This is a genomic window from Streptomyces sp. BBFR2, from assembly GCF_044497305.1.
Taxonomy (GTDB): domain Bacteria; phylum Actinomycetota; class Actinomycetes; order Streptomycetales; family Streptomycetaceae; genus Streptomyces.
On record NZ_CP172415.1, the window covers coordinates 6,839,707 to 6,896,550 of the forward strand.

Here is a 56,844-nt window from a genome sequence, read left to right on the forward strand (position 1 = left end):
CGCCGTCAGCTCCGACGGACAGCTCGACCTCGCGCTCGCCATGCCGCCCGCACTCGGCGGCAGCGGCGCGGGCACCAACCCCGAGCAGCTCTTCGCCGCCGGGTACGCCGCCTGCTTCGCCAGCGCGATGGCGCAGGTCGGACGCCAGATGAAGGTCGACACCGCGGAGGTGTCGGTCACCGCCGAGGTCTCGATCGGCAAGGACGACACCGGCTTCGGCCTCGCCGTCGTCATGCGCGTCGAACTGCCCGAGGCGCTCGCGGGCGAGCGTGGCCGGGAACTCGTCGAGGCCACCCACCGGTTCTGCCCGTACTCCAAGGCCACCCGCGGCAACATCGACGTCGAGCTGGTCATCGAGTGAGAAGCGGGGCGGGCGGCGCCGTCGCCCGCCCCGGAGCCGTCACGCGGCGGCCCCGCTGTCCTCCCGGCCCAGGTGCCGCCACAGGAAATCGGCCTGGTGGCGCAGCAGATTCGCGAAGAGCGCCGGGTCCGTGGGGGCGTGGGCCGTGCCGGGCAGCGGCAGCACCTCGTGCGGGCGGCCGGCGGCCAGCAGCGCGGCGGAGAGCCGCAGCGTGTGGGCGGGGTGGACGTTGTCGTCCGCCAGCCCGTGCGTCAGCAGCAGCGGCCGGGTCAGCCGCGGCGCCTCCCGCACCAGGGAGCACGCGTCGTACCGCTCGGGGTGCGCGTCCGGATGCCCGAGGAACCGTTCCCGCCAGTGGGTGTCGTACAGCCGCGGGTCGTAGGGGCCCGCGCCCGCGACCGCCGCGTGGAAGAGCGCGGGGCGCCGCACCACCGCCGCCACGGCGAGCATCCCGGAGAACGACCAGCCGCGGACGGCGACCCGGCCCGGGTCCAGCTCCGGGAACCGCCCCAGCACCTCCGCCAGCGCCGCCGCCTGATCCTCCAGCGCCGCCGACAGGACGTCGCCGTGGACCGCGCGCTCCCAGTGAGGGGAGCGGCCCGGCGTGCCGCGGCCGTCGGTCACCAGCACCGCGAAGCCCTGCTCGGCGAACCACTGCGAGACGAACATCATCGGCGCCTGGTCGTCGGTCACCCGCTGGAGCGCCGGGCCCGCGTACGGATCGACCAGCACCGGCAGCCGTCCGCCGCCCGGACGATGCCACGACGGCAGCAGGAGCCGGCTGCGCAGCGCCCGCCCCGTCACCGTCAGCCGCCGCTCCCGCAGCGCCAGTACGGGCCGCTCGGCGTACGAGGCCACCGGCAGGTCCGGGCGTCCGGCGCGCACCACCACCACCGTGGCGCCGGGGCGGTGCGGCTCCCGGGCGATCCGGACCAGTGTGGGGCCGCCGCGCACCCCGGTGTGCACGCCCGCGGTGGTGGTCAGCGGCCGGGCGCCGGTCCGCGGCCGCCAGCTCCACAGCGCCTGCCCGGTCACGTCCGCGCCCGCCGTGAACAGCACCTCCTCGCCGCTCACCCCGAGCACCTCCCGTACCTGGAGCCCCTCGGGGGTGACGGCCGTGCCGCCGACGGTCAGCCGCCGGGTGCCGCCGGGGCCCTCGGTGTCGCGGTGTGCCACCAGCGCGCCGGACGCGGTCCGCGCCGGGGTGCCCGGCACCAGCGTCACCCAGCACCGGTCACGCCGCTCGGCCAGGAGCGCCGTCCGCCCGTCGGCCGGGCCGACCGCGTACGTCCGCAGGGTGCGCTGGTCGCGGCTCTGCACCGCGGCGAACGGGCCGTGCGCGTCCCAGCCCGCCGCCGTCAGATACGGGAACCGGGCCCGGTCGAGGACCACTGCGGTGCGGGCGCCGCCATCGGCCGGAACCAGCCACAGCGTCACCTCCGCGTTGGCGGTGCCCGCGGCCGGATAACGCACCGCGCGGGGCGGCTCCTCGGGGTGCGCCGGATCGGCGACGTACCACCGGGCGACGGCGCTCTCGTCGACGCGCGCCACCAGCAGGCGCGAGCCGTCCGGCGCCCACCAGTAGCCCCGGTCACGGCCCATCGAGGCGGTCGCCGCGTACTCGGCGGCGCCGAAGCGGACGTCGGGCCCGTCCGGTACGGCGAGCGCGCGGTCCCCGGCGCCGTCCGCGCCGATCACCCGCAGCGCGCCGTCCGCGAGATAGGCGATCCGGCGGCCCGCCGGATCGGGCCGCGGGTCGGACGGACGCCCGGCGGCCGGCAGTCTCCGCACCCGGCCCGTCGCGATCTCCACGGCCCACAGCACCCCGCCGCACAGGCAGGCGGCGAGCGTGCCCGCGGCGTCGGTGGCGTACGCCGTGACGCCGTCGCCGGGCGGGCCCGCGCCGTACGCCGGATCCGCCGGATCGAACAGCGGCCGTTCCCGGCCCGTCGCGGTGTCCAGCGCCCACAGCCGCCGCACCGGATCGTCGCCCGCGGCGCTGCGCAGGAACAGGACGGTGGCGCCGTCGGGCGTGACGGTGAACCGGTCGGGGGCGCCCAGCGCGAAGCGGCGGGTGCGCAGGAACTGGTGCGGAAGGCTCTCGGGCGGCGGCATGGCGGACAGGGTGAAGGGCCCCGGCCCCGGGCCCCTACTGTTTCGTCCCGGTACGAAAGGCCGGCGGAGCGGCCGGAGCCGGCGGAGCGGCCGGAGCCGCCGGAGCGGCGGTGACCTGGGCGGATGGCAGGGGGAGCGGGACGGGCCGGGGGACGGCCGCGGGGCCCGGGGGAAAGCCGGACGGGCGCCCGGTCCCGGCCGGAGGGCATCCTGGGGCTTCTCGGCTGCGGTGAACGGCCCCGGGGGAGCCGGTGCCGGACGGCCGGCGCGGCGGACCTCCCGGGACGGGAGACGAGTCCGGCCCCGCGGCTCGCTCCGGGAGGCCGGCCCGACGGCGTACCGGACCGGGCGGCGGGCGCCGGGGACCGGCGGACACCCGCCGGGCGAGTGACGAGGAGGGGGCACCCATGGGGGAGTGGCTGGTCGACGCGGAGGTGCTGGCGCGGAGCCGGTTCGTGCTCTCGCCGCTGATCGAGACGGTCGCCACGCTCCGGACGCTGATCGGGCATCCGGCCCCCGCCCGGCGGGGCGGGGCCCCGTCGGCCACGGAGGCGTTGCGCGCGCGGCTGGCCGCCGATCCGTTCGTCCGTGCCTGGGCGGCGGCCGGGGTCGGCGTCCGCTGGACGCCCGACTTCCTCACCCGGCCCCCGCGCCACGACGCCCCCGCCTTCGCTGGGGAACTGGCCCGCGTCCGCGCCACCCCCGCCCCCGAGGCCCGCGCCGACCTCGCCACCGCCTGCGGCGGGCGGCTGCCCCGGGCGCTGGACGTGCCCGATCCCGCGGGCCGCGCCGCCGACCTCCTCGACCAGGTCTGGCAGCACCTCGTCCGTCCCGACTGGCCGCGCCGCAGCCGGGTGCTGGAGGCCGACGTCATCGGGCGGGCGCACCGGCTGAGCCGTCACGGCTGGGCCGCCGCCGTCGCCGACCTCGGTCCGCGCACCCGCTGGCTCGGCAACGGCCGCCTGCGCATCAACGGCGCCGACCGTCCCGCCCGCGATCTCACCGGCGCCGACCTCGTCTTCGTCCCCGTCGGCGGTCCGAACGGCTGGGTCGCCTGGGAACTGCCCGAGCGGTACGCGGTGATCTACCCGGCGTCCGGTACGGCCCGCACCGACGACCGGGGCGCCGCGCCCGCCGACCCGCCGCCCGTACCGAAACCGCTCGCCCGCCTCCTCGGGACCAACCGCGCCACCCTCCTCACCCTTCTCGGCCCGCCCCGGAGCACCAGCCAGCTCGCTGCCCTGACCGGTCTCGCCCTCGGCTCCGTCGGCGACCATCTGAAGGTCCTGCTCGACGCCGGACTGGTGACCCGCCGCCGGGCCGGGGCCTCGGTCCTCTACCGCCGCACCCCGGTCGCCGACGCGCTCCTGGACGCCCCGGGCAGGGCGGGCGGCTGATCCGGCGCCACGGACCGCACCGGGCCCGCGCGGGCCCGGCCGCCGGACCGGCGCCCCCGCGCTCGCGCGTGCCTCGCCCGATCGGTCCGTACGGACGCGACAGCCCCTACCGGCGCTCCTAGGGTCGGCCGTGTGACCGCCCCGACCAGCTCCGAAGCCCCGCGCCCGCCCGGCCGTTCCCGCGGGGGGCGGCCGTGACCGCGCCGCCCGGCGCGCCGCGCGACATCGGGCTGCGCATCGAGGGCGGAGTGGCCGAACCGGAGGAACTGGCGGCGATCACCGTGATCCTCTACGCCCGTCTCGCCGTCGGCGTCAGTGCCGACGGCGCCGACTGGGTCGTCCCCCCGGACGATTCCGAACGCCACCACCACCCACCGCGCTCCGCCTGCTGGTCCGGCTGCTGGTGCTGCGGCTGACCTGTCCGCCGCGGAAGATTTGCCCCATCGGCTGACGAACCCGCCGAGCCCGGCGCCCCGTTCCACGTTCACCTGGGGAAATCCGGCCGGCGCCCGGCAGAATCCCCACCGGGCTCCGTGAGTGCGGCGCCGTACGGCCGGAAGCGGAGCGGGAGGACGGAACGTGGTGGAGCATCAGGTGACGGGCGGGGGCGGGGAGCCGGAGGCGCCACCGGTGGCGGCGCAGGAGCGGCGGCTCCGCAGAGACCTGGGGTTCTGGGGCCTGACCGCGATCGGCTTCTCCAACATCGTCGGCTCCGGCTGGCTCTTCGCCGCCCTCTACGCCGCGCAGACCGCGGGCCCGGCCTCCCTGCTCTCCTGGGTGGGCGCCGGTCTGCTCTGCGCGCTGGTCGCCCTCGTCATGATCGAACTGGGCGCCTCCCGGCCCGAGGGCGGCGGCACCGTCCGCTGGCCGCTGCACGCCGGCGGCCCCCTCGTCGGCACGCTCGTCGGCTGGTCGGTGCTGCTGTCGGTCGGCGGCACCGCGGCCGAGATCAGCGCGATCATGCAGTACGCCGCGCACTATCTGCCCGACCTCTACAACGGGAAGACACTCTCCGCCTCCGGCGTGGCGCTCGCCGCCGGGCTCAGCGTGGTGCTGACCGTCCTGAACTGGTTCGCGGTGCGGATGTTCGCCCGGCTCAACAACCTCATCTCGGTCTTCAAGATCGTGGTGCCGGTGCTCACCGTGGCCGCCCTCCTCGCCTCCGGCTGGCACTCCGGCCGCCTCACCGACCACGGCGGCTTCGCCCCGTACGGCTACGCCGCCTGCCTGACCGCCCTCGCCGGCGGCGGCATCGTCTACTCCGTCAACGGTTTCCAGGCGCCGCTGGACTTCTCCGGCGAGACCCGCAACCCGCGCCGCACCCTGCCCGCCGCCGTCCTCACCGGGATCGGGCTGGCCGTGCTGATGTACCTCGCGCTCCAGGTGGCGTTCCTCTTCGCGGTGCCCGAGTCGCTGCTCGGCGGCGGCTGGCACGGTGTCTCCTTCGAGTCGCCCTTCGGCCAGCTCGCCCTCATCCTCAACCTGCACTGGCTCTCCAGCCTGCTCTACGCCGACGCCGTCCTCTCACCCGGCGGCTCCGCGTACGTCGGTGTCGCCCTCGACGCCCGCCACACCTACGCGCTCGCCAAGAACGGCACCATCCCGCGCTACTTCATGAAGGTGGACGCCCGCTCCGGCGTGCCCCGCCGGGCCCTGGTCGTCAACCTCGCCGTGATCGTCCTCTTCCTGCTGCCGATCGGCGGCTGGCAGCAGATCGTGAGCGTGATGGGCGACATGTACCTGCTGATCTACGCGGCGTCGGCGGTGGCCGCCGCCGTCTTCCGCGCCGACCCGGGCACCGTCACCGCCGGCTGGGTGCCGGGCCTGCGCTGGCTGGCGCCGGTGAGCTTCGTGGTGGCGAGCGAGTTCGTCTACTGGTCGGGCTGGGAGGCGCTGCATCTGGCGCTCCCGATGGTCCTCGGCGGACTGCTCCTCTTCCTCCTCATGCGGCGCCCCGGCAGCGTCCCCGCCCCCGGCGAACCGCCCCGCCGCCCGCTCGCCGCCGAACTGCGCACCGGCGCCTGGCTGGTCTGCTACCTCGCCGCGCTGACCGCCCTGTCCAAGCTCGGCTCCTTCGGCGGCACCGGCCTGCTGCCCGCCCCGTACGACTCCCTCACCGTCGCCGTCCTGTCCCTGGCGCTGTTCGTCTGGGCGGTCCGGTCCGGCCTCCGCTACCTGGCGGTGGTACCGGCCCCGGCTCCGGTACCGGTGGACTGAGCCACGCGGCGCGGGACCGGCGGACGGGCGGCCGTACGCGCCGTCCGCCGGTCCGCGCCGGACACGGGTCCCGCCTCCGTCACCCCCCGCCCGCCGGGCGGAAACGGGCATACCGGCCTATCCTGACGAGAGCTTCCGCGTCGGCCGCCCGGTCGGCCGGCGGCGGCACCAGGAGGCGGCAACCAAGCGCCGCGTGCGCCTCCCGCGGCCGACCACGACCCGCACCACGGAGGCGTCCATGTTCCGGCGGCGTCCCGCGCGGGAGGCGAGCGCCGACGATCTGCTGTCGACGCTCGGCCGGCTCACCGCCCAGGCCAGGGCCGGGGCCGAACTCCAGCGCGCCCGGGTCGAACTGGCCGAGGCGCTCCAACGGGAGATGCTGCCGGCCGTACTGCCCGGCGTCCCCGGGGTACGGTCCGCCGCCGCGTACGCACCGGCCCGCAACGGCCTGGACATCGGCGGCGACTGGTACGACGGATTCCCGCTGCCCGGCGGGCGGCTGGCGTTCTGCATCGGCGATGTCCAGGGGCACGACGTCGAGGCGGCCGCGTTCATGGGGCAGATCCGCATCGGGCTGCGCGCCGTGGCGGGCGGCGGCGCCGACCCCGGTGTGGTCCTCGCCCGCGCCAATGAGCTGCTGCTCTCCGTGGACAGCCCGCTCTTCGCCACCTGCACCTTCCTCACCTTCGACCCGGTGACCTGGGAGGTCGCCGCCGCCCGCGCCGGTCACCCGCCGGGCGTGTGGGCCACCGGCGACGGCCGCTGCGGCATCGCCGAGGAGACCGGCGGCGCGCCGCTGGGCGTCCTGCCCGGCGAGACGTACCCGGTCACCTACTGGCGGCTCGCCCCGCGCGGCGCCTTCGCGCTGCTGACCGACGGGGTGGTGGAAGGCCCGTCGTTCCCCATCGAGGCGGGCCTCGCGGAGGCGGTCCGGCGGGTGCGCGACCGCGCCCCGACCGGCGATCCGGCCGTCGTCGCCGCCGCGGTGATGGACGTCGCGGAACTCACCGGCCACACCGACGACGCCGCCGTCGTCGCCCTCTGCTACGACCGGGCCGACCGCGGCAACGGATGAGCGGCTGCGCCGTCCGTGGCGGTGACCGCGCGGCCCCGGGGCCGATGTCCGATGCTGGGGGGATGCGCACCGGGAACGTGCCCCCTCTCGCTGCCGACGTCCTGAAGGTCCTCGCCCTGGCCGTCGCCTACTTCGCGGGCGCCCGGATCGGCCTGCTGGAACAGGTGATCATCGACGGGACGGTGGTCACCCCGATGTGGCCGCCCACCGGCATCGCGCTGGCCTGCCTGCTCGTCTTCGGGCTGCGCACCTGGCCGGGCATCCTGCTCGGCACCTTCTTCGTCATCGCGGACATCGGCCCGGTGGACGCCGGGATCCTCGGCAACCTCGCCGGCAACACCCTCGCCCCGGTCTGCGCCGCGCTGCTGCTGCGCCGGGCCGGGTTCCGTACCGAACTGGACCGGCTGCGGGACGGGGTGGCGCTGGTGGTCCTCGGCGCGCTGGCCGGGATGCTGATCAGCGCGACGTTCGGCGCCGGGAACCAGGTGCTGATCGCCCACCTCCCGGCCGCGCAGTTCTGGCCCGCGTGGGCCGCCTGGTGGGCGGGCGACGCGATGGGCGTGCTGATCGTCACCCCGCTGCTGCTGGTGGCGTGGCACGCCCGCCTGCCGCGCGGCATCCGCCCGGCGCGCGCCGCGGAGGCGGTGGCGCTGCTGCTCGCCGCCGTCGGCGTCGCCCTGCTGTGCACCCGCAGCCCGATGTCGCTGCTCTTCCTGGTCTTCCCGCTGATCGTGTGGGCGGCGGTACGGTTCCAGCTCGCCGGTGCCGCGCCCGTCGCGCTGGTCGTCTCCGTCCTGGCCATCGTGGCGGCCAACGACCGGGCGGGACCGTTCGCCGGGCACAGTTTCCTGCTGGTGATGGTCAACCTTCAGGCTCTGAACGGCGCGGCGGCCCTCACCGCACTGCTCCTCGCCGCGCTCGTCGCCGAACAGAACGCCATCCGCGCGAAGATCGAGGACGCCTGCCGGGAGCTGGCCGAGGTGGTGGACCGCCTCGCCCCGGGCGAGGCCGCGCACCGCTGGCCACCGGGCGCGACGGCACCCCGCAGACGCAAAAGAGGGCGCTGACCAGCCGCGTCGCCCGGCGGACGGCAACCCGTGCCCCGGCGGCCCGCCGCTCGCGCTCCACGAACTGGACCCGGACAGCTACGGGTACGGCGGCGAGACACAGTGCGTCCACTACCGCCGCCTGGGCCTGGAGCCCGCCGGCGCCTGAGCGTCCGGGACGGCCCGATTTCCGGCACCCGGCGGAATCATGCGGCAACGATCAGTGATCTGCCTCACATGGCACGGGGGTGGAGATGTCCGTGTCATGTGCCCGCCGGGCAGTCAACTTGTCGGCCGATGTCGGCGGTTGAAAGATCGCGCAGGTCGGCGGGGCGCCGGCCGTCCGTCCGGTGGCGGTCCGGGGGCGCATGCCCGCCGGGGGCGTGGCGACGCCCCGAGTCACCGGATGATCGCTTTCCGTATTTTTCCGCGCACCGCGTTGCACGTTTGCCCACCCCGTTCCGAAATCCTGCGGAGAGGACAGCGAAACCTCGGTGTCCGCCGCACCGCCGTGGCGGACACCGAGCCGGAAGGAGGACACAGACGTGACGCTCAACGACGCACTCGCCCCGCTCCTGCTGCTCACCGCGGTGCGCGTCTTCGCCCCGGACCTGCGCCATCTGACCCGGCGTCTGCTGCGGGCGGGAGTCCGCGTGGGCGCGGCGGCACTGGTCGAGGACCGCCCGCCCGCCCCCGGGTGGCACACCGACCGCGTACCTGCCGCCCAGGAAGAGGAGGTCTCCCCGTGAACGCCGACCTACCGCCGGTGCAGCACACCCTGCCGACGGCCCTGGAAGCCTTCCACGACCTGTACGTCAAGGCGTATCTCAACTACGCCCACACCATGCTCGGCGACAAGGACGCGGCGCAGGCGGTGGTCCGCCGCTGCTTCTCCCACCTCGCCCTCAACTGGGCCCACGTCATCCAGGAGGAGAGCCCCGAGGCGTACGCCTGGGCGCTGCTCAAGGTCCGTGTCGACACCCACCTCCGGCTCACCGGCACCTCGTCGCGGATGGTGGAGACCACGGCCTTCCAGCGCACCGCGCGCGCCGCCCTCGAATCGGTCCGCTGCCAGTTCGAGGTCATGGAGACGTCCCTCGGCCTCTACGCGGCCATCGCCTCCCTCCCCGAGCGGCAGTACGACGTGATCGTGCTGCTGTACGTCCTCGGCTACCCCTCGGACCGGGTCGCCGACATCATGGGCGTCACCCGCGACACCGTCCGGTCCCACCGGCGCCTCGCCCGGCGCCGTATCGCCAGAAGACTCGGCCTGCCGCTGACCGCGGCCACCGGCGACGAGAAGGAAGAGGAGTGACCGTGCGGTCCTCGCGCAGCATCCACGAAGTCCTCGACGACGCCGCGATCCCCGACGCCTTCGCCGACTTCGACCTCGCCGCCTCCAAGCGGCACCTGGCGTACGACCTCGCCGCCGCCGACGCCGTACGGCGGGACGCGGCCCCGTGCCCGTCCCGCCGCGCCCCGGCGCCGGTGATGCTCACGGCCCACGACCGGGCCGGGGCCGACCTGCGGGGCCTGTGCGCCCAGACGCTGCACCGCGGCGACGCGGCCGACCTCCTCGCCGAACTGGCCAACAACCGCCGCATCGACCCCGACGGCGCCCTGTACTTCGGCTGCCTCCTCCATCTCGCCGGATACCCCGAAGGCACCCAGTTCTGGTGGCAGTTCGCCGCCGGATCGGGCAACGCCGCGGCCGCCTCCTGTCTGCATCTGCTCCACCTCGCCCGCGGGGAACTCCGCGACGCCGAGCACTGGGCGGGACAGGCGGCCGCCCTCGCCGGCGGCCCGGCCGTGCTCAGCCGTCCCCGCACCGCCCCGCTCCCCGCGGCCGGGCAGCCCCGCGCCGCCCTCCGCGCCGTGCTGGGGCTGCTCACCGTCGACGAGGACGACGAGTTCGGCCGGGTCCCGCACCCCGACCCCTGCCTCGCCGACCGCCTCAGAGAACTCGCCGACGCGCTCTGAGGGGAGTGCCGACGCGCTCTGAAGGGAGTGCGTCCGCCCGGCGGCGGCCCGCGGGTACGGGGCCCGCGCACGCCGCCCCTCGGCAGGCGGCAAGACGCTCCCGGCCCGGCCGCACCCGTCCCCACCAGCGGAAATTCCCTGGCTCACGGGGTGCGGCCGGTGCCATGCTGGAGAGGTGAACGGACCCGAGATCCCCTTCAGCTTCGCCCCCGCCCTGCACCTCTTCCTCCCGGCGGGCCGCTCCGGCGAGCACACCCGCGTGGTCACCGACGGCGCCGCCTCGCTCGGCCATGTCGTCGAATCGCTGGGCGTACCGCTCACCGAGGTCGGGGAGCTGCGGGTGGACGACGCTCCGGTCACCCCGGCGCATGTGCCGCGCGCGGGGGAGAGCGTCACGGTGCACGCCGTCGCCCGCCCGCAGAGCGTTCCCGGCGCCCCGCTGCGTTTCCTCCTCGACGTCCATCTCGGCACCCTCGCCCGCCGGTTGCGGCTGCTGGGCATCGACGCCGCGTACACCGCCGAGGACCCGGGTGACGCGGCGCTGGCGGCCCGGTCGGCGGCGGAGCGGCGGGTCCTGCTCACCCGCGACCGCGGTCTGCTGCACCGCCGTGAACTGTGGGCCGGCGCCTACGTCTACAGCCACCGCCCCGACGAGCAACTCACCGACGTCCTCGGCCGGTTCGCCCCCGAGGCGACGCCCTGGACCCGCTGCACCGCCTGCAACGGCCCGCTCACCGACGCCGGCAAGGACACCGTCGTCGAGCGGCTGCACCACGGCACCCGCCGCACCTACGACGTCTTCGCCCGCTGCGCCGACTGCGACCGCGTCTACTGGCGCGGCGCCCACCACGCCCGCCTCCAGGCCCTCGTCGACCGGGCCCAGGGCACCCTCGCGGCCGCCCGGAGCTGAGGCCCGCAGCCGCGGCCCGGGGGAGACCGGGGCGCGCCGGTAAGCCCGTACGGGGCGCCGGGCCCGTACCGCGCGGGGCCCGGCGCCCCGCGTCATACGCCCGGCGTCCTGCCCGTCCTCCCGGCCGCCGGGAGCGCGCCGGTGGTCCTTACGTCACGTCGTCACCGAGTGCGGGACCACGTACTGGTCGATCAGCTTCGTCCGGGTCGCCTCCAGCCGGTGGGCCAGGACCTGCGTGATGGTGCTGACCAGCGCCAGCCCCAGCGCCGGGTCCGCGTCGCACAGCGCGCGGACGCTGCGGGCGTCGAACTCGTGGGCCCGCACCGGGCTGAACGCCTCGGCGCCGAAATCCCATTCGTGCGGCGGGAAGAGCCAGGACCAGCCCAGCAGATCCCCGGGCCCGAGGGTCGCCACCGTCACCCGGCGGCGCCCCGGGACGTGCAGATCGAGCGTCACCGACCCCGAGCGCAGTATCCAGAACCGGTCGGCGCGGCCCCGTTCCTCGAAAATGCGGGTGTCCTGCTCGAACGACACCTCGCGCGCCAGCGCCATCAGCCGGTCACGGTACGCGCTCGGAAGTGTGGTCAGCAGGCGCGTCGCGATGGTCATCTCCGGTGCCCTCCTCGCCGTAGGCGGGTGCCCGCCCCCGCAGCGGCGCGGGCGTACGGCCGTTCTCCCTCCATTGGAACCGCGCCGCGCGACCACGGCACCCCGGGGCGGGGGCGGGGGCGGGTGCCCGGCCCGGCACGTCGCGGGCCGGGGCGCCCCGGCCCGGCACACCGTGGGGCCCGGAGCTTCCCGCCGCGCCGAGCCCCGGCCCGCCGACCCGCGGGACCGGCGCCCGGCCCGTCCGGCCCGGTGCGCGCCCGCGAGGCCGACGGGCCCTGTCGGATCTCCGTCGCGGCCCCGCCCGGTCCACCGTCCCCTCATCCTTCGTGCGGCGGGTGCCGCAGCACATAGCCGCCCACCAGCACCGCGACCACGATGACGCACCCGGCGAACACCAGCCCCGCGCCGCGCAGCCCCAGCGGCCCGGTGAGCGCGCCGATGCCCACCACCGGCAGGGAGATGCCCACGTACGCCACGAGGAAGTACGCGGAGATCGTGCCGCCCCGGTGCGCGGGCGGCGCCGCCGCGCCCACCGACGTCAGCCCGGCGCGGAAGGCGAGCCCCTGCCCGGAGCCGCCGCACACCGCCCCGGCGACCAGCAGCGGCAGCGACCGCGCCACCAGCGACGCGCCCACCAGCAGCAGCCCGGCGACCAGCACCAGACATCCGGTGGGCAGCGCCCGCCGCACCCCCAGCCGCCCGGACAGCGCCTGCCCGGCCGTCGAGCCGAGGAAGACGGTGCAGACCACCGCGCCCGAGACGGCGAGGTCGCGCACGCCCAGCGTCTGGCCGACGAAGCTCGGCGCCACCGCCGTGAACAGTCCCAGCAGCGAGAACCCGGCGAACGCCGCGACCGCCGACGGCACGAACACGCCCCGCGCCTCAGCCGGTGGCACCAACCGTCCCGGCCGTGGCCGGGACGGCCGCCCCGGCGCCGTCACCGTCTCCGGCAGCACCCGGATCACCAGTGCCGCCGCCACCGCCAGCAGCACCAGGTGCACGAGGAACGGCAGCGTCAGCGGCCACGGCGCGTACTGCGCCAACACCCCCGCCAGCAGCGGGCCGCACCCGAGCCCGCCCATGTTCGCCGCCGTCGCCGCGAACCCGGCCCACGCCTCACCGCCGGGCCGCGCCAGCTCCAGCACCGCCGCCGTCGCCGCCCCGCTGAACAGCCCCGCCGCGAACCCCGACAGCACCCGCCCCGACAACAGCAGCGGCAGCCCGCCCTCGGCCACGAAACACAGCGCGCTCGCCGCCGAAAGCCCCAGCGCCACCAGCAGCACCGGCCGCCGCCCCACTTCGTCCGAGACGTTCCCGGCGACCAGCAGCACCGTGATCACCCCCAGTGCGTACGCCGCGAAGACCACGGTCACCATCAGCTCCGACAGCCCCAGCTCACGCCGGTAGAGCCCGTACAGCGGCGTCGGCAGGGTGGTCCCCGCCATGCCGACGGCGAACACCGCGGCCGCCACGAGGGGCCCGGGGCGGCGGTCGGTACGTCCGGTGATCACGCTGGTCACGCTAGAGGGCGCCCGCCCGCTCTTCGAGGGCTCGGCCGCCGCGCTCCGCCGACCGGGCGGCGGAGCCCGCGCACCGGACCGGACGCCGCGACCGCCGCACCCCGGTGTCCGCACCGACCGGCAGCGCGTACCCGCCCCGCACGAGGGCGGCCCGGCCGCACCGCTGCCCTGTGTCCGGTCGGCGCCCGGCACGGACGGAGCGGCCTCACCCCGCCCGTCACGGGACGGGCCGGCCCCGCGCCCGCCACGCCCCGTGCCCGTGGCCCGTGAGCCACCGCCCTGTCGGCGCCCTGTCGGCATCACCCCCGCGCGGCGCACCTCCCGTCGGCGGTCTGTCGGCGCCGTCCGTGATCTTGGACGGGCCGGTGCCCGTGGGCACGCCGCCGAACCGAGGAGCCCCGTCATGCGTTCCGCCACACCCTCCGTCCCCCGTAGCCGTCCGTGGGACGTGCGCCGGCCACCGTCCGCCGAGGGCCGGAACGTCCTGGTCACCGGCGGTAACGCGGGGATCGGCTACTTCGTCGCGGAGCAGCTCGCCGCCGCCGGTGCCACGGTCGTGCTCGGCAGCCGGGACGCGGCGAAGGCCACCGCCGCCCTGGACTCGCTCCGTACGCGCGTACCCGGCGCTCGCGCGTGGCACCTGCCGCTGGACCTCGCCGACCTGCCGTCCCTCGAAGCGGCCGTGGCCGGACTGGCTCTCGACCGGCTCGACGCGGTGGTCCACAACGCCGGGGTCGCCCTCGACCATCCGCCGCGCCGGGAGACCGCGGACGGCCACGAGCTGATGTTCGCCACCCAGCACCTCGGCCACTTCGCGCTCACCCGGTGGCTGGGCCCCCTGCTGTCCGCGGCTCCGGCGGGCCGCGTCGTCACGGTGGGGAGCTACGCGGCCCGCTCCGAACGGCTGGAGGTGGACGATCTGCAATCCCGGCGCGACTACCGGCCCGCCCGCGCCTACGGCCGGTCGAAACTGGCGCAGATGAGCTTCGGCTTCGCCCTCGACCGCCATCTGCGCGCCACCGGCAGTACCGTGCTCAGCGTGGTCGCCCACCCCGGCGGCGCCCTCGACGGCCTCACCCCCGCCCGCCCGCCGGTCCACACGCCCACCCCCGGCGAACGGCTGCGCGCCCTCCCCGCCGGAGTGCTCGTACAGGGCAAGGAGGCCGGGGCGTGGCCCATCGTCCGCGCCGTCCTCGACCCGGAGGTGGCGGGCGGCGACCTCTGGGGGCCGAGGGTCTTCGGCCTGCGCGGTGTGCCCCGGCGCGAACCCGTGCCGCCGCACATGGCCGACCGCGCCGTCGCCGCCCGCCTGTGGACCGCGAGCGCCGAACTGACCGGCACCGACCCGCGCCTCGGCTTCCGCTGACCGCCGCGCCGGGGCCGCCCGTACACGGCGACGGGCCGCCCGCCCGCGCACGGGCGGCCCCGCGCCTCAGCCGCCCAACCGCTGGTACAGCGCCAGCGGCGTCACATACCCCGGCCACCGCCCGTCGTCGAAGAGGTGCACCCCGCCGTCCTGGTAGCACTGGTCGACGAGTTGGGAGCAGATCATGTGCCCCGTCGCCGCCACATAGCTCCGCAGCCCCGGCACCGGCAGCCGCAGCCGGTGCGTGGCGATGGCCAGATAGTCGAGGAAGCTGTACGGCACGCCCTCGTACGCGAGGGACGCGGCGCAGATCCGGTCCCGGTCCGCGTCGGTCAGTCCGGGCGGGCAGACGTACAGCACGTCCGCGCCCGCGTAGGAATCGAGGGGGACGATCCGCGCGCCGCCGGGTTCGGCCTCGATCAGCCGGTCACCGGGCAGGACGAGGAACGCGTGCTGGTAGTCGGCGAAGCCGTTGCCGTTCAGCCACTGGCCGAACCGGATCAACCGGCCCACGGTGCCGTTTATCTGAGTCAGACCTATGTCGCCGGGTTGCGGACGGGCTTGGATCATCTGCGGCTCCGGGAGACGCGTAGGAATGCCACCGGACCCCCGGCTGATACCCGCCCCGGGCACTGACGGACCGTCATCACCGATGACGGAAACGGAAAAACGGGGGTACGCGGGCGCACCCGGACGGCCCCCGGCCGCCCGCACGCGCCGCCCGTACCCCCATGACCTGCGGATGCGCCCCGCTGCGCTCCCGCCATGGCCTCGACCGGCGTCCCGGTCACGGGACACGGGGGGCAGGGAGAACACGGGGAAGGCGGTGCGCGTGCCCCCGGATCCCGTGGCGGAGCGTTCGGCACACGGCTTCGACGGGGCCGCGGACCAGGAACCGGGTTCTGACGGTGATCCGCCGACCCGGGGCCGGGCGGGCGGCGCCGTGGCCACCCGCCGGGCGGTCGCGCGGAAATCAGCTCCGGTCACGCCCGGCCGGCGGCTGCCCGACCGCTACCGGGCCGTGCCCCGCCCCGCCCGACCCGAAAACCCCGGCAGCACGGCCCGCTCAGCGGGGCGTGAGGGTGGTGACCAGCACATCCCGGCGGGCGGGCCGCGTGGCGTCCAGCGGGCGGACCGGCGACACCTCGTGCAGCGTCGCCCGATCGTCCCCCAGCAGAAGAGTCCCGGGCCGGCTGAGCGTCGTCCGCATCGCTTCCGTGCCGTCCGGGCGGTACACCGTGCTCTCGCCTCCGGTGGCGTTCACCCGGTCGATGAGCAAGGAGGTGACCAGCGTGACGCCGTCGCGGTGCCGGCCTTCAGGCGTGGGCTGCCCCGTGCCGCCGGCTTCGGCCACGACCCGGAACGGGTGCACCTTGACGGTCCACTCGTCCGCCTCCTCCAGACAGGCGGCGATCCGGCCGAGCGTCCGGATCAACGACGCCAGAGCGGGGTCGGCCCCGAAGGCGGCGGTCAGCGGTTCGAAACGGCGGTCCACCGCCACGTACAGCGGATTGCTCTCCTCCGGCTGGACGAAGGCGCCGACCGGCCTCGCCGCGATGTCTCCCGTCCGGGACAGGGAGAAATGCCCGTACCGCCGCAGCCGCCGCGTCCCCGTTTCGGCCGCGTACGGATCCGGCACCAGGTCCTCCCAGTGCCTGGCGAACCGCGGCCACTCCGCCTCCGCCATGCCCAGACACCGCGAGACGGCGGCCGACGGCATCAGACACGAGCCCGAGGCGACAAGGGCCTCGCAGACACCATCGAGCGGCCCCCGCGTACGGCCGGATTCCCCGTGGCGGGCCTCGCTCCCGCCCCGGCCCGCCCCGGTAGCGCTTCCCTCGTCCATGGGCCCATGCTCCGGCGTCGCGCCGCCCTCCGCATCCGCTGTCCGGCCGGACGCCGTACCGCCACGGCCCGGCCGGACGGTGACGCGGACGCCCGCTCAGGACTGCGCCACCACCGGGGACACCCCCTTGTCGCCCACCGAGTCACGCCCCGCGGACGCCGGTATCGGCCGGTCGTCCTTGAGCGCCCGCCACACCTGCGCGGACGCCGTCCGCAGCGGCACCACCCGGTCCGGGTTCGCCGGGTCGTAGGTCACCGGCATCGTCACCATCTTCATGTTCTTCGGACCGATGCCCTTCAACTCCTCGGCCAGGCCCAGCAGCTTGCCGGTGGAGGCCAGCCGGGAGTCGGCGCGCACCGTCCGCGTCGCGGTGTCCGCGAGGGAGTACAGCTTCGCCGGATTGCTCAGCCCGACATCGTCGATCCGGTGCGTGAGCGCCTTGATGAACGCCTGCTGCAACTGGATCCGCCCCAGGTCGCTGCCGTCCCCGACACCGTGCCGGGTACGGACCAGACTCAGCGCCTGCTCACCCTTGAGCGTGTGCTTCCCGGCCGGCAGGTCCAGCTTGCTGTGGACATCCCTCACCGCCTGCTTGGTGGTGATGTCCACCCCGCCCAGCTCGTCGATGATCTTCTTGAAGCCGGTGAAGTCGACCTCCAGATAGTGATCCATCCGCACCCCGGACAGCGACTCCACCGTCTTCACCGTGCACCCCGGGCCGCCCACCTGGTACGACTCGTTGAACATCACCTGGTGCGCGGCGGGCGCCGAACCGCCGCCCGGCTTCGGGCACACCGGCCGGTCGACCATCGTGTCCCGCGGAATGCTCACCACACTCGCCGTGCGGTGGTCCTTGTCGACGTGCAGCACCATCGTGGTGTCCGACCGGGCGCCGCTGATGCCCTTGCCGTAGGCGCCGCCCGTTCCCGCCCGTGAGTCGGAGCCCAGCAGCAGGATGTTCATCGCGCCGTCCCGGGACGCGCCCGGCCGGTCCTTGCCGAGCGCCGCGTCGATGTCGACGCCCTGGAGATTGCCGTTCAGATGCGACCAGAGGTACGCGGTACCGGCACCGCCCAGAGCCACCACGCCCACCGCCGTCCACACGGCGATCCGCAGCCCCCGACGGCGGCGGCGCGGCGGCCGGGGCTCTGCCCCGCCCGCGGGGAGGTCCGCCGGATACGGCCCGTTGTTCCCGCTGTCCTGCGGCATCTGCACTCCGTCCTCCGCCCGCCCGGACACGGCTGCGCCCGGCGTGCGTTGTCGATGGCCCGGGCGCCCGTCCGCGGTCGGCGTACGCCGGACCGGCCGGGGGCCCGCACGGGCCCGGCGCCCTGGCACGCGGGAGGACCGTCCGGTGCTCCCGCCCCGCCGGCGCGCTCCGTGCGCGCTCCGGCGGCCCGGTGGACGCGGCGGTCCGCCCGGGGCCCGACCATCCTGGGCGGACGCCGCCCCACGGGCAACGACGTCCCGTACTACCCCGCCGCGTAGACACCCCGCCCCGCACCCGGGAGACCGCCCTGCCCATGAGGCCCGCGGCCCCGGCACGTCCACTAACCGGCGTCGTACGTGACGGACGACCTATGGCCGGGGTCACAGCCACCCCCGAAGCCCCACGCCCGCAAACGTGGGTTATGCACCTTTTGCCGTGCGCGGGGTGCCGTGGTGCCCGCCCGGCCCTCGGCGCCGCGTCGGCGGAGAGCCCGTACGTTCACCCTCACCGGGGGGCGGAAGCTCACCCTCCGCCCGGCGACAACAAGCCATGATCAGGAAGGCCCGGCCGTCCCGCCCACCTCGGAACGGCGGTGGGACAGCGGCCAGGGGCCGGAACAGGGGCCGTACCGCCGCGCCGAAAGGGGGGAGAACCGGCCAGCCGAGGCCGGTCTCACGTTTGCCGGGCGCACTGTCACTCGTCCGGGCGTACCGGGTCGGCGGGGCACCGGAATCGGCCTCCACCCCCGTGACCCGGCCTTAGTGTGATCAACGGATCCCCCGAACGGCCCGGCCACCAGCCGCCCGACCGCCCCGGGGCCACCTTCCCCCACTCAACCCCCGCCCACCGGCGCCGGGTTGCCGCACGCCCGGCGACCGCGCGGACCGGGCGTCCACCACGATGAGGAGCGCCGGATGACGATCGACGCCGGTACCGAGCAGAGCGCCGCCGCACAGCAGAGCCTGAGTACCGCCGCCGCGCGGAACCTCGCGAGCACCACCAAGTCCGCCCCCCAGATGCAGGGCATCACCTCCCGCTGGCTGCTGAAGACGCTCCCCTGGGTCGAGACGAAGGGCGGCGCCTACCGCGTCAACCGCCGCCTGACCTACACCGTCGGCGACGGCCGCATCGACTTCGACCAGACCGGCTCCCGCGTCGCCGTCATCCCCCAGGAACTGGGCGAACTCGCCCCGCTGCGCGGCTTCGCCGACACCGGCGTCCTCACCGCCCTCGCCGGACGCTTCACCCAGCGCGAGGTCACCCCCGGTGAGGTCCTGGCCGAACAGGGCGCCCCCGCCGACCAGGTCTTCCTGCTGGCCCACGGCCGCATCGCCCGCACCGCCGACGGCCGCTACGGACAGGCCGCCGGCCTCGACGCCCTCGCCGACGGCGACCACTTCGGCGCCGAGGCCCTGACCGACCCCGACGCCGTCTGGGAGTACACCGCCAAGGCCGAGACCGCCGGCACCGTCCTCGTCCTGAACCGCCGCGACTTCGCCACCGTCCTGGACACCGCGCCCGAACTCCGCAGCCACCTCCAGGACTTCGCCGCCCTGCCCCAGCAGGCCCAGAACAAGCACGGCGAGGCCGAGATCGCCCTCGCCTCCGGCCACACCGGCGAGCCCACCCTCCCCGGCGCCTTCGTCGACTACGAACTGAAGCCCCGCGAGTACGAACTGAGCGTCGCCCAGACCGTCCTGCGCATCCACACCCGCGTCGCCGACCTCTACAACGAACCGATGGACCAGACCGAGCACCAGCTCCGGCTCACCATCGAGGCGCTGCGCGAACGCCAGGAACACGAGCTGATCAACAACCCCGAGTTCGGTCTGCTGCACAACGCCGACTACCGCCAGCGCATCCAGACCCACTCCGGCCCGCCCACCCCGGACGACCTCGACGAGCTGATCAGCCGCCGCCGGGGCACGAAGTTCCTCCTCGCCCACCCCCGCACCATCGCCGCCATGGGCCGCGAGATGAACGCCCGCGGTCTCTACCCCGACCACGCCGACCTCGGTGGCCAGCAGGTCCCCGCCTGGCGCGGTGTCCCGATCCTGCCCTGCAACAAGATCCCGGTCACCAAGGAGCGCACCAGCTCGATCCTGGCGCTCCGCACCGGCGAGGACAACCAGGGCGTCATCGGCCTGCACCAGACCGGACTGCCCGACGAGTACGAGCCCGGCCTCTCCGTCCGCTTCATGGGCATCGACGACAAGGCGATCATCTCGTACCTGGTCTCCACCTACTACTCCGCCGCCGTGCTGGTCCCGGACGCGCTCGGCGTACTGGAGAACGTCGAGATCGGCCGCCGGGACTGACCGGGAGCCGGAGCGGACACGACGAGACGAGGTGAGGCGCAGATGACACAGCCCTTCGTACTTCCGGAGTTCTACGAGCCGTACCCCGCGCGGCTCAACCCGCACCTGGAGGCGGTCCGTGACCACTCCAAGGCGTGGGCCCGCGAGATGGAGATGATCGAGGGGTCGGGCATCTGGGACGAGCGGGACTTCGACGCCCACGACTACGCCCTGCTCTGCGCCTACACCCACCCCGACGCCCCGGCCGCGGAGCTGGCCACCGTCACCGACTGGTACGTCTGGGTCTTCTTCTTCGACGACCACTTCCTGGAGAGCTTCAAACGCGGCCAGGACATGGCGGGCGCCAAGGCGTACCTCGACCGGCTGCCCGCCTTCATGCCGGTCGACCCGGCCGGGCCGCCGCCCGAGCCGGTCAACGCCGTCGAGAAGGGCCTCGCCGATCTGTGGCGGCGCACGATCCCGGCGATGTCCCGCGACTGGCGCCGCCGCTTCGCGGAGTACACCCAGCACCTCCTGGAGGAGTCGCTGTGGGAGCTGGCCAACATCAGCACCGGCCGTATCGCCAACCCCGTCGAGTACATCGAGATGCGCCGCAAGGTCGGCGGCGCCCCCTGGTCCGCCGGGCTCGTCGAGTACGCCGCGGGCGCCGAGATCCCCGCGTCGGTGGCCACCAGCCGCCCCCTGCGGGTCCTCAAGGACACCTTCTCCGACGCCGTCCACCTGCGGAACGACCTCTTCTCCTACCAGCGTGAGATCGAGGAGGAGGGCGAACTCTCCAACGGCGTCCTGGTCTTCGAGACCTTCCTCGGCTGCACCACCCAGGAGGCCGCCGACTCCGTCAACGACCTCCTCACCTCCCGCCTCCATCAGTTCGAGCACACCGCGCTCACCGAGGTGCCCGCCCTCTGCGCCGAACGCGGCCTCACCCCCGCGGAGTGCGCCGACATCGCCGCGTACGTCAAGGGGCTCCAGGACTGGCAGTCCGGCGGCCACGAATGGCACCTGCGCTCCAGCCGCTACATGAACGAGACCGCGGGCCGGGGCCACGGCGCTCTCGCCGCCGTGCCCGTCCTCGGCGGACCCACCGGCCTCGGCACCTCCGCCGCCCGCATCGCCGCCTCCCTCTCCGCCACCCTCCCGGTCCGCGTCCGGCAGCACAGCCACGTCCCGTTCCAGGTCATCGAGGAGGTGCGGCTGCCCGAGCTGTATCTGCCGTACACCACCCGACTCTCCCCGCACCTGGCGGGCGCCCGTGAGCGGATCGTCGCCTGGGCGCACCGGATGGGCATGCTGGAGCAGCCGCCGCGGCTGCCCGGCGGCGCCGCCGCACCGACCGCCGTCTGGGACGAACACAAGATCCGCGCCTTCGACCTGGCCCTGTGCGCCGCCGGGATCCACCCGGACGCCACCCCCGACGCCCTCGACCTGACCACCGGCTGGCTGGCCTGGGGCACCTACGGCGACGACTACTACCCGGTGGTCTTCGGCCGCACCCGCGACGCGGCCGGAGCCAAGCTCTGCACGGAACGGCTCGCGGCCTTCATGCCCGTCGAATCCGGCGCGGACGTCCCCGAACCGCTGGGCCCGCTGGAGCGCGGTCTGGCCGATCTGTGGCGGCGCACCGCGGGCCCCATGACCCCCGCCGCCCGCCGCACCTTCCGCCGCACCATCGAGGACATGACCGGAAGCTGGCTGTGGGAGCTGGACAACCACTGGGCGAACCGCATCCCGGACCCGGTCGACTACGTCGAGATGCGCCGGCAGACCTTCGGCGCGGACCTCACCATGAGCCTCTCCCGCCTCGGTCACGGCCGGAGCGTCCCGCCCGAGGTCTACCGCTCCCGCCCCGTCCAGGCCATGCAGAACGCGGCCGCGGACTACGCCGGACTCCTCAACGACCTGTTCTCGTACCGCAAGGAGATCCAGTTCGAGGGCGAGATCCACAACGCCGTCCTCGTCGTCCAGCACTTCTTCGGCTGCGGGGTGCAGGAGGGGCTGGAGATCGTCAACGATCTGATGACCTCCCGGATGCGGGAGTTCGAGCACATCCTCGCCGTCGAACTCCCCGCCCTCTTCGACGAGTTCGGGCTCGACGCGGCCGCCCGGGCCACGCTCACCGGCTACGCGGAAGAGCTGAAGCGCTGGCTCGCCGGGATCCTCATCTGGCACGAGGGCTGCCGCCGCTACGACGAGGCGGAGCTGCGCCGTCCCGTCACCGCCCACGGCCGGCGCCTCGGCGGGCCCACGGGGCTGGGCACCGCCGCGGCCCGGCTGCGGCCCCGGTCCGTCACGGTGTGAGCGGCGCGGACGCCGGGCGCTCCACGGGGGGAACGTCCGGCGTCCGCGCGACGGCGGCCGACCAGGCCGCGAGCAACTGCTCGTACTCGGCCTGCTCCTCAGGGCCCAGCGAGCGCCCGGCCCGGGCCGTCATGAACGCCCTTATGGCGGCGTTCACCTCGGTCAGGGACCGGGCCTGAAACGCCCCAGGTGCAGAAGTTGAGCACATGATGTGCATGATATGTGCAGATGCACCAGGTGCCCAGCGATTTCGCGTCGCCCGCTCGAAGGACCGACGTACCCTCCGCCGCCGCTGACCAGTCCACACCGTCCGGCATTGACCGGAAACCGGCTGCCACCGGCCGGGCCGTCACCCCTCCCCGCCCGGCGGCGGCCACGGCACCTCCGCCAGCAGCGGCACGACCGTCTCCTCCTCGTACGCGAGGTGGGCCAGCAACTGTGCCGACATCCGCCGCAGTTCGACACGGAACCGCTCCGGCTCGGCCACCCCGGCGCCCGCCAGCAGCGCCGCCAGTCGCTCCTGCACCCCGGCGATCACCCGGTGCTCCGCACCCAGCCGCGCGAACACCTCCGCCAGCTCCGGATGGTGCCCGGCCATGACCGGGAAGACATGGCCGTCCTCACCGTCGTGATGGAACCGCAGCGTCTGGCAGAACGCCAGACACCGCTGCCGGATCTGCAACCCGAGCCCCGGCGCCGGCGGCGCACCCTCCCCGCGGTGCGCGTCCCGCGCCGCGAAATACGCCTCCGTCTCCGCCGTCACCTGCCGCAACTGCCCGCGCAGCCAGGCGTGCACCTGAAGAATCTTGTCGGCAAGCGTGCGGACCTCCCGCGGCCCGGCCCAGCCGTCGGGCTCCGCCGCCGCCAGCTCCACCACCGGCAACTCCCGCGCGGTGGCCGCCTGGTAATCCCCGTACCCGGGAGCCACCCGCACCACCTCCCGGAACAGCTCCGCCCGCCGCGCCCCCTCGGCAGGCACCCCCAGCGCCTCGAACGCGTCGGCGCCCAGCTCGACCCGGACGAGGGGACGGGCCAGCAGATTGCGGTACCAGGCCGGATGGCGCGGCGCGCCCATGTTCGAGCCGACGACCAGGAGCGCGCCGCCGTGCCGGACATAGCCGAGCGGCGTCGTCCGGGGCAGACCCGAGCGGGCGCCGGTGGTGGTCAGCAACAGCAGATCGGCCCCTGCGAAGGGACCACCGACCCGCCCGCCGTGGGCGCGGAACTCCTCGATGACGGACAGGTTGAAGGACGAGGACATACGGGTGTGACTCCGGGGAGTGGTGGGCGGCTCAGGCCGCGGTGACGGAGACCGGACGCCCCGGAACGCAGACGGGACGGCCGGCCGGGAACGCGGCGCGCCGGCACGGGGCACGGCCCGCACGGACACGTCGCGACGGAGGAAGAAACAGCGCGCGCAGCCGCCGCACGGCGGACACCGCGGAACGGCGCCGACCGGCGGCGGTACTGACGTCACGGACAGGGCGCGGAGTACATGCTCACGGCAGGCCCCTCACGATCGGGGTGCACGCCCGGCCACCGGCCGGCCCACTGCTCTTCGGCCGGTGCCACGCGCCACCGGCGCCCATTAACGGACATCCGCCCAGCCGCTGTCAACGCGCGGCCCCCTGTCACCCGGTCACGCACGCCGACCGGCGCCGCCGCACAACGCGACGACGCCGGTCGGAACGGGCCCGGCCCACCGGCCGGACCGGGTCAGCGCACCCGCTCACACCCGATCACCAGATAGTCCATGCTGCCCTCCCGGTAACCCTCCAGGAACGGCTTCTCCACACCGGTCCGCCGCTCCGAGTGATCACGCAGCTCCCAGTAGGGGATCGCCTCGGCGGTGTGCCGCCCCACGTGGTACGGCACCAGCCCGTTGGCCGCCATCGCCTCGAAGTACGTACCGCGCCGGTGCATCCGGCTCACGTAGTGCTCGTCGATCCGGCGGGAGGCGTCGGAGCGGTCCGCGACCGTCTCGTTGCGGCACCAGGTGACACAGACGTACCGGCCGCCGGGCCGCAGCAGCCGGGCGAACTCCGCGAAGAGGTCGTGCAGATCGACGTACATCGTCGTCTCGTTGCTGACGATGAAATCGAGGGAACGGTCGGCGAACGGCGTCTGGAGCATGTTCGCGTAATGGAACCGCACCCGGTCGTCCCAGCCGCGCTCCTTGGCGACGCGCTCCGCGAACGCGATGTGGTGGGCGCAGAAGTTCACCCCGTCCATCCGGCAGCCGAACCGCTCGGCGATCATGAACGAGGTGCCGCCGCGCCCCGAACCGGCGTCCATCCCGCGCGCCGAGGCCGGGATATCGCCCAGCGCGTCCAGGATCAGCTCCGTCTCGGCGTTCTCCATACGGTGCATCTCCCGCAGGATCAGCGCCTCGCGCTGCTCGGGCGGGGCGGCGAGCACGGCGGGGTCGTAGCCGCCGACGCCGTAGTGGTGGTGGTAGAGCCCGTCCTCCGCGCCGAGGAGCAGGTTGATGTCGTCGGTGGTCTTGGTATCCCAGTAGGTCTGGAGCTGCTGCTCGTAGGCGCTGCGGATGACCGGGTTGTCTTCGCCGATGTTCGCTTCGACGGTGCTCGTCATGAAGGTCCCTCACATGGTGACGGTGGCGTCCGGCCGGCGGGAACCGCGCGGCGGACGGGGCATCCGGCCCGGTGGCGTGCGCCGTCCGCCCGCCCCGGGCCGGAGCGGCGGGCACACGACGGATCAGCGGGTGCCGGAGCGGCCCGGCAGCGCGGGCGCGGTGCGCGGCAGCCGCGACAGGACCCGCGCCGCCGCCAACTCGGCCGACCGCACGGCCCCTTCGCTGCTGGGGCGGAGCATCAGCCAGTCGCCCGCGTACTCGACGGGCGCGGCGGCACGGCCGAGGAACGCGTCGCGGTGGGCCAGCGCCCGCGGGGTGGCCTCCGGGATGCCGTGCGGCCAGCGGTGCACGAAGGTGCGCAGCGTGGCGGCGCGCAGCTCCGGCAGATAGCGGGCGGCGGCGTCCCCGAGCCGGGCCAGGATCTCGCCCTCGGGCGCGTCCACCAGCTCCCGGGCGACCGCGGGCGCCGCCATCAGCGACACCAGACCACGGCCCTCCGGAGCCCGGCCGGCCCCCTTGTTGTGCTCCATCATCAGACCGGCCAGCTCCGGCTCCCCGGCCGCCGGCAGCAGTACGCAGTACGCCGACTCACCCGACCGCGGCGCCAGCGGCCGGTCGAGCGTGTAACTCACCTTCAGCCGCGGGACGTAGCCGCACGCGGCGAGGTACGGGACCTCCTCCTCCGGGGCGTTGACGTGCAACCGCAGCGCCACCGGCGCCGGGACGCACAGCAGCACCGCGCGGGCGGTGAGCGTGCCGGTGTCCGTGACGACCCGGGCATGGCCCGCGGCCGAGATCACCTCGCGGACGGCGCAGCCGGTCGTCACGTCGGAGGTACGCGCCAGCCGGCGGGCGAGGGTGTCCATACCGTCGGTGTAACTGCGCCAGCGGGTGGTGGAGCCGCAGGCCAGCATGTTGGTGACGAACGGCGCGGCGGCGGAGCGCGCGGTGTCCCACCCGAAGAAGCACCCGGCGATCGGCTGGAACAGGAAGTCGTGCAGCTCGGGCCGGTACCCGCGGGCGTACTCCGCCAGCGTCAGGGTGCCCAGCGGGGTGCGCTCGGGCAGATCCGGGTCGTACGCGCCCCGGCGGCGGCTCTCCGTCGTCAGGAAGCGGGCCAGGGCGGCGCGTCCGCGGAGCGAGAGGCCGCCGCCGCTGAGCAGCGCGCGCGATGCCCCGACATGGCGGTGCGCCCGGCCGTCCCGCCAGGCCGCGACGGGGTCCGGGATCCGGGTGGTGTCGGCCGGCCCCAGCCCGGCGCGGCGGATCAGCCGCCATGTCGCGTCGTACCCGGCGGTGGAGAGCAACTCGGCGCCGGTGTCCATGACATAGCCGTCCACCCGGTGGGAGCGCATCCGTCCGCCGACGGCGTCGGACGCCTCCAGCACCGTGACCGAGCGGCCCGCCCGCCGGAGTGTGTCCGCGGCGGCCAGGCCCGCTATCCCCGCTCCGACGACCACGACGTCATGGGCGGTGCTCACACCCCACCGCCGGCCGCCGCGGTGAGCAGCACATTGGTGACGACCAGCGCCACGACCGAGACGCGGTGGGTGTACGTGCCGAGCTTGCGGGCCGTCAGGATCCGGCCGCGGACCACGCCCGTGACGAACTGCGTGGCGCGCAGCGCGATGACCGGCAGCATCGCCAGCGGGAACCACCACGGCGCCAGACCGGTGACGGTCGCCGCCGCGATCAGCACACTCTCCAGGGCGGAGACCGCGCCGATGAAGACCTTGTTGCCGCGCTCGGTGGTCAGTACGGCCACCGTCGGACGGCCCACGGCGGCGTCGCCCGCCCGGTCGTTGGTGTTGGAGTAGACGCCGAACAGCATCGGTCCGAGGCCGAACAGCGTCCCCTGCACCAGCGCGAAGCCGGTGGCGTGCCCGGCGAGCAGCCCGTACGGGGCCACGACCAGGCCCAGGCCCAGGGCGACCATGAAGATCTCCTGCCACCCGTGGTAGCTGATCTTCAGGCCGTAGGAGTACTGCACCGAGGTGACCAGGCACAGCGCGGCGGTCAGCACCGCCCACCACGGCGCGTGCGGGGCGAGGGCGACGGCCGCGCCCCACAGCACCACACACCCGGCGGCGGTGGACCAGCCGAAGCGGATCGCCTCCCGCTCGGTGAGCGTGCCGGCCAGCAGGGGCTTGCGGCGGAGCTTGCGCAGCGGCGCGTCGGGGCCGTAGTTGGCCGCGTCGCTGCCGTCACGCAACCCCGTCACATCGTCGAACGTGGTCATCGCGGCGACGAGGCAGAGCATCCCGAGGCCGAAGAGCGCGAGCACCGCGAGGGCGGTGGAGTCCGCCCGCAGCGGTGCGGCCAGCAGGCTCCATGCCACGGCGAGGCTGAGGTAATAGTCGAAGATGTCGAGTTTGGCCAGTCTGCAATAGGCGGCGAATTTCCCCGAGGAGACGGGTGGCGCAATCGCTACGGCGCCATGGGATTCGTGGGTCACAGAACTCTCCGTGGTCACGGCGGGCCTCGAAAACGGCCCGCCGAATATCAATCGGGAGTGACCGTATGAGACGTCCTGAACCCACTGAGAGGCCAGTTGCGCATGTTCATCAGATCAGGTGATCGCTTTCAAGGCGCGGCCGGGAACGGACCGCGCCACGCGGCCGACCCCCAGACGCCCCGGGCATCTCCCCGCGCCCTGTTCGGAACGTTTCTCCAACCCATCTGCCCAGGTAAGCGGCGGTGGCGGGAAACGGGTGCCGGCGTCACTCGTACGGATCGTCCTTGCTCCATCCGGTGCATACCTCGGCCCCGCTGGGACATTCTTGGACTGCACGAAGCGCCGTGAGAGCGGTGGGTTTCCCCGAGGCGTCGTGCGTATCCACGACACCCTCCCTTGCGTCAGCCATGCCTGTGACGCAAGTTGTCCGCGCAATTCTTATGCGGCCGCATTTCCGACGCCCTTCGTCGCACATTCCGCCCGTCACTCATTCCTCAAGGAGTGTCATGCCCAACAAGGACCTGCAGCAGGACCGCCTCCAGCAGCGCTTCGCCCTCTACGACACCGACGGCGACGGCCAGATCAGCCGCGCGGACCTGGAGAACGAGGCGCGCCGCATCGTCGAGGCGTTCGGCGAGTCCACCGAATCGCCCCGCGCCCAGCTTCTGCTGCACGCCTACCCGACGCTCTTCGACTACCTCAGCGAGAAGGCCGGCGCCGGTGACACGCTGTCGAAGGAGCAGTTCCTTCAGGTGGCCGAGGAGCAGGTGCTCGCCGAGGGGCCGGCCGGCTTCGCCCGCGTCCTGCAGCCCAGCATCCACGCGATGGTCCACCTGGCCGACACCGACGGTGACGGCCAGATCAGCCCGCCCGAGTTCGCGAAGTGGCTGAAGGCCATCAACGCCGACACCGACGCCGACGCCGCCTTCCAGGCCGTCGACGCCAACGGCGACGGTCAGCTCTCCGTCCAGGAGATCGTCCACGCGGTGGGTCGCTACCACGCCGGTGACCTGGACGCCCCGCTGCTCGGCGCCTGACCTGGGTGGTGTTTCCGGCCCGCGGTGCGGTCCGGTCCTTCCGGCCCGCACCGCGCGTGGGCCGTGGTGGCCCGCGGACGGCACGGACACGGGCGGTGCTGATCCTGTCGGCCCTGGCCCAGGGGGTTCCGGGCGTGTGGGCGCTTCTGCTGCCCCACAGTTTCTTCCGGAACTTCCCGCTGCCGGGCAGGCATTGGGTCGCCGTGTTCGCCCCGTACAACGAGCATCTGGTCCGGGACTTCGGCTCGCTCGTGGTGGCGCTGGCGGCGGTACTGCTCTGCGCCGCCCGGTCGCCGCACCCGCAGCTCGTACGGGCCGCGGCGCTGGCCCAGCTCGTCTTCTCCGTGCCGCACCTCTTTTTCCACCTGCACCACCTCGGGATGTTCTCCCTCGCCGACGTCGTCGCGCAGTTGATCACGCTCGTACTGCCGGTCGTCGTCGCGCTGTACCTCCTGTGGGCTCCGGCCCGCGGCGGGGGCGAGCACGGCACGGCCGTGCGGGCCTCCGTCCCCTATCAATGACCCTCCCTTGAGAAGGAAGAACCTCATGACCAACGCCGTACAGCAAGAGCGACTCCAGCGCCGGTTCCAGCTCTGGGACCGGGACGGCGACGGCCGCATCGACCGCAGCGACTGGAACGAGGAGGCCCAGCGCATCCTCCGGGCCTTCGAGACCGAGCCGTCCTCGGAGAAGGGCAAGGCGGTACTCGGCGCCTACCTCGGTATGTGGGACTACCTCGCCGGCCACGCCGGGATCGAGGAAGGCGGCTCGCTCGACTTCGGCCAGTTCGGCGAGCTGGCCGGGCGTCAGGTCCTCGACCGCGGTGCGGAAGGCTTCAACGAGGTGCTGCGCCCGACCATCAGCTCCATCGTCGGGCTCTGCGACACCGACGGTGACGGCAAGGTCGATCCCAAGGAGTTCCGCTCCTGGATCCGCGCGATCGGCAGCCCCGAGGAGACCGCCGACACGGCGTTCGCGGCCATCGACGCCGACGGCGACGGCGTGCTGACCGTCGAGGAACTCGTCCAGGCCGTGCACAAGTACCACGCGGGTGAACTCGACGTCGCCCTGCTGTGACCCGCCCCGGGCCCCGCACCTTTGCCGACGGGTGCGGGGCCCGGCCCTTTCCCGCCGCCGGCCCGCCCCGCCGGCACCGACCCCGAGGACCCATGGACCACCACACCGCAACCGGCCGCACCGGGGCGCCGCCCCGCCCGGTGCCCTTCTTCACCCACGCCCGCTCCTTCGAGGAGCGCTGGCCCGCCATCCGCGACCGCCTCACCGAGGTGGCCGACGACGGCAAGTACTCCCACGGCAGTCAAGTGGGCCGGTTCGAGCAGGCGTTGGCCGCCTGGACCGGTGCCCGCTTCGCCGTCGGCGTCAACAGCGGCACCGACGCCCTCGTCCTCGCCCTGCGCGCCTGCGGTCTGCGCCCCGGCGACGAGGTCGTCGTCCCCGCCTTCAGCTTCATGGCCACCGCCTCCTCCGTCGCCCTCGCCGGCGGCACCCCCGTCTTCGCCGACATCGACCCCGTCGGCTACGGCCTCGACCCCGCCGCCGCGGAGGCCGCCGTCACCGACCGCACCCGGATGCTGATGCCGGTGCACCTCTTCTGCCAGATGGCCGACATGGCGGGCCTGACCGGCGTCGCCGAACGGCACGGCCTGACCGTCCTGGAGGACAGCGCCGAGGCGATCGGCATGCGCTGGGGCGGTGTGCACGCCGGGCTCCTCGGCGCCGGCGGCGTGCTCTCCTTCTTCCCCACCAAGACCCTCGGCGCGCTCGGCGACGCCGGGGCCTTCCTCACCGATGACCCGCAACTCGCCGAAACCGTCGCGGCGTTGCGCCACCACGGACGCCACGGCCGCACTCTCGGCCACTTCCCGGGCATCAACCGCCCCACCGACCTCATCGGCGTCAACAGCAAGATGGACGACCTCCAGGCCGCCGTCCTCCTCGGCAAACTCCCCTCCCTCGCCGAGGACATCCGCCGCCGCGCCGCCCTCGCCGCCGCCTACACCGAACGGCTCCGCGACACCCCCGGCGTACTCCGCCTGCCCACCCTCGTGACGCACGCGGTCCCCACCGAGCCGGTCTTCTACGTCTATCTGATCGAGGTGGAGCGCCGCGACGCCCTCGTCTCCTACCTCGCCGAGCACGGCGTCGGCACCGAGACGTACTACCCGGTCCCGCTCCACCTCCAGCCCTGCTTCGCCGGGCTCGGATACCGGCGGGGGCAGTTCCCGCACGCCGAGCGGGCCTGTGAGCGGACCGTCGCGCTGCCGCTCTACCCGGACCTGGGCACCGACGACGTCGACCGCGTCTGCGACCTCATCCACCGCTTCGCCACCGGAAGGGCCGCCCGTTGATCCCCTTCTTCCCGCCGGACCTCTTCGAGCAGGACCGCGAGGCCCTCATCGGCCTCGTCCACGAGATCGGCACCGCACCCGACCAGAAGTTCATCCTCGGCACCCGCACCGCCACATTCGAGGACGCGCTGCGCACCACGTACGGCGCGGGCGACGCCATCGCCTGCTCCAGCGGCACCTCCGCCCTCACCCTCGTGCTGCGGGCCATGGACATCGGCCCCGGCGACGAGGTCGTCGTCCCCGCCTACGGCTGCGCGCCGCTCGCCAACACCGTCGCGGGCCTGGGCGCCACCCCGGTCTTCGCCGATATCGACCCGTGGACGATGGTGGCCGACCCGCAGGCGATGGCCGACGCCGTCACCGGCCGTACCAAGGCGCTGATGCCCGCCCACATGTTCTCCGTGATGGCCGACATGCCGGCGCTGCGCAAGCTCGCCGACGAACGCGGCGTCCGCCTCGTCGAGGACTCCGCCGTCGCCCAGGGCGGCGTCCTCGACGGCCGCCCCGCGGGCACCTGGGGCGATGCCGGGGTCTTCTCGTTCGTGCAGGTCAAGACGTTCGGCACGGCGGGGGAGGGCGGCGCGGTCCTCACCTCGGACCCGGCGCTCGCCCGCACCGTGCGGGCCCTGCGCAACCACGGCCAGGAGGGCCCGCGCTTCGTCCACCAGCGTCTGGGCCTCAACAGCCGCTTCGACGAGATCCTCGCCGCCTTCCAACTGCACCGGCTGCCCGGACTCGCCACCCGCCTGGAGCGCCGCGCCCACATCGCCGCCTACTACACCGAGCGTTTCACCCCGCTGCGCGACGCCGGGGTGCTGCCCCCGCCGCCCGGCCGCAACGGCCGCTGCTACTACGTCTACTCGCTCCTCGCCGAGCGGCGCGACGCCCTCCGCGACCACCTCGCCGAGCAGGGCGTGGCCTCGCACGTCTACTACCCGCAGCCGCTGCCGCACCAGCCGGCCTTCGCCCCGTACGCCCCGGCCGGACGGCGCTGGCCGCACGCCGAGCGCGCCGCGGAGCGCCAGCTCGCCCTGCCGGTGTACCCGCATCTGACGGACGCGCAGGTCGAGCACATCGCCGACGCGGTCTGCGCCTTCGCCACGGAAGGAGCGCGCCGGTGACCTCCGCCGACCGCTATGTCTTCGCCACCGCCTTCGCCCGCGAGGAGGAACGTCTCGCCCTGGGGGAGGCGCTCTGGGACCCGGGCACCCGGGAACGGCTCGCCGCCGCCGGCGTCGGCGCCGGCTGGTCCTGTCTGGAGATCGGCGCCGGGCGCGGCTCCATCGCCGCCTGGCTGGCCGACCGGACCGGACCGACCGGCGAGGTGGTCGCCGCCGACCTCGACACCGAGCGCCTGAAGTGGCTGACCGGCCGCGGTGTGACCGTCCACCGTCACGACGTCGTCACCGACGAGCTGCCCGAGGCGCACTTCGACCTCATCCACGCCCGCCTCGTCCTCCAGCACGTCGGCGACCGGCGGCAGGCCGTGGACCGGCTGTACCGCGCCCTCAAGCCCGGCGGCCACCTCGTCCTGGAGGACACCGACACCGCCTCGCTCTTCAGCCACCCCGCGCACGGTGATTTCCTCAGCGACGTCAAACGCGCCGCCTACGAGGTGATGTGCGCGTCCGGCTACCACCCGCGCTGCGGGCTGCTCGACGTCCAACTCGCCACCGACGCCGGGCTGGTGGACATCGTCGCCGAAGGACGTTCGGCGGTGGTGCGCGGCGGCAGTGACGCGGCGCGCTGGTTCGCGCTGTGGCTGGAGCATCTGACGCCCGCGATGCTCGCCCGCGGCACCGTCACCGAGGAACGGCTCGCCCGCGCCCAGGTGGAGCTGACCGACCCCGTCCACTGCTGGCTCTCCCAGGTGATGGTCACCGTCCACGGACGGCGCCCCGCCTCCGACACCTCCCGGAAGGGACATCCGGCACCGTGAAGCCCCCCGCCCTCGGCACCCTCTTCGACGTCCTGGCCGACCGCGGCAGCCGCACCGCCGTCCACCTCAGCCGCCCCTTCGACCTGGCACCGGAGGGACCGGCGGAGTACGGCATCGGGCAACTCGCCGACCTGGTGCGGCAGACCGCCGCCCGGCTGGCCGCCGCGGGCGTCCGCGCCGGCGACCGCGTGGCCGTCGTCAAGCCCAACCACTGGGACACCGTGCTGCTGGCCTGCGCCGCGTCCCGCCTCGGCGCCGTCCCGGCGCTGCTCTCCCCGCGGCTGCGCGGTGACGCCCTCCGCGACCTGCTGCGACGGATCGACCCGGCGCTGCTGGTCACCACGGCCACCACCCTCACCGCCCGCCCCGGCACCGACCTCACCGCCTGCGCCGCGCGCACCCTTCTCGTCGGCGGAGTGCCGTACGACGGCCCCGCCGCCGGGGAGGTCCTCACGCCCGACGACGTCGACGGGCACACCGCCCCGCCGGTCGTCACGCGCGCGGTGGACGACACCATGGTCATCCACCACACCTCCGGGACGACCGGGCTGCCGAAGCTGGTGGAGCACTCGACGCGGACGATGGTCCACCGCCTCGCCCACTTCGAGTGCCACCGCGTCCCGGTGCTCGCCAGCCGCCGCTCCGACACGGTGGCGAGTGCCGACCCGTTCACCCACGGCCGGGCCGTGCCCTGGTCGATCAGCGTGCTGCACCTGGAGCCGCGCGCCGTCGTCCTCCTCGCCGACCACGACCCGGAGACGGCGGAGCGGACACTGCTGCGCACCCCGCCCACCACGCTGGAGGCGGCCCCGGGCACCTTCGTCACCTGGCGGGAGCTGGCCGCCCGCCGGAGCGACGCCTTCCGGGACGTCCGGCTCTACATCAGTACCTTCGACGCCGTCCACCCGCCGACCGTCCGCGGTTTCCTGGCGGCCTCGCGGCACCGCAATCCGCGCTGGCTGCAGGGCTGGGGCCAGACCGAGACCGGCCCGCTGACCTTCCGGCTGCTGACCCGTAAGTCCCTGGAGCGCAGCGGGGACCGCCACCCCACCACCCGCGACCTGGGGCGGCCGGTGCCCGGACGGACCCGGCTGCGGGTCGTCGACCCGAAGACGCTGCGTCCGGTGGGCCGGGGCCGCCCCGGGCTGATCCTCGTCCGTACCAAGGCGCGGTGCGTGGGGTACGCCGGTGAGCCGGAGCGCTGGGAGGCGAAGGCCGACGGCCCGTGGTGGAACACCGGTGACCTCGGGGTGCTCACCCGCGGCGGCAGCCTGATCCTCACCGACCGGGAGGTCGACACCGTCCCCGGGGCGAGCTGTGTGGAGCTGGAGGACGTGATCGAGGACCGGCTCGCCGACGTCGTCGAATGCACCGTCCTGGGCGTCCCGGGTCCGGAGCTGCTGCCGGTGCTGGTGACCGCCGACGGCACGCTCGACCCGGAGGCGTGGGCCGCGGCGGTACGCGATCTGCCGGCGATGGCGGAGCCGTTGGTACGGGAGTGGGGGGAGATCCCGCGCACCGAGACGGGCAAGGTGCGCCGCCTCGAACTGCGCCGTCTGGTGCGTCCGCGTGACGCGGAACCGCTGGGCACCGGCCGGTGGACGTGACACCGGCCCACCTCGTACGGCCGGCTCGGCGCGGCGGGCTCAGAGGGGCTGCGCGGTGGTGCCGCGGAGCCGGTCGCGGGTGTCGAGCAGCAGCGGCGCCCACCGCGGCAGCTCGTCGACGGGGATCACCCGGTGGTCCTGGAGCAGGATGGTCAGGTCGGCCTCCGTCGCGGCCCGGCGCAGATCCGGTGCGGCGGGGACGGCCGTGCCGTCCGGGGACCAGCCGTCGGCGAGCGGATCGTGGTACGTCACCCGGGCCCCGGCTTCGTCCAGCAGCCGGGCGAGCGGCGCGGCGGGCGTGGACCGCAGGTCGCGGCTGTCGCGCTTGTACGTCACACCGACGAGCAGGACGCGGGAGCCGGCCAATTCCTTCCCGGCGCCGTTCAGGAGCTGCCCGGCGCGGTGGACGACATGGGACGGCATGGCGGAATTGATGCGTTGGGCCAGCTCGACCAGCGGCAGCGGGGAGCCGATCTCGCGCGCCCAGTGCGTCAGATAGGCGGGGTCGACGGGAATGCAGTGGCCGCCCACGCCGGGGCCAGGCCGGAATTCCTGGAAACCGAAGGGTTTGCTGCTCGCGCAGTCGATGGCGTTCGAGACATCGATTCCCCAGGCGCGGGCGGTCACCGCGATTTCGTTGACCAGGGCGATATTGACGCTGCGGTAGACGTTCTCCAGCAATTTGGACAGTTCCGCCTCGCGGGCGGAAGAGGCCCGTACCACGCGGTCGCACAATTTCTGGAAGAAGGCGACGGCGGCTTCCGTACAGGCCGGGGTGTGACCGCCGACCACGCGCGGGGTGTTGCGGACGCCGAAGTGTTCATTTCCGGGATCGATGCGCTCGGGTGAGAAGGCGAGGGAGAAATCCGGGCCGGCGGTGAGGCCGGAGGATTCCTCCAGAATCGCGCGGACCGGACCGTCCGTGGTGCCGGGGAACGACGTGGATTCCAAAATGACGAGTGTGCCCGGTTTCAGATGTGCGCCCAGCGCCCGCGCGGCGTCCCGTACATGCGTCAGATCCGGCCCGCCCGCGTCGTCCAGCGGCGTCGGGACGCAGAGGACGGCGACGGACGCCTCGGCGAGGACGCCGGGGTCGGTGGTGGCGTGGAAGCCGGCGGTGCGCATCGCCGCGATATCGGCTTCGGTGAGATCCGGCAGCGGTGAGCGGCCGGATTCCAGCGTCGCCGGCACGGCCGGATTCGTATCCACCCCGGTGACCTGCATTCCCGCGGCGCAGGCTTCGCGCGCCAGCGGGAGCCCTGTGTAACCGAGACCGATCACGGCCAGTCTTTCCACCATTTCTCCTCACGCTGCGTTGCTCGCAGGAACCCCCGTACGATCCCCCGATTTTCGGCACAACCTTAAATGAGCGGAATCGTTCGAAGGGGCTTCGAGAAGAGGTGTTCACTCGGATTGATGAAAGCGTTCAGGCTCGCTCGTGATCATTCTTAATGTGCCCGCGTGTGGTCACCGTCCGGCTTTTTTGATCGCCCTTCGTCGAATGTGATCAATTATTCCGATGAGGGGAGTCGCGGGTGCGGGGGAGAGGTAACGTGACCGCTCGTCATGGAGTGACAACACGCTTTCCTTTCCGTCCGATGAACCGGCTGATGCGGTGCGGATGCCGGTGCGGATATGAGCCTTCGGCCTTCCGGGGCGGAGGTATCCCGCCATTCGGATCCTGGCTGAATTTCGCCGGGAAAAAGGAGGGGGAGCCGGGACTTACCAGGAAAACGGCGATCGCCGGAAAAGGGAACGGCTCCGGGCGCCCCGGCGCCCGTCCGGCCGGAACACGCGAAACACACGAAGGAGGCACACCCACCGTGCTGCGCACCCTGCTCGTCGGGCTCGGCAGGTCCGGAACGGGGCTTCACCTGCCGGTCCTGCTGCGCGCCCGCGGAGCCGAGCCCGGTCTCTTCGCCGCCGGGCCGGTCGTGGGCGTGGACCCGGGCCGGACACCCACCGCCCCGGACGGGCTCACCCTCGCCGCCGACCTCCGCGAGGCCCGCCGCCTCCTCGACCCCGAGCGGACCGTCGTCCACCTCTGCACCCCGCCCGCCGTCCGCGACGGCGTCCTGGAAGAGGTCGCGGCGCTCGGCTTCCGCCGCCTCGTCGTCGAGAAGCCGCTGGCCGCCGACCGCGCCGCGCTCCACCGGGTACGCGCCGCCGTCGACCGCCACCACCTGGACGTCACCGTCGTCGCCCCCTGGCTGCACAGTGCGCTGACCGACCGCCTCGCCGCCCTCCTCGGCGACGGTCGCCTCGGGCCCGTCCGGCACATCGGCGTCACCCAGCACAAACCGCGTTTCCGCCGCTCCCTGACCACCACCGGCCACGGCAGCGCCTTCGAGGTCGAGGTCCCGCACGCCGTCGGGGTGCTGCTGCGGCTGCTCGGCGACGCCCGCACCGAGGACGCCTCCTGGAGCGATGTCCGCCTCGGCGACGCCGTCGCCCCCCGCATGGGCGCCGCCCGGCTGCGCCTGGCCCACACCACCGGCGCCCGCAGCGAGGTCCACTCCGACCTCACCTCGCCCGTCCGCCGCCGCCGCATCGTCATCGAGACCGACCGCGCCCGGCTGACCGGCGACTATCCGGTCAGTGAGGACGACGACATCGCCCAGCTCCGTATCGACGACCGGTCCGGCGCCGGCCCCGCGACCGTCACCCGGGAACTGCTCCCCGACGACGCCCTCACCCGCTGCCTGATCCGCGCCTACCGCCACGCCGCGGGCCGCGCCGCCCCGGACACGGCCGCCCTCCGCGGCGGTCCCGGCGATCTCGGCCTCCACATCCGCACCGTCGAACTCCTCGATGACGCACGGCAGTTGGCCGCCGCGGTTCCGTCACGACCCACCCGTACCACCGACCGGAAAGAGGTGGCCGGACATGCCGGCTGAGTCCGCCCGACGCACCCCCCACCCGCAGCCGGGCCCGGGCACCGGATGGGCCGCGCCCGGCATCCGCTACGCGGGCATCGGCGACGAGGCGGCGGCCGACGCCGAAGGGCAGCTCGCCGCGGTCCACGGCCTGGGCTGGCACGCCGTCGAACTCCGCTCCGTCGACGGCACCGCCCTCGCCGACCTGACCCCCGCCGCCTTCGACGTCCTCGCCGCGCGTCTCGCCGACACCGGTACCGACGTCGTCTGCGTCGACTCCCGGATCGCCAACTGGAGCCGCCCGGCCACCGGCCCATTCGCCCAGGACCTCGACGAGCTGCGCACCCTCGCCGCCCGCTGCGCCACCCTCGGCACCCGCCACGTCCGCGTGATGTCCTACCCCGACGGCGGACTGGCCGACGACGAATGGCGCCGCCGCGTCCTCGACCGGCTGACCACCCTCACCCGCCTCGCCGAGGACCACGGTCTCGTCCTGCTCCACGAGAACTGCCACGGCTGGGCCGGGACCCGCGCCGACCGGATGCTCGCCCTCCTCGACCACGTCGACAGCCCCGCACTGCGCCTGCTGTTCGACATCGGCAACGGCGTTCCGCACGGCTACGACGCCCCCACCCTCCTCGACGCCGTCGCCGACCACGTCGCCCACGTCCACGTCAAGGACGCCACCGCCGGACCGGACGGCGACATCGTCTACACCCTCCCCGGCCACGGACAGTCCGGCGTCGCCGCCTGCCTCGCCACCCTCGCCCGCCGCGGCTGGCAGGGCACCTGGTCCATCGAGCCGCACACCCGGCTGCGCCCGCACGACGGCACCGACCACCGCGAGCTGGACGGTATCGCCGCGTTCACCGCGTACGGCCGGGCCCTGGAACGCCTCGTGGAGCGCGAGGTCCGCGTGGCGCCGGCGGAAGCGGGCGGCCACCCGTGACCGCACCCGCCCGCCTCGGCCCCGCCGACCGCGACCTGCTGCTCCGCCTCCTCGATACGCCCACCGCCGGGCCGCTGGAGACCGACGGCGACACCACCGGCGTCCGCCTCTGGGACGCCGGACGCGCCTACGCCGCGGCGGCCGCCCCGCTCGGCCTCGCCACCGTGCGCCACGCCGCGCCGCACCTGGACGAACTCGACCGGGACGACGTGCCGCTGACCGTCCGCGAGGCCGCCGCCGGGCGCCCCGACTTCCTCGCCTGCCAGCCCTCGCTCGTCCTGCGGCTGGGGCCGCCGCTGCCGCGCGCGGACACCGTCATGTTCAACGTCCACCTCGACACCGTCGGCGGCTGGTGGCCCGCCACCTTCGACGGCGCCCGCTTCCACGGCCGCGGCGCCATCGACGCCAAGGGCCCGGCCGTCGCCCTCCTCGCCGGTATCCGCGCGGCCATGGCCCGCGACCCCGCCGTCGGCACCGACACCGCCGTCCTCGTCCAGGCGGTCGCGGGCGAGGAGGGCGGCGCCATGGGCACCTACGGCACCCGGCCGCTGGTCCGCGAGGGCCTGACCGGCGCGCTCAACCTCTTCTGCGAACCGACCCGGCACCGCTACCTGCCGCGCGCCACCGCCGCGATGACCGCCTGTGTCCAGGTCGACGGCGTCGACGCGGTCGACGACTGCCCGGCCGCCGGACACAACGCCACCGCCCTCCTCGGCCACCTCGCCCACCACCTCGCCACCGTCCTGCCGGGACGGGTCCCCGACGCGGGCGTCTGCGTCGCCGGACTCCACACCGGCGACCGCCACAACAAGGTCTACGGCACCGGCCGCCTGCTGCTGAACCTCTCCTACGGCAGCCGCGCCACCGCCCGCGCCGCCGAAGCCGCGCTCCACACGGCCGTACGGGAGGGGATCGCCGCCTTCCGCGCCTCGGCCGCCGCCGAACCCACCCTCGCCCGCACCGCCGAGGACGCCGCCGCCCTCACCTCCGTCCGCTGGCACAAACGCGGACTGCCCGCCCTGCACAGCCGCACCGCCCTCGCCGACGACCTGCTGGGCAAGGACGCCGGACTCACCCGCTGGCCGGACGCCGAACCGGCCTTCACCTGCGACGCCATCTGGATGGCCGACGTCCCCGAAAGCTGCACCGCCGTCCTCGGCCCCGGCGACCTCGGCGCCAACCGCGCCCACGCCGACGGTGAGTTCGCCGACCTCGCCGACCTCGACCGCTACGCCGAGGAGATCGCCCGCGTCCTGACCGCCTTCACCGCCCGGCGGCGCGCCCGCTCCGGATGAACGCCGCGCCGCCCGCCCCGGAACCCCACCGGGCGGGCCCGCCCCGGAGCCACCCCACCGCGCCCCGCCGACCGTCCCGCCCACACCCCGAGAGGAACCCCGTCACGATGCCCCCGACCCCCGCCGCACCGGCCACCGGCCGTGCCCCGGACACCGCTCCCGGCCCCGCCCCCGAGGTCCGCGTCCCGTACGACGCGCTGCTCGCCTTCACCACCGGTGTGCTGCGCGCCCGGGGGCTGCCCGGCGGGCGGGCCGCCACCGCCGCCGAGGCGCTGTGCCACGGCGACCTCACCGGCTTCACCACCCACGGCCTGACCAACCTCGCCCGGCTCTACCTCCCGCTCCTCGACTCCGGGCGCTGCGATCCGCAGGCCGAACCGGAGACCGTCACCGACACCGGCGCCGCCGTCCTCCTCGACGCCCGCCGCGCCCTCGGACTGTGGGCCGCCGCCGAGGCGATGGACCTCGCCGCCGAACGGGCCCGCACCCACGGCATCGGCATGGTCTCGGTGCGCGGCGGTACCCACTTCGGCTGCGCCGGGTTCCACGCGCTGCGCGCCGTCGGGCAGGGCATGATCGGCCTCGCCGCCGCCAACTGCGGCCACCAGCGCCTCGTCCCGCCGCCCGGCGGCGCCGCCCCGATGCTCGGCACCAACCCGCTCGCCCTCGCCTCCCCGGCCGGCGACCACCCGCCGTTCACCCTCGACATGAGCACCAGCGTCGTCCCCACCGGGCGGATCCGGGCCGCCGCCCGCGCGGGCGAAACGATCCCGCCCGGCTGGCTGAGCGACGCCTCCGGAGGCGACGTCACCGACCCCGCGGCGTACGACCGCGGCGAGGCCGAGCTGCGGTGGCTGGGCGGTGACCCGGAGCGCGGTGTCCACAAGGGCTTCGGGCTCGGGCTGCTGGTCGAGGTGTTGTCCGCGCTGGTCCCCGGCGCCGGGGTGGGCCCGCAGCCCGTCGCGGGCCGGAAGCCGACCGCCCGGCCGGACGACGACGTCGGCTACTTCCTGCTCGCCGTCGCCCCGGCCACGCTGCGCTCCCCGGGCGCCTTCGCCACCGCCGCCACCGGCCTCTTCGGCGCGTTGCTCGACTGCCCGCCGCACGACCCGGACGAGCCCGTCCGCTACCCGGGCTGGCACGAACAGCGCCGCAGCCGCGAACGCCGCGCCCACGGTGTCCCGCTGTCCGCCGCGCTCCACACCGAACTGCGCGCCGTCGCGGACGCCACCGGACTGCCGTTCCCCGACGCCGTGGTGTCCGGAGGCGCCGTATGACCCCGTTGCGGATCGGCATCATCGGGCTCGGCGTCATCTCCCGCTTCTACCTGGCCGCCCTCGAACGCTCCCCGGAGGCGGATCTCGTCGCGGTCTGCGACCCGGACACCTCCACCCACCGCGACCTGCCGCCGCACGTCGCCCGCTACACCGGCCACCGGGAACTGCTGGCCACCGCCGAGGTGGACGCCGTCATCGTCAACGTCCCCAACGACCTGCACTTCCCCGTCTGCCGCGACGCGCTCGCCGCCGGGCGCTCGGTCTGCGTGGAGAAGCCGCTCGCCAACAGCGCCGAGGACGCCCGGCGTCTGGTGACCCTCGCGGGGGAGACGGGCGCCGTGCTCTTCACCTCCTTCCACCGCCGCTACAACACCGAGGTGCTCGCCCTCCGCGACCGGCTGCCCCGCGACGTACCCGTCACCGCCCTGACGGTGCGGTACGAAGAGCTGATCGAGGAACACGCCGGGCGGGACCGCTGGTACCTCGACCCGGCGCGCTGCGGCGGCGGCTGCCTCGCCGACAACGGCCCCAACGCCCTCGACGTGGCCCGCCTCCTCCTCGGCGAGGTCCATGTCACCGGCGCGGAGCTGCACCTCGACGCCCACGGCGTGGACCGCTCGGCGCGGCTTGTACTGGCCACGCCCGCCGGGGCCGCCGTCCGGATCGTGCTGGACTGGTCGTACCCGGGCGAGCGGAAGACCGTCGAGGTACGCCTCGCCGACGGCCGCACCGACCACGCCGACATGCTCGCCGGACACACCGCCTTCAAAGGCTCGCTCTGGCACGAGTACGAGGGCGTGCTGCGGGAGTTCACCCGGTCGGTACGGGCCGGGGTGACGGGTGGCCCGACGGCGCCGGACGGTCTGGTGACGGCGGAACTCGTCGCCGACGCCTACGCCCGCGGCACCCGGCGGGAGGTCCGCTCGTGAACCCCGCGGAGGACGGCCCCAAGAGGGCGGTGCGCGGACGGCTGGTGAAGGTCCTCACGCACCGCCGGGACGACCGCGGGATGACCCTGGAGCCGTTCGCCTCCCGCTGTGTGCGGGCGGGCGAGGTCCATGAACTGGTCACCACCGACCACACCGGGACCGCCGCCGAGGGCCCCGTGGACCGGGTGGGTTTCCTGGGCTTCGTCGAGCTGGAGTGCGGGGGCGTCCTCGACCGCGGCGACACCGTCTGGGCCGACGGCCGCCGCATCGCCACCGTCCTCGGCTTCGACGCCTGCCACTTCCCCAACCACTACAACATCCTGCTGACGACCCCGGCCCCCCGCACCGGCCCCGATCTGGGACTCGGCCCGGAGACGGAGATCGTCTTCACGCAGTGACGGCGGGGGCCGGCACGCCGCGTCCGGGGTGCCGGCCCCGCATCGGGCGGACCCGCCCTCACTCCACCTCCGGCAGCCCGTACTCGCGCATCGCGTCCATCAGCCAGTGCGCCAGATGGTCGGCGAACGAGGAGCGGGGGAGCAGGCGGTAGGTGCCGGGGGCGGGGTGCCACAGGAGGAGCGGGACGGTGCCGAGGGCGGTGGCCACGGCCCGGCCCGGGGGGAAGGCGCGGGGGTGGAGGTCGACGGCGCAGCCCTTCTCCAGGACGTCGCGGGAGGAGGGGCCGCGCAGTTCCAGGACGGTGCGTTGGGCGGAGACGTCCAGCACCTGGCCGGGGGCGTCGCCCAGCGCCGCTTCCAGGGCGGCGAGCGGCGCCGGGGCGCCGTCCTCCGCGACCAGCAGCCATTCGTCGGGGCCCAGCCAGAGCGCGGTGCCGTGGCCGGTGCGGGACGTATCCCCGCACCGGGCGGGCAGTGGTGCGCCCAGCACGTGCGCGAGGCGGTCGGCGGCCGGGCCGTCGGGGGCGGCGCGCAGGGCGGTCATCGTCCGGCAGGGGAGTTCGGTCAGGGCCACCGCGCGCGGTCCGGTGACGGTCGCGGCGCGCAGCGCGCCGGTCAGATGCGCCAGCGGGGAGCGGCGCAGCGCGGTGGGTTCCGGTGCGGTCGGTTCAGCCATCACGCCTGGTCCCTTCGGGGTCGTACAGGACGGGGGAGGACACCACGACGGGTACCGGGGTGTCGCCGACGACGGCGACCACCTCGTCGCCGATCCGGGCGCGTCCGCCCGCGATCAGGGCCAGCGCGAACGGGTGGCCGAGCGCGGGGCTGTGGTAGCCGGACGTGATGTGGCCCAGCATCGGCACGGGGCCGTTCCACGGGGTCAGGGGTACGCCCCGGTCGATGATCTGGGTGCCCTCCGGCAGCCGGGTGCGGCGGTCGGCGGGGATTAGGGCGACGAGTTGCCGGCGGTCCGCGCGGACGGTGTCGGGGCGCGACAGCGACCGTTTGCCGATGAAGTCCTTGTGCGGGGAGACCACCCAGTCCATACCGGCGTCCAGCGGGGTGACGGTGCCGTCGGTGTCCTGGCCGACGATGAGGAAGCCCTTCTCGGCGCGGAGTACGTGCATCGCCTCCGTCCCGTACGGCGTGATGCCTTCGGGGCGGCCCGCCGCCTCGATCTGGTCCCACACCGCCTGGCCGTACCACGCCGGCACGTTGATCTCGTAGGCGAGTTCGCCGGAGAAGGAGATCCGGCAGATGCGGGCGGGGATGCCGGAGGCGAGGACGGTCTCGCGCAGCGTCATGAAGGGGAACGCTTCCCGGCTCACGTCGAGTCCGGGGGCGAGGCGGGCGACGACGTCGCGGGAGCGGGGGCCGACGACGGCGACGGTGGCCCACTGTTCGGTGACGGAGACGCAGGTGACGTCCAGTTCGGGCCATTCGGTCTGGAGCCATTCCTCCAGCTGGTCGAGGACGGCGGCGGCGTTGCCGGTGGTCGTGGTCATGAAGTAGCGGTCGTCGGTGAGGCGGAGGGTGACGCCGTCGTCGACGATCATGCCGTCCTCCCCGCACATCACGCCGTAGCGGGCGGAGCCGGGGCGCAGCTTCTTGAAGCCGTTGGTGTAGACGCGGTTCAAGAACTCCCCGGCGTCCGCGCCCCGGATCTCGATCTTGCCGAGCGTGGAGGCGTCCATGAAGGCGACGCCCTCCCGCGCGGCCCGGCACTCGCGCGCCACCGCCGCGTCCATGTCCTCACCGGGCCGCGGGTAGTAACGCGGCCGCTTCCACTGGCCGACGTCCTCGAAGACCGCGCCGCGTGCGAGGTGGCCCTCGTGCAGCGCGGTGCGGCGCGCGGGGTCGTAGAGCGCGCCGGTCTCCCGCCCGGCCAGTGCGGCGAACGCGACCGGGGTGTACGGCGCCCGGTAGGTGGTGGTGCCCAGCGCGCCCGGGGAGTCCTCGCCGCGCAGCGCGGCGAGGACGCCGAGCGCGGCGACGCCGGACGTCCGGCCCTGGTCGTTGGCGGTGCCCAGCGAGGTGTACCGCTTGAGGTGTTCGGCGCCGCGCATCCCGGTGCCCGCGGCGCGGTACAGATCGGCGACGGTCACGTCCCGCTGGAGGTCGACGAAGTGGGTGTCCCAGGTGGCCGGATCGCCCTCGTCGCCGGGGATCAGCCAGAGCGGCCGGACAGGTGCCGGGGCCTGCGGCCGGTGCGGCGGCGGGACGGTGGCGGGGAAGCCCGCGGCGGTCGCCGCCAGCGCCCCGGCGCGGGCGCCTTCGGCGAGGCAGCCGGCGGTGTCGTACGTACCGCGCACCGCACCGGCCAGGTGCTGTCCGTCCACCGCCGCGCCGGGCACGAAGGCGGCGAGGTCCGCGTCCCACCGCAGAGCGCCCTGCCGCTGGGAGTGCAGATGGACGACCGGGCTCCAGCCGCCCGAGACCGCCAGCAGATCGCAGGCCAGCGCCGTGCCGGGCCCGGCGGGCGCCCCCGCCGCGTCCAGCGGGCGGACGGTGACCCCGTCGATCCGTTCGGTACCCGAGGCGGCGGTCACGGCGCTGCTGGTGCGCACCGGCACCCCGGTGCGGTCGCGGAACTCCCGTGCCGCAGCGGTCAGTTCGGGCCGGGAGTCGACGACGGCGGTGACCGCGCAGCCCGCCGCGGCCAGCGCGGCGGCGGTGGCGTACGCGCTGTCACCGGTGGTCGCCACCACCGCGCGGCGGCCCGGCAGCACCCCGTAGTGGTGCACGTAGGTGCGTACCGCGTGGGCGAGCATGATGCCCGGCCGGTCGTTCCCGGCGAAGACCAGCGGCCGTTCGTGGGCGCCGGTCGCCAGTACCACCTGACGCGCCCGGATGTGCCACAGCCGCTGCCGGGAGACCCCGGCGGGCGCCGCCGCCCCCAGGTGATCGGTGCGCCGCTGGAGCGCCAGCACGTAGTTGCCGTCGTACGCGCCGAAGGCGCAGGTGCGGGTCAGGACGCGTACGTCCGGTTCCGTCCCCAGCGCCGCGCGGGTGGCGGTGGCCCAGGTCAGGGCGGCCGCTTCCGGGCCGTCGCCGGGGGCGGCGGCGAGCAGCGCGCCGCCGGTCTCCGGGCGGTCCTCGACGAGCAGCACCCGGGCCCCGGCGCGGCCCGCGGCGGCCGCCGCGGCGAGGCCGGCCGGTCCGCCGCCGATGACCAGGACGTCGGTGTGCACGTACTTCTTGTCGTACACCGCGGGGTCGGGCGTGGGGTCGAGCCGGCCGCGTCCGGAGAGAGTGGTGGCGCGCAGCCCGTCGTACAGCTCGACGGTGGTGGCGGGCAGCATGCTCTCCGCGCAGGGGCCCTCGACCCGCAGCAGGGCGTTCGGCTCCTCGACGCCCGCGGCCATGACGGCGCGCGGCCGTCCGCGGTAGAGGGACGGGGCGGCGCCGGGCAGGCCGTGGGCGAGCAGCGCGGAGGCCACGGTGTCGCCCGGGTGGCCGGTCAGCTCCCGGCCGTCGAGGGTGAAGCGGAGGGTGGTGGTGCGGTCGGTCCGGCCGCCGTGCGGCAGCCGGGCGGGCTGGTCGGGACGTCCGGTCATCGGGCCTCTCCGTCCGGTCGGGCGGCGCCGGGCCGCGGTTCATCGGGGCGGTAGGTGGCGAGCACCGCGTAGCTGACGGTGTCCCGCACGGCGTGGAACCAGCGGCGGCAGCCCAGGCTGTGCGCCCACCGCTCGGCGAACGGCCCGGCCGGATTGTCGCGGAAGAAGAGGTACGCGGCCCACGCCTCGTCGTCGAGCGCCGCCGGGTCGGCGGGCCGGGCCACATGAGCCTGGCCGCCGTAGTGGAACTCGGTCTCGTCGCGCGGCCCGCACCACGGGCAGGTCAACCGGAGCACCGGCTCTCCTCTCTCAGTGGGCCACGGCGGCGGCGCCGTGTTCGTCGATGAGCGCGCCGGTGGTGAACCGGTCGAGCGAGAACGGCGCGTTCAGCGGATGCGGCGCGCCGGTCGCCAGCGTGTGGGCGAAGGTCCACCCCGCGGCCGGGGTGGCCTTGAAACCGCCGGTGCCCCAGCCGCAGTTGACGAAGAGGTTCGCCAGCGGGGTGGCGCCGATGACGGGCGAGGCGTCGGGCGTGACGTCCACGATCCCGCCCCAGGTGCGCAGTACGTGCGCGCGGGCGAAGACCGGGAACAGCTCGACGGCGGCGGCCATCTGCCGCTCGATGATGTGGAAGGCACCGCGCTGCCCGTAGCCGTTGTACGCGTCGACCCCGGCGCCCAGCACCAGTTCGCCCTTGTGCGCCTGGGAGACGTAGACGTGGACCTGGTTGGACATCACGACGGTCGGGTGGACCGGCTCGTGGAGTTCGGAGACGAGCGCCTGGAGCGGATGGGACTGCACCGGCAGCCGGAATCCGGCCCGTTCGGCGAGGACGCCGCTGTGTCCGGCGACGGTCAGCCCCACCCGCCCGGCGCCGATCCGGCCCCGGGTGGTCGTCACGCCGGTGACCCGCCCGCCGTCGGTGACGAAGCCCGTCACCTCGCAGCCCTGGATCAGATCGACACCGTACGCGTCCGCGCTGCGGGCCAGTGCCCAGGCGACGTGGTCGTGCTTGGCGATACCGGCGCGCGGCTGGTACGTGGCGCCGAGTACGGGGTAGCGGCTGTGCGGCGAGGTGTTGAGGATCGGGCAGACCTCGGCGATCTCGCCGGGCTCCAGCCAGTGCGAGTCGACGCCGTTGAGCCGGTTGGCGCCCACCCGGCGGGCACAGTCGCGGACGTCCTGGAGGGTGTGCGCGAGGTTGAGGACGCCGCGTTGGCTGAACATCACGTCGTGGTCCAGCTCGGCGGGGAGCGTCTCCCAGAGCTTCAGCGCGTACTCGTAGAGGGCGGTCGTCTCGTCCCAGAGGTAGTTGGACCGGATGATCGTGGTGTTGCGCGCCATGTTGCCGCCGCCCAGCCAGCCCTTCTCCAGGACGGCGACATCCGTGATGCCGTGCACCGACGCGAGGTAGTGCGCGGTGGCCAGCCCGTGCCCGCCACCGCCGACGATGACGACGTCGTACGAGGAGCGGGGCTCGGGGTTGCGCCACAGGTGCGCGGGGTGTTCCGGAAGGGGGGTGCTCATCCGGCGGTTCCCTTCGTGTCGCGGAGGCGGGCGGCGGGCGTGCCGGAGGCGGTGGTCCCAGGGCGGGCCGTGCGCCCGCGCCGCCCGCCCCGCACGTCTTCCTGGAGTGCGCTTGATGGCCAACTGATATATCAGTAGCCTGCGGTAACGTAAGGGGCCGATCGGGAGCAGGTCAAGGGGGCCGGATGACACAGCACCGGGCGGCGGACGCCCACCCCGGAGCGGGGGAGCCCTCGCTCGCCGAACGCGCCTATCGCGCCCTGCGCGACCGGCTGATCATGCTCGAGATCCGCCCCGGCGCCCCCATCAGCGAGGACCAGCTCGCCCAGTCCCTCGGCGTCGGCCGCACCCCCGTCCGCGAGGCCCTCAAACGCCTCCAGTACGAGCGGCTGATCGCCGTCTACCCGCGCCGCGGCACCTTCGCCACCGAGGTCAACATCACCGACCTCGCCCATATCTCCGAGGTACGGCGCGAGCTGGAGCCGATGGCCGCGGCGCAGGCCGCCCGCCGCGCCACCGACGCCCACCGCGCCGCGCTCACCGCCCTCACCGGGGAGCTGGAGGGCGCCCCGGCCGCGCCCCGCAGCCCCGGCGCGCTGATGCGCCTCGACCTCCAGGCCCACCGCGCCGTCTACGCCGCCACCCGCAACCCGTACCTCGAAGACACCCTGGTGCACTACGACAACCTCGCCACCCGCGTCTGGTGCCTCTTCGTCGACCGGCTGCCCGGGGTCGCCGGACACATCGGGGAGCACGGGCCGCTGCTGCGCGCGGTGGCCGGCGGGGACGCGGAGAAGGCCGCCGAACTGGCCGCCGCGCACGTCGAGGGGTTCGAACGCGCCATCCGCACCGCGCTCTGACGGCCCCGCCGCGCCCGGTCCGCCCCGCGGGACCGATAGGCGGCGCGGGCCCGGGGCGGCAGGTCGCCGCTCCGGGCCCGCCGGGCCTCACGCCTCGTCGGTCGTCGGGATACGGCCGGGCGGCTCCGGCTCGGCCGCGATGCGGTGGAGGAAGTCGCCGATGAGGAACTTGTAGACCGCGCCGCCGATCAGGCCGCCGCAGAGCGGCGCCACGATCGGCACCCAGAAGTAGAGATTCCCCCACTGATCCCGCCAGGCGCCCCGGTACCCGGTCAGGAAACTCGCCAGCCGCGGACCGAAGTCGCGGGCCGGATTGATGGCGTACCCGGCGTCCGTCCCGAAGGCCATGCCGATCGCGACGACCACCAGGCCGATGACGAACGGCGCGAGGTTCGCGCCGGGCGGGGTGTTCAGCAGATCGGTCAGGGCGAAGATCAGGATCATCAGGACGGCGGTGCCGATGATCTGGTCCCGGAAGGCGCCCCACTCGTGGACCCCGGCGGCCGTCGAACCGTTCCCCGGCAGGGTGGAGAAGATCGTCTGGGTCTTGATGCCGTGACCCGGGTCGGCACGCGCGATGACCTCGGTGTAGTTCCACCGCACCAGCAGCGCGGCGCAGAACGCGCCCACCGTCTGGGCCAGCGCGTACGGCACCACCTTCGCCCACGAGAAGCCCTTGAACGCGGCGAGCGCCACCGTCACCGCCGGGTTGAGGTGGGCGCCGGTCATCCGCCCCGCCACGTACGCGCCGAGGGTGACGCCGAGCCCCCAGGCCCAGGCGATGCTGTCGTGGCCGCCGAGTCCGCCCTTCGGGTCGGTCAGCGCGCCACCGGCGTTGACCTGCGCCACCACACCGCAGCCGAAGAGGATGAGCACCATCGTGCCGAGGAACTCCGCGAGGAGTTCATGGATCAGCTTGGGTGTGCGAGGCGGTGCGCTCATCACGGCGTCTCCCCGGCGGTCGGCGGTCACGCCCCGCCGGAGTGGAACGGGACGTCGCCCGATCGTCATCAGCCCCGGGCCTCCCGCGCCACCCGGACCGCCGCCCACCGCCCGGATGATGCCCCGGTCGGGTGAGACGCTGCTCCGTCCGGGGACGACGGCCCGCGGGGCGGCGGGAGCGGCTGCGGGGCGCCGCTCCCCCGGGCCCGGGGGAGCGGCGCCGACGGTGCCGTGCCGGACCCGCGGTGAGGCGTCGGCGGTGGCTCGCCCCGACCCCGCGGTGAGGCGTCTTCGTACTCGGCCACGGGCCCGCCGGGTCTGGGGGCGGCGTCTTCGTACTCGGCGACGGGCCCGCAGGGCCGCGCCCCGACCCGTTCCCCGGCGGGGCTTCCGTCGCCGCGCCCCCGCCCTGTCCCCGGACGTGGCGACGGGGCGCGGCCCCTCGGACCACGCCCCGCCACCCAAGGGCCCGCGCCCTTCGTCCCGCAGGTCAGCGGCTGTCCGCCGAGCGGCGCCGCCGCGCGTACGCCACCGCGCCGCCGCCCGCCACGACCAGCGCCGCCGCGCCCGCCGCGAGATACGGCGTGCCGTCGGCGCCGGTGTGCGCCAGCGAGCCGCCGGTGACGCCCGCGGGCGCCGGACGGTTGGGCGTCGGCTGCCGCGGCGTCGCCGGGGCGGAGGGCGACGGCGACGGGCTGGGCACCGCGTTGTCCCACACCGTCACGGTCTGCCGCTCCCCGGACACCGCCTCGATCTTCCGCGGCTCCTTGTCGAGCTGGTACCCCTCGGGCGCCTTCGTCTCGACGATCCAGTACGTCCCGGCGGGCAGGTCGACCGCATCGGACCGGCCGTCCTTCCCGGTCGTGACGGTGGTGACGACCTCGCCCGGCGCGCCCTTGTCGTCCGCCCGGATCTCGTACGTCGCGGGGGAGGTGACCGCCTCGCCCGTGGCGCGGTCCTTCTTCACCGCGATCACCACCGCGGCGGGCTGGAAGCGGATCTCGCCGGACGCCTTGAGCGGCTTGCGCTCGGCCACGAAGTACACCAGCCGCTGCATCGGCTTGCCGTGCACCGTGCGGTCGGTGTGCCAGAACGTCGGCGAGTTCACCGACACCTCCGCGCCGAACGCGGCGCCCGCGCCCTTGCCCGGCTCGTCCGGGGTGAAGCGGAAGACCGCCCGGCCTTGCGCGTCGGTGGTGCCCACCGTGCCGGGCCGGGCCGGCCGCGCGATGTTGGTCAGCTCCGTGGTGTTCACCTCGACGCCCTCGGCGGGCTTCTTGCCCTGCGCGACCTTGACGGTCAGCTCCTTCTCCCGCGGCGTGCGCTCGTACGGGAAGGTCTTGCCGGAGCCCTCGACGCTCAGCGTGTACGGCGCCGCGTCGACCGTCAGGATCTCCTTGCGCAGCCGGTTGAACCGATCGACGACCGGCGCGGTGTCCACCGAGGCGTCGCCGCCGTAGCCCGCCACCGCGCCCTTCGGCATGCCCTTGTCCAGCCACCGCTGCCAGGGGATCTTCTCGCCGTTGTAGCCGCTCTCGTCGATCCCGTCGTGGGCGGCGAGCGCCCAGGTCACCAGGGCGGCGGCGGCCGAGGTGTTGCGGCCCTCGACGGTGTCCGGCAGCTTGCCGTACCGCGAGGCCAGCTCCGCCAGCCGCGCCTTGGTGTCCTCGGAGAGCTGCTTGGGCGCGCCGGTGCGGGTGTAGCCGTTGTCCTTGCCGTCCGGGCCGTACAGCGCCAGGTCCAGGCAGAGCGCGTGGCTGCCGTCGTCCAGCACGTGGGTGCCGGTCCACATCGCGGTGTGCTTGCCGGTCCGCAGATGCCAGCCGACCGCCCGGCCCTCGTGCCCCTCCCGGTCGGCGGCCGACGCCACCGACGCCGGGAGCGCCGCGCCCACCACCCCCACCACCACGGACACCGCGCCCATGGCCGAAAGTCTCCTCATCCGAGCTGTACGCATGAAAGTCGAGCCCCCTCGAAGTCCGGGCCGTCCGCGGCCCTCCCGCCCGCGCGGCCGCAGCGCGACGGGGCGGTGGCCGGCGGACCCGGCGCCGCCCGGCTGCGGCGCGGACTGCCACAGAAAAGTACCGCTATCGCGGTCATGTCAAAGGAACTTGGCACAAACCAAGCGCATCCCGGCCATGGCGGGCACAATGCCGCGGGCCGCCGCGGCCGGTCCGTCCGGCCCCGCGGGCCGCGGACCTTCGGTCATGCGGTGCCCGGCGCGTTCCCCCGGCGCGGCGGCGGGCCCGCGAGCATGGCCAAATCCCGCACGCAGTACGGGACTTGGCGCGCTCGCGGAGCGTCGTGGACGACCTCCCGGGCGGGCGGCCGGGCGGATCAGCGGGGCGCGGTGCGGTGGCCGAAGAGGTGGTGGCGGCGCGGTTTCCCGGGCGCCACCGGACGGTCGCGGTCGTCGGCCCGCGTCCGCCGGGAGGAGCGGCCCGCCCCGGCCACCAGCAGCCCGAGGCCGAGCACGGCCACCCCGCCGACGATCACACCGAAGAGGAAGAGCGCCCCGGCGGAGCCCGTCAGGTGGTAGCCGAACACCTTGAACGCCATGAGGAGTTCGTGCCCGGCACCGGCGTTGCCGACCACCGCGGCGACACCGACGACGACCGCGGCGATCAGAAGGACGAGTCCGAGGAAGACGAACATGAGGTGCTCCGAAGCTGCGTTTCCGCGTCCGGCCCGGGCGGGCGGACCGCCGCCCGCCCGGCCCTTCACCTACCAGTAGTGGCGCCGTCCGCCGACGGCCCGTCCCAGGAGACCCAGGATCCAGAGCGCGGCCCCGACGACCAGCAGAACGGCGCCGATGGTCCAGAGCACCGCGATGCCTGTCACCAGGCCGATGACGAGAAGGATGAGGCCGAGAATGATCACGCCAACCTCCCGGTGGCTCGTGTCCGACCGTGCCCCGTGCCCCTTTCGTACCCGGCGGCACCAGTGACAAACAGGTGGATAACGGCATGAATCTCTGTGGTGTGCGGCCGCCCGGGGAGGGCCCGGACGGCCTCGGCATCCGGCGCCCGGCCCCTCATCCGGCTGCCGGCCCCCCAAGGCCGCCGCCCGCCGTGGCGCCGCCCGGCGGCTCCGTGCCCGGTGCGGACTCCTGCCCGGACGTGGTACGGAACGCCGGGCGGTCGTCCTCGATCTCCACCCGGATCCGGTCACCGGGGGAGAGCGCCCCGTCGAGCATCAGCCGCGACAGTGAGTTGTCGATCTCCCGCTGGATGGTCCGCCGCAGCGGCCGCGCGCCGTACTCCGGACGGTGTCCGCGCCGGGTCAGCCAGTCGACCGCCTCCGGCGAGAACTCGATGGTCATGTCCTGCGCCCGCATGCGGCGGCTCGTCGCGTCCAGCAGCAGCGCGGTGATCTGGCGCAACTGCGCGTCGGTGAGCTGCCGGAACACGATGATCTCGTCGAGCCGGTTGAGGAACTCCGGCCGGAAGTGCGTGCGCAGCGCCGCCATCGCGCGTTCGCGCGCCGCGTCGTCGCCGTCCCCGCCCGACGGGCCGAAACCGAGCGTGCCCCGGCCGCCGCTGAGCGCCTCCGACCCCAGATTGCTGGTCATCACGATGACGGTGTTCTTGAAGTCGACGGTCCGGCCCTGCGCGTCGGTCAGATGCCCCTCGTCCAGCACCTGCAGCAGCATGTTGAAGACATCCGGGTGCGCCTTCTCCACCTCGTCGAGCAGCACCAGCGCGTACGGATGGCGGCGCACCGCCTCCGTGAGCTGCCCCGCGTCCTCGTGGCCGACGTACCCGGGCGGCGCCCCGACCAGCCGGCTCACCGTGTGCCGCTCCTGGTACTCGCTCATGTCGAGCCGCACCATCCGGTCCTCGCTGCCGAACAGCGCCTCCGCCAGCGCCCGCGCCAGCTCCGTCTTGCCCACCCCCGTCGGACCCAGGAACAGGAAGCTGCCGATCGGGCGCCGCGGATCGGCCAGCCCCGCCCGGGAGCGCAGCACCGCCTCCGCCACCGCGGCCACCGCGTCGTCCTGCCCGATGACCCGCGCGCTCAGCCGCTCCTGGAGGCCCAGCAGCCGCTCGCGCTCCTCCTCGGTGAGGTTGCTGACCGGGATGCCGGTCTGCCGCGAGATGATCTCCGCGATGTCCGCCGCGGTGACCTCCACGACCCGGCCGTCACCCGTCGCCTCATCCGTCCCCGCCCCGATCCGTTCGGTCAGCGCCGTGATCCGGTCCCGCAGCTCGGTGGCGCGCTCGTACTGCTCCGCCGCCACCGCCTGGTCCTTGTCCCGCGTGAGCTGCTCGGCCTCCCGCTCCAGGTCCCGGACGCCCGCCGTCTTGGTGCCCGAGCGGAGCCGGACCCGGGCGCCCGCCTGGTCGATCAGGTCGATCGCCTTGTCCGGCAGGAACCGGTCGGTGAGATACCGGTCGGACAGCTCCACCGCCGCCAGCAGCGCCTCGTCGGTGTACCGCACCTGGTGGTGCGCCTCGTACCGGTCCTGGAGCCCCCGCAGGATCTCCACCGCGTCCGCCACGTCCGGCTCCGGCACCAGCAGCGGCTGGAACCGGCGGGCCAGCGCCGCGTCCTTCTCGATGTACCGCCGGTACTCCTCCAGCGTGGTGGCGCCGATGATATGCAGCTCACCGCGGGCGAGCGCCGGTTTGAGGATGTTGCCGGCGTCCATGCTGCCGCCGTCCGCACCGCCGCCCGCGCCCACCACGGTGTGCAGTTCGTCGATGAAGACGATCAGCGTGTCCGAGTGCGCCCGTACCTCCTCGATGATGGCGTTCATCCGCTCCTCGAAATCGCCGCGGTAGCGGGTCCCGGCGACCACGCCCGTCATGTCGAGCGACACCACCCGCCGCCCGGCCAGCGTCTCCGGCACCTCACCGTCGGCCATCCGCTGCGCCAGTCCCTCGACGATGGCGGTCTTGCCCACGCCCGCGTCGCCGACCAGCACCGGATTGTTCTTGCCGCGCCGCGACAGCACCTCGACGGTCTGCTCGATCTCCGTCTCCCGCCCGATCACCGGGTCGATCCGCCCGGCCCGCGCCAGCTCCGTCAGATCACGGCTGTACTTGTCGAGCGTCGGCGTCTCGTGCCGGGGCGGCGCGCCCGGCTCCGGCGGAACCGGCGGATGGCCCGGCGCCGCGCCCCGCTCCGCGTGCTGCGCGTCGATCCGGAAGACGTTGAGGATCCGCCCGGCCGCCGAGTCCGGGTTGGCGGCCAGCGCCTCCAGGACGTGCTCCGGGCCGATGTACGACGCGCCGGAGCCCAGCGCCATGTCGTGTGCGCCCAGCAGCGCCCGCTTGACCGCCGGGGTGACCGCCACCCGGGACTGCTGCGGGCCCGAGCCCGCGCTGCGGTCGATGTCCGCGGCGAGCGCGTCGGGGTCCGCGCCGGACTGCCGTACCAGGCTGCGGGTGGGCTCCGCGGTCAGCGCGGCCCGCAGCAGATGCTCGGTGCCCAGCTCCGTACTGCCGTGGTCGGCGGCGTAGGTCGCCGCGGACGTCACCAGATCGCGGGCGCCGGCGCTCATCAGCCGGGCGATGTCCGCCTGCCGCGGCATCCGGCTGGAGCCGCCCGGACGGCCGAAGACGCGTCCCAGGAAGTCGCCGAATGGGTCCGGCTCGAAGCCCTCCGGGCCCATGAATCCGTCGCTCATCTGTGTCCGTTCCGCTGTCACGGTGCCGCGACTGCTGCCTGTCGGATCCGTTACCGGCCACCGCGGGCGCGCACACGCCGGACGGCGGCCCCCGCTTCAGGATCAGGGCCACCGCCGCGCTCCGCACGCGGACGGGCCCGGCGCGCCCGGCCCGTCCTCACCCCGTGCCGCCTCCGGCCAGCCCGGCGGCCCGCTCCAGGACCTCGGTGAGCATCGGCGCGGTCAGCCGGCCGGTGAAGACGTTGCGGCGGCTGGGGTGGTAGCACCCCAGGACGTGCAGCGGGCCCCGGCCGTCCGGGCCGGGCAGCGTCACCACGGCGCCGTGCGCGAAGGCCGGACGCGGGCGCGGCAGCCGCCACCCGGCCGCCGCCAGCACCGGCCACAGCGCCTGCCAGCCGAACGCCCCCAGCACCACCACCGCCCGCAGTCCCGGCGCGAGCAGCGCCAGCTCCGCCGCGAGCCACGGGCGGCAGGTGTCCCGCTCGCCCGGCGTCGGCCGGTTCTCCGGCGGTGCGCAGTGCACCGGCGAGGTGATCCGCACGCCGTACAGCTCCAGCCCGTCGCCGGGCCGCACCGCCGTCGGCCGGGAGGCGAGCCCCGCGGCGTACAACGCGGCGAACAGGAAGTCCCCGGCGTCGTCACCGGTGAACATCCGCCCCGTGCGGTTCCCGCCGTGCGCCGCCGGTGCCAGCCCCACCACCGCGAGCGACGCGTCGGCCGGGCCGAACCCCGGCACCGGCCGCGCCCAGTACTCCTCGTCCCGGAACGCCGCCCGCCGCACCGCCGCGACCTCCTCCCGCCAGGCCACCAGCCGCGGGCAGGCCCGGCACCCGGTCACCGCCCCGTCCAGCTCCGCCACGCTCGCGCAACGCGCCGCCCGGTACGCCGGGAACCCCGCTTCGGCCTCGTCCATCTGCTCACCGTAGGGCCGCCGCCCGCCCCGCGCCGCCGGGCCCCCGGCCGCCTACACTCGCCGGATGGCGAAGTATTTCGATGTGCACCCGGACAACCCCCAGCGCCGCACCCTCGGCACCGTCGCCGAACTGATCCGCTCCGACGGGCTCGTCGCGTACCCGACGGACTCCTGCTTCGCGCTGGGGTGCCGGATCGGCAGCCGGGACGGCGTCGCCAGGATCCGGTCGATCCGTCAGCTCGACGACCGGCACCATTTCACCCTCGTCTGCCGCGACTTCGCGCAGTTGGGTCAGCTCGTCCAGATCGACAACGATGTGTTCCGCACCCTCAAGGCGGCCACCCCCGGCAGCTACACCTTCATCCTCCCGGCGACCCGCGAGGTGCCGCGCCAGCTCCAGCACCCCAAGAAGAAGACGGTCGGCGTCCGCATCCCCGATCACACCGTCGCCCAGGCGCTCCTCGACGAGTTGGGTGAGCCGATCCTCTCCAGCACCCTGCTGCTGCCCGACGAGGACGAGCCGCTGACCCAGGGCTGGGAGATCAAGGAACGCCTCGACCACGTCCTCGACGCGGTCGTCGACTCCGGTGACTGCGGCACCGAACCCACCACCGTCGTCGACTTCTCCGGCGGCACCCCGGAGATCGTCCGCCACGGCGCGGGGGACCCCTCCCGCTTCGCGTAGGAACGACCGGTCCGAGAAGGAACGACCGCAGGCGCCGCCCGGCGGACCGACGGCGGCGAGGCGTCCGGGGCCGCCGCCGCGCCCGGCCTCCCGTGCAGGTCCGGCCGTGTACGGGAGGCCGGGCGGGTGCTCAGGCGACCAGGCGCAGCCAGGCGTCCGCGAGCGCGGCGTGACCGGCCGAGGTCGGATGGACGCCGTCCTCGGCCCAGTGCTCCGGTCCGCTCGCCGCGGAGAGCGCGGCGAACATCCGGTCCGCGGCGAGCAGATGGGCGCCGTAGGTACGGGCGAGTTCCCGTACGGCCTCGATCTTCGGGTCCAGATCGGTCCGCCACTCCCGGCGGATCGCTTCGTCGACGAACACGTCATCGGCCTGCACCGTGCCGCTGACCGGCAGGAGGAACGGCTCGATGAGGATCAGCTCGGTGCCCGCCGCGGCCAGCGGTGCGAGCAGCCGGTCGTAGCCCGCCGCGAACTCCGCCGCGGGGATCACGCGGCCGTCCGGGTCGAAGGTGCGCCAGCTCATGTCGTTGACGCCGACGAGGACGGACACCACGTCCGGCCTCGCGTCGAGCACATCGCTCTGCCAGCGCGCCTCCAGGTCGCTGACCCTGTGGCCCCCGACCCCGGTGTTCAGCCAGGTCACGGGCCGGTCCGGGTGGTGAAGGCCCCAGGCGCCCGCGACGTGCAGCGGATAGCCGGTCCCGAGGCCGTCCCCGGTCTGCCGCCGGCCGCC

At 74.5% G+C, this 56,844-nt stretch carries 51 protein-coding genes (2 of these 51 cut by a window edge); 28 read left to right on the forward strand and 23 right to left on the reverse strand.

From position 1 onward, the window contains the following. Positions 1–361, forward strand: the 3' portion of a protein-coding gene (locus ACGH2B_RS28330; RefSeq protein WP_399095903.1) for an organic hydroperoxide resistance protein. Its footprint begins 50 nt before the window's first position; the window shows 361 of its 411 coding nt (coding positions 51–411); the start codon falls outside the window, past its left edge; its stop codon occupies positions 359–361. A gap of 39 nt (positions 362–400) precedes the next feature. Here ACGH2B_RS28330 and ACGH2B_RS28335 read toward each other — a convergent pair whose 3' ends face one another. Beyond that, positions 401–2,476, reverse strand: a complete 2,076-nt coding sequence (locus tag ACGH2B_RS28335; RefSeq protein ID WP_399095906.1) for a prolyl oligopeptidase family serine peptidase — start codon at positions 2,474–2,476, stop codon at positions 401–403. A 407-nt stretch (positions 2,477–2,883) separates the two neighbouring features. Between ACGH2B_RS28335 and ACGH2B_RS28340 the strand changes: the two genes are divergently transcribed. The 9 genes from ACGH2B_RS28340 (at position 2,884) to ACGH2B_RS28380 (ending at position 11,101) form a co-directional block, all read left to right on the forward strand. Continuing rightward, a complete protein-coding gene (locus ACGH2B_RS28340) occupies positions 2,884–3,873 on the forward strand; it encodes a helix-turn-helix domain-containing protein (protein WP_399095909.1) in 990 nt (329 codons plus the stop codon). A 194-nt stretch (positions 3,874–4,067) separates the two neighbouring features. After that, complete coding sequence (locus ACGH2B_RS28345; protein ID WP_399095912.1) at positions 4,068–4,289, forward strand: acyl-CoA carboxylase subunit epsilon; 222 nt, start codon at positions 4,068–4,070, stop codon at positions 4,287–4,289. Between the two features lie 163 nt (positions 4,290–4,452). Continuing rightward, positions 4,453–6,090: an APC family permease gene (locus ACGH2B_RS28350; protein ID WP_399095915.1), complete on the forward strand. Its 1,638-nt coding sequence runs from the start codon at positions 4,453–4,455 to the stop codon at positions 6,088–6,090. A 238-nt stretch (positions 6,091–6,328) separates the two neighbouring features. Then, positions 6,329–7,165: a PP2C family protein-serine/threonine phosphatase gene (locus tag ACGH2B_RS28355; protein WP_399095918.1), complete on the forward strand. Its 837-nt coding sequence runs from the start codon at positions 6,329–6,331 to the stop codon at positions 7,163–7,165. 62 nt (positions 7,166–7,227) lie between these two features. Continuing rightward, positions 7,228–8,232, forward strand: a complete 1,005-nt coding sequence (locus tag ACGH2B_RS28360; protein WP_399095921.1) for an MASE1 domain-containing protein — start codon at positions 7,228–7,230, stop codon at positions 8,230–8,232. 524 nt (positions 8,233–8,756) lie between these two features. Then, entirely contained in the window at positions 8,757–8,960 is a 204-nt protein-coding gene (locus tag ACGH2B_RS28365) for a hypothetical protein (RefSeq protein ID WP_399095924.1), read from the forward strand. Next, positions 8,957–9,526 carry an RNA polymerase sigma factor gene (locus ACGH2B_RS28370; protein ID WP_399095927.1) on the forward strand — a complete coding sequence of 190 codons (570 nt, stop codon included), beginning with the start codon at positions 8,957–8,959 and terminating at the stop codon, positions 9,524–9,526. Before ACGH2B_RS28365 ends, ACGH2B_RS28370 begins: the two co-directional genes overlap by 4 nt. Then, positions 9,523–10,191, forward strand: coding sequence for a hypothetical protein (locus tag ACGH2B_RS28375; RefSeq protein ID WP_399095930.1), 669 nt, complete (start codon positions 9,523–9,525; stop codon positions 10,189–10,191). The genes ACGH2B_RS28370 and ACGH2B_RS28375 overlap by 4 nt, the downstream gene beginning before the upstream one ends. Before the next feature lie 175 nt (positions 10,192–10,366). Next, a complete protein-coding gene (locus tag ACGH2B_RS28380) occupies positions 10,367–11,101 on the forward strand; it encodes a Mut7-C RNAse domain-containing protein (RefSeq protein ID WP_399095933.1) in 735 nt (244 codons plus the stop codon). A gap of 153 nt (positions 11,102–11,254) precedes the next feature. Here ACGH2B_RS28380 and ACGH2B_RS28385 read toward each other — a convergent pair whose 3' ends face one another. Both ACGH2B_RS28385 and ACGH2B_RS28390 read right to left on the reverse strand, forming a co-directional pair. After that, complete coding sequence (locus ACGH2B_RS28385) at positions 11,255–11,710, reverse strand: cyclic nucleotide-binding domain-containing protein (RefSeq protein ID WP_399095936.1); 456 nt, start codon at positions 11,708–11,710, stop codon at positions 11,255–11,257. 317 nt (positions 11,711–12,027) lie between these two features. Beyond that, positions 12,028–13,221 carry an MFS transporter gene (locus ACGH2B_RS28390; RefSeq protein WP_399095939.1) on the reverse strand — a complete coding sequence of 398 codons (1,194 nt, stop codon included), beginning with the start codon at positions 13,219–13,221 and terminating at the stop codon, positions 12,028–12,030. 412 nt (positions 13,222–13,633) lie between these two features. On the opposite strand from ACGH2B_RS28390, the gene ACGH2B_RS28395 reads away from it, so the two are divergent. Continuing rightward, positions 13,634–14,596, forward strand: a complete 963-nt coding sequence (locus ACGH2B_RS28395; protein WP_399095942.1) for an SDR family NAD(P)-dependent oxidoreductase — start codon at positions 13,634–13,636, stop codon at positions 14,594–14,596. 66 nt (positions 14,597–14,662) lie between these two features. Here ACGH2B_RS28395 and ACGH2B_RS28400 read toward each other — a convergent pair whose 3' ends face one another. From ACGH2B_RS28400 to ACGH2B_RS28410, 3 genes are all read right to left on the reverse strand, one after another. Further along, positions 14,663–15,166 (reverse strand): hypothetical protein, encoded by a 504-nt coding sequence (locus ACGH2B_RS28400; RefSeq protein WP_399095945.1) that lies wholly within the window; start codon positions 15,164–15,166, stop codon positions 14,663–14,665. A gap of 496 nt (positions 15,167–15,662) precedes the next feature. Further along, entirely contained in the window at positions 15,663–16,442 is a 780-nt protein-coding gene (locus ACGH2B_RS28405; protein WP_399095948.1) for a 2OG-Fe dioxygenase family protein, read from the reverse strand. A gap of 96 nt (positions 16,443–16,538) precedes the next feature. After that, complete coding sequence (locus tag ACGH2B_RS28410) at positions 16,539–17,651, reverse strand: LCP family protein (protein ID WP_399095951.1); 1,113 nt, start codon at positions 17,649–17,651, stop codon at positions 16,539–16,541. A 915-nt stretch (positions 17,652–18,566) separates the two neighbouring features. On the opposite strand from ACGH2B_RS28410, the gene ACGH2B_RS28415 reads away from it, so the two are divergent. Together ACGH2B_RS28415 and ACGH2B_RS28420 are read left to right on the forward strand one after the other, a co-directional pair. Continuing rightward, positions 18,567–19,970 (forward strand): family 2B encapsulin nanocompartment shell protein, encoded by a 1,404-nt coding sequence (locus ACGH2B_RS28415; protein ID WP_399095954.1) that lies wholly within the window; start codon positions 18,567–18,569, stop codon positions 19,968–19,970. 42 nt (positions 19,971–20,012) lie between these two features. Next, entirely contained in the window at positions 20,013–22,268 is a 2,256-nt protein-coding gene (locus ACGH2B_RS28420) for a family 2 encapsulin nanocompartment cargo protein terpene cyclase (RefSeq protein ID WP_399095957.1), read from the forward strand. Here ACGH2B_RS28420 and ACGH2B_RS28425 read toward each other — a convergent pair. From ACGH2B_RS28425 to ACGH2B_RS28445, 5 genes are all read right to left on the reverse strand, one after another. After that, positions 22,258–22,476 (reverse strand): hypothetical protein, encoded by a 219-nt coding sequence (locus tag ACGH2B_RS28425; RefSeq protein WP_399095960.1) that lies wholly within the window; start codon positions 22,474–22,476, stop codon positions 22,258–22,260. The genes ACGH2B_RS28420 and ACGH2B_RS28425 overlap by 11 nt on opposite strands. A gap of 141 nt (positions 22,477–22,617) precedes the next feature. Continuing rightward, positions 22,618–23,529 carry a nitroreductase/quinone reductase family protein gene (locus tag ACGH2B_RS28430; RefSeq protein ID WP_399095963.1) on the reverse strand — a complete coding sequence of 304 codons (912 nt, stop codon included), beginning with the start codon at positions 23,527–23,529 and terminating at the stop codon, positions 22,618–22,620. Between the two features lie 455 nt (positions 23,530–23,984). After that, positions 23,985–24,863 (reverse strand): SAM-dependent methyltransferase, encoded by an 879-nt coding sequence (locus ACGH2B_RS28435; RefSeq protein WP_399095966.1) that lies wholly within the window; start codon positions 24,861–24,863, stop codon positions 23,985–23,987. Positions 24,864–24,986: 123 nt separating this feature from the next. Next, positions 24,987–26,345 carry an NAD(P)/FAD-dependent oxidoreductase gene (locus ACGH2B_RS28440; protein WP_399095969.1) on the reverse strand — a complete coding sequence of 453 codons (1,359 nt, stop codon included), beginning with the start codon at positions 26,343–26,345 and terminating at the stop codon, positions 24,987–24,989. Next, entirely contained in the window at positions 26,342–27,319 is a 978-nt protein-coding gene (locus ACGH2B_RS28445) for a UbiA family prenyltransferase (protein ID WP_399095972.1), read from the reverse strand. Before ACGH2B_RS28445 ends, ACGH2B_RS28440 begins: the two co-directional genes overlap by 4 nt. A gap of 506 nt (positions 27,320–27,825) precedes the next feature. Here ACGH2B_RS28445 and ACGH2B_RS28450 point away from each other — a divergent pair. From ACGH2B_RS28450 to ACGH2B_RS28480, 7 genes are all read left to right on the forward strand, one after another. Further along, positions 27,826–28,356, forward strand: a complete 531-nt coding sequence (locus tag ACGH2B_RS28450; RefSeq protein ID WP_399095975.1) for an EF-hand domain-containing protein — start codon at positions 27,826–27,828, stop codon at positions 28,354–28,356. Positions 28,357–28,451: 95 nt separating this feature from the next. Next, positions 28,452–28,877, forward strand: coding sequence for a hypothetical protein (locus ACGH2B_RS28455; protein WP_399095978.1), 426 nt, complete (start codon positions 28,452–28,454; stop codon positions 28,875–28,877). A 25-nt stretch (positions 28,878–28,902) separates the two neighbouring features. Further along, complete coding sequence (locus tag ACGH2B_RS28460; RefSeq protein WP_399095981.1) at positions 28,903–29,433, forward strand: EF-hand domain-containing protein; 531 nt, start codon at positions 28,903–28,905, stop codon at positions 29,431–29,433. A gap of 92 nt (positions 29,434–29,525) precedes the next feature. After that, positions 29,526–30,725, forward strand: coding sequence for a DegT/DnrJ/EryC1/StrS family aminotransferase (locus tag ACGH2B_RS28465; protein ID WP_399095984.1), 1,200 nt, complete (start codon positions 29,526–29,528; stop codon positions 30,723–30,725). Further along, on the forward strand, positions 30,722–31,846 hold the full coding sequence (locus tag ACGH2B_RS28470) for a DegT/DnrJ/EryC1/StrS family aminotransferase (RefSeq protein ID WP_399095987.1): 1,125 nt from the start codon (positions 30,722–30,724) through the stop codon (positions 31,844–31,846). The genes ACGH2B_RS28465 and ACGH2B_RS28470 overlap by 4 nt, the downstream gene beginning before the upstream one ends. Beyond that, positions 31,843–32,664: a class I SAM-dependent methyltransferase gene (locus tag ACGH2B_RS28475; RefSeq protein WP_399095990.1), complete on the forward strand. Its 822-nt coding sequence runs from the start codon at positions 31,843–31,845 to the stop codon at positions 32,662–32,664. The genes ACGH2B_RS28470 and ACGH2B_RS28475 overlap by 4 nt, the downstream gene beginning before the upstream one ends. Continuing rightward, positions 32,661–34,271, forward strand: a complete 1,611-nt coding sequence (locus ACGH2B_RS28480; RefSeq protein WP_399095993.1) for a class I adenylate-forming enzyme family protein — start codon at positions 32,661–32,663, stop codon at positions 34,269–34,271. Before ACGH2B_RS28475 ends, ACGH2B_RS28480 begins: the two co-directional genes overlap by 4 nt. Before the next feature lie 39 nt (positions 34,272–34,310). On the opposite strand, the gene ACGH2B_RS28485 is transcribed toward ACGH2B_RS28480, so the two are convergent. Further along, positions 34,311–35,570 carry a nucleotide sugar dehydrogenase gene (locus ACGH2B_RS28485; RefSeq protein ID WP_399095996.1) on the reverse strand — a complete coding sequence of 420 codons (1,260 nt, stop codon included), beginning with the start codon at positions 35,568–35,570 and terminating at the stop codon, positions 34,311–34,313. Positions 35,571–36,094: 524 nt separating this feature from the next. Between ACGH2B_RS28485 and ACGH2B_RS28490 the strand changes: the two genes are divergently transcribed. From ACGH2B_RS28490 to ACGH2B_RS28515, 6 genes are all read left to right on the forward strand, one after another. Then, positions 36,095–37,168: a hypothetical protein gene (locus tag ACGH2B_RS28490; RefSeq protein WP_399095999.1), complete on the forward strand. Its 1,074-nt coding sequence runs from the start codon at positions 36,095–36,097 to the stop codon at positions 37,166–37,168. Then, the gene (locus ACGH2B_RS28495) at positions 37,158–38,096 is read left to right on the forward strand and encodes a sugar phosphate isomerase/epimerase family protein (RefSeq protein ID WP_399096002.1); all 939 of its coding nucleotides are present in this window, start codon (positions 37,158–37,160) and stop codon (positions 38,094–38,096) included. The genes ACGH2B_RS28490 and ACGH2B_RS28495 overlap by 11 nt, the downstream gene beginning before the upstream one ends. Continuing rightward, the gene (locus tag ACGH2B_RS28500; RefSeq protein WP_399096005.1) at positions 38,093–39,391 is read left to right on the forward strand and encodes a M20/M25/M40 family metallo-hydrolase; all 1,299 of its coding nucleotides are present in this window, start codon (positions 38,093–38,095) and stop codon (positions 39,389–39,391) included. The genes ACGH2B_RS28495 and ACGH2B_RS28500 overlap by 4 nt, the downstream gene beginning before the upstream one ends. A 107-nt stretch (positions 39,392–39,498) precedes the next feature. Beyond that, entirely contained in the window at positions 39,499–40,668 is a 1,170-nt protein-coding gene (locus tag ACGH2B_RS28505; RefSeq protein WP_399096008.1) for an Ldh family oxidoreductase, read from the forward strand. Continuing rightward, positions 40,665–41,597, forward strand: coding sequence for a Gfo/Idh/MocA family protein (locus ACGH2B_RS28510; RefSeq protein ID WP_399096011.1), 933 nt, complete (start codon positions 40,665–40,667; stop codon positions 41,595–41,597). Before ACGH2B_RS28505 ends, ACGH2B_RS28510 begins: the two co-directional genes overlap by 4 nt. Next, positions 41,594–41,995: a DUF6917 domain-containing protein gene (locus ACGH2B_RS28515; RefSeq protein ID WP_399096014.1), complete on the forward strand. Its 402-nt coding sequence runs from the start codon at positions 41,594–41,596 to the stop codon at positions 41,993–41,995. The genes ACGH2B_RS28510 and ACGH2B_RS28515 overlap by 4 nt, the downstream gene beginning before the upstream one ends. Before the next feature lie 58 nt (positions 41,996–42,053). Here ACGH2B_RS28515 and ACGH2B_RS28520 read toward each other — a convergent pair whose 3' ends face one another. Genes ACGH2B_RS28520 through ACGH2B_RS28535 form a run of 4 tightly spaced genes read right to left on the reverse strand, consistent with a single transcriptional unit; the run spans position 42,054 to position 47,079 of the window. Continuing rightward, positions 42,054–42,671, reverse strand: coding sequence for a sarcosine oxidase subunit gamma (locus ACGH2B_RS28520; RefSeq protein ID WP_399096017.1), 618 nt, complete (start codon positions 42,669–42,671; stop codon positions 42,054–42,056). Next, positions 42,664–45,552, reverse strand: a complete 2,889-nt coding sequence (locus ACGH2B_RS28525) for an FAD-dependent oxidoreductase (RefSeq protein ID WP_399096020.1) — start codon at positions 45,550–45,552, stop codon at positions 42,664–42,666. Before ACGH2B_RS28525 ends, ACGH2B_RS28520 begins: the two co-directional genes overlap by 8 nt. After that, positions 45,549–45,848 carry a sarcosine oxidase subunit delta gene (locus ACGH2B_RS28530; RefSeq protein WP_399096023.1) on the reverse strand — a complete coding sequence of 100 codons (300 nt, stop codon included), beginning with the start codon at positions 45,846–45,848 and terminating at the stop codon, positions 45,549–45,551. The genes ACGH2B_RS28525 and ACGH2B_RS28530 overlap by 4 nt, the downstream gene beginning before the upstream one ends. A 13-nt stretch (positions 45,849–45,861) precedes the next feature. Next, positions 45,862–47,079: a sarcosine oxidase subunit beta family protein gene (locus ACGH2B_RS28535; protein WP_399096026.1), complete on the reverse strand. Its 1,218-nt coding sequence runs from the start codon at positions 47,077–47,079 to the stop codon at positions 45,862–45,864. 185 nt (positions 47,080–47,264) lie between these two features. On the opposite strand from ACGH2B_RS28535, the gene ACGH2B_RS28540 reads away from it, so the two are divergent. Continuing rightward, on the forward strand, positions 47,265–47,939 hold the full coding sequence (locus ACGH2B_RS28540; RefSeq protein WP_399096029.1) for a GntR family transcriptional regulator: 675 nt from the start codon (positions 47,265–47,267) through the stop codon (positions 47,937–47,939). An 87-nt stretch (positions 47,940–48,026) separates the two neighbouring features. On the opposite strand, the gene ACGH2B_RS28545 is transcribed toward ACGH2B_RS28540, so the two are convergent. The 6 genes from ACGH2B_RS28545 to ACGH2B_RS28570 form a co-directional block, all read right to left on the reverse strand. Then, positions 48,027–48,881, reverse strand: a complete 855-nt coding sequence (locus ACGH2B_RS28545) for an MIP/aquaporin family protein (protein ID WP_399096032.1) — start codon at positions 48,879–48,881, stop codon at positions 48,027–48,029. A 490-nt stretch (positions 48,882–49,371) separates the two neighbouring features. After that, positions 49,372–50,805, reverse strand: coding sequence for a prealbumin-like fold domain-containing protein (locus tag ACGH2B_RS28550; protein WP_399096035.1), 1,434 nt, complete (start codon positions 50,803–50,805; stop codon positions 49,372–49,374). 413 nt (positions 50,806–51,218) lie between these two features. Continuing rightward, a complete protein-coding gene (locus tag ACGH2B_RS28555; protein ID WP_399096038.1) occupies positions 51,219–51,536 on the reverse strand; it encodes a hypothetical protein in 318 nt (105 codons plus the stop codon). Positions 51,537–51,605: 69 nt separating this feature from the next. Continuing rightward, positions 51,606–51,761 (reverse strand): DUF6131 family protein, encoded by a 156-nt coding sequence (locus ACGH2B_RS28560; RefSeq protein WP_399096041.1) that lies wholly within the window; start codon positions 51,759–51,761, stop codon positions 51,606–51,608. A 154-nt stretch (positions 51,762–51,915) separates the two neighbouring features. Then, positions 51,916–54,513, reverse strand: coding sequence for an ATP-dependent Clp protease ATP-binding subunit (locus tag ACGH2B_RS28565; protein ID WP_399096044.1), 2,598 nt, complete (start codon positions 54,511–54,513; stop codon positions 51,916–51,918). Positions 54,514–54,670: 157 nt separating this feature from the next. Beyond that, complete coding sequence (locus tag ACGH2B_RS28570; RefSeq protein WP_399096047.1) at positions 54,671–55,426, reverse strand: uracil-DNA glycosylase; 756 nt, start codon at positions 55,424–55,426, stop codon at positions 54,671–54,673. Positions 55,427–55,490: 64 nt separating this feature from the next. On the opposite strand from ACGH2B_RS28570, the gene ACGH2B_RS28575 reads away from it, so the two are divergent. After that, positions 55,491–56,111 (forward strand): L-threonylcarbamoyladenylate synthase, encoded by a 621-nt coding sequence (locus tag ACGH2B_RS28575; RefSeq protein ID WP_399096050.1) that lies wholly within the window; start codon positions 55,491–55,493, stop codon positions 56,109–56,111. Between the two features lie 130 nt (positions 56,112–56,241). On the opposite strand, the gene ACGH2B_RS28580 is transcribed toward ACGH2B_RS28575, so the two are convergent. Beyond that, positions 56,242–56,844: the 3' portion of an SGNH/GDSL hydrolase family protein gene (locus ACGH2B_RS28580; protein WP_399096053.1), read on the reverse strand. Its footprint extends 60 nt past the window's final position; the window shows 603 of its 663 coding nt (coding positions 61–663); its start codon lies beyond the right edge, outside the window; the stop codon is at positions 56,242–56,244.

Coding starts and splice junctions, on each gene's coding strand:
- ACGH2B_RS28335 (WP_399095906.1), bottom strand. CDS start 2,476: ATGCCGCCGCCCGAGAGCCTTCCGCACCAGTTCCTGCGCACCCGCCGC.
- ACGH2B_RS28340 (WP_399095909.1), top strand. CDS start 2,884: ATGGGGGAGTGGCTGGTCGACGCGGAGGTGCTGGCGCGGAGCCGGTTC.
- ACGH2B_RS28355 (WP_399095918.1), top strand. CDS start 6,329: ATGTTCCGGCGGCGTCCCGCGCGGGAGGCGAGCGCCGACGATCTGCTG.
- ACGH2B_RS28360 (WP_399095921.1), top strand. CDS start 7,228: ATGCGCACCGGGAACGTGCCCCCTCTCGCTGCCGACGTCCTGAAGGTC.
- ACGH2B_RS28385 (WP_399095936.1), bottom strand. CDS start 11,710: ATGACCATCGCGACGCGCCTGCTGACCACACTTCCGAGCGCGTACCGT.
- ACGH2B_RS28395 (WP_399095942.1), top strand. CDS start 13,634: ATGCGTTCCGCCACACCCTCCGTCCCCCGTAGCCGTCCGTGGGACGTG.
- ACGH2B_RS28400 (WP_399095945.1), bottom strand. CDS start 15,166: ATGATCCAAGCCCGTCCGCAACCCGGCGACATAGGTCTGACTCAGATA.
- ACGH2B_RS28405 (WP_399095948.1), bottom strand. CDS start 16,442: ATGGACGAGGGAAGCGCTACCGGGGCGGGCCGGGGCGGGAGCGAGGCC.
- ACGH2B_RS28410 (WP_399095951.1), bottom strand. CDS start 17,651: ATGCCGCAGGACAGCGGGAACAACGGGCCGTATCCGGCGGACCTCCCC.
- ACGH2B_RS28415 (WP_399095954.1), top strand. CDS start 18,567: ATGACGATCGACGCCGGTACCGAGCAGAGCGCCGCCGCACAGCAGAGC.
- ACGH2B_RS28420 (WP_399095957.1), top strand. CDS start 20,013: ATGACACAGCCCTTCGTACTTCCGGAGTTCTACGAGCCGTACCCCGCG.
- ACGH2B_RS28425 (WP_399095960.1), bottom strand. CDS start 22,476: ATGTGCTCAACTTCTGCACCTGGGGCGTTTCAGGCCCGGTCCCTGACC.
- ACGH2B_RS28430 (WP_399095963.1), bottom strand. CDS start 23,529: ATGTCCTCGTCCTTCAACCTGTCCGTCATCGAGGAGTTCCGCGCCCAC.
- ACGH2B_RS28435 (WP_399095966.1), bottom strand. CDS start 24,863: ATGACGAGCACCGTCGAAGCGAACATCGGCGAAGACAACCCGGTCATC.
- ACGH2B_RS28450 (WP_399095975.1), top strand. CDS start 27,826: ATGCCCAACAAGGACCTGCAGCAGGACCGCCTCCAGCAGCGCTTCGCC.
- ACGH2B_RS28460 (WP_399095981.1), top strand. CDS start 28,903: ATGACCAACGCCGTACAGCAAGAGCGACTCCAGCGCCGGTTCCAGCTC.
- ACGH2B_RS28465 (WP_399095984.1), top strand. CDS start 29,526: ATGGACCACCACACCGCAACCGGCCGCACCGGGGCGCCGCCCCGCCCG.
- ACGH2B_RS28485 (WP_399095996.1), bottom strand. CDS start 35,570: ATGGTGGAAAGACTGGCCGTGATCGGTCTCGGTTACACAGGGCTCCCG.
- ACGH2B_RS28495 (WP_399096002.1), top strand. CDS start 37,158: ATGCCGGCTGAGTCCGCCCGACGCACCCCCCACCCGCAGCCGGGCCCG.
- ACGH2B_RS28505 (WP_399096008.1), top strand. CDS start 39,499: ATGCCCCCGACCCCCGCCGCACCGGCCACCGGCCGTGCCCCGGACACC.
- ACGH2B_RS28510 (WP_399096011.1), top strand. CDS start 40,665: ATGACCCCGTTGCGGATCGGCATCATCGGGCTCGGCGTCATCTCCCGC.
- ACGH2B_RS28520 (WP_399096017.1), bottom strand. CDS start 42,671: ATGGCTGAACCGACCGCACCGGAACCCACCGCGCTGCGCCGCTCCCCG.
- ACGH2B_RS28525 (WP_399096020.1), bottom strand. CDS start 45,552: ATGACCGGACGTCCCGACCAGCCCGCCCGGCTGCCGCACGGCGGCCGG.
- ACGH2B_RS28535 (WP_399096026.1), bottom strand. CDS start 47,079: ATGAGCACCCCCCTTCCGGAACACCCCGCGCACCTGTGGCGCAACCCC.
- ACGH2B_RS28540 (WP_399096029.1), top strand. CDS start 47,265: ATGACACAGCACCGGGCGGCGGACGCCCACCCCGGAGCGGGGGAGCCC.
- ACGH2B_RS28545 (WP_399096032.1), bottom strand. CDS start 48,881: ATGAGCGCACCGCCTCGCACACCCAAGCTGATCCATGAACTCCTCGCG.
- ACGH2B_RS28550 (WP_399096035.1), bottom strand. CDS start 50,805: ATGGGCGCGGTGTCCGTGGTGGTGGGGGTGGTGGGCGCGGCGCTCCCG.
- ACGH2B_RS28555 (WP_399096038.1), bottom strand. CDS start 51,536: ATGTTCGTCTTCCTCGGACTCGTCCTTCTGATCGCCGCGGTCGTCGTC.
- ACGH2B_RS28565 (WP_399096044.1), bottom strand. CDS start 54,513: ATGAGCGACGGATTCATGGGCCCGGAGGGCTTCGAGCCGGACCCATTC.
- ACGH2B_RS28570 (WP_399096047.1), bottom strand. CDS start 55,426: ATGGACGAGGCCGAAGCGGGGTTCCCGGCGTACCGGGCGGCGCGTTGC.
- ACGH2B_RS28575 (WP_399096050.1), top strand. CDS start 55,491: ATGGCGAAGTATTTCGATGTGCACCCGGACAACCCCCAGCGCCGCACC.